The organism is Sphingomonas sp. GW821-FHT10F11, assembly GCF_058809095.1.
Map to the genome: position 1 here is coordinate 1,116,743 of NZ_JBXASH010000001.1, position 56,088 is coordinate 1,172,830.

53 protein-coding genes (1 of these 53 running past the window's edge) are annotated in these 56,088 nt (G+C 64.8%); 19 read left to right on the forward strand and 34 right to left on the reverse strand.

Translation table 11 applies throughout. The features are described 5' to 3' along the window. Nucleotides 1-66: 66 nt before the first annotated feature. From tuf to rpsL, 4 genes are all read right to left on the reverse strand, one after another. Nucleotides 67-1,257, reverse strand: a complete 1,191-nt coding sequence (tuf, locus tag AC1RT8_RS05565; protein WP_493074563.1) for an elongation factor Tu — start codon at nt 1,255-1,257, stop codon at nt 67-69. 76 nt (nt 1,258-1,333) lie between these two features. Next, nucleotides 1,334-3,409, reverse strand: coding sequence for an elongation factor G (gene fusA, locus AC1RT8_RS05570; protein ID WP_493074564.1), 2,076 nt, complete (start codon nt 3,407-3,409; stop codon nt 1,334-1,336). A 69-nt stretch (nt 3,410-3,478) separates the two neighbouring features. Beyond that, nucleotides 3,479-3,949, reverse strand: a complete 471-nt coding sequence (gene rpsG / locus AC1RT8_RS05575; RefSeq protein WP_272626145.1) for a 30S ribosomal protein S7 — start codon at nt 3,947-3,949, stop codon at nt 3,479-3,481. 81 nt (nt 3,950-4,030) lie between these two features. Continuing rightward, on the reverse strand, nt 4,031-4,402 hold the full coding sequence (gene rpsL, locus AC1RT8_RS05580; RefSeq protein WP_019516007.1) for a 30S ribosomal protein S12: 372 nt from the start codon (nt 4,400-4,402) through the stop codon (nt 4,031-4,033). 314 nt (nt 4,403-4,716) lie between these two features. Here rpsL and glpD point away from each other — a divergent pair, with 314 nt between their 5' ends. Further along, complete coding sequence (glpD, locus tag AC1RT8_RS05585) at nt 4,717-6,171, forward strand: glycerol-3-phosphate dehydrogenase (RefSeq protein WP_493074565.1); 1,455 nt, start codon at nt 4,717-4,719, stop codon at nt 6,169-6,171. Here the strand turns inward: glpD and AC1RT8_RS05590 are convergent. Then, nucleotides 6,164-6,727 carry a DUF4337 domain-containing protein gene (locus AC1RT8_RS05590; protein WP_493074566.1) on the reverse strand — a complete coding sequence of 188 codons (564 nt, stop codon included), beginning with the start codon at nt 6,725-6,727 and terminating at the stop codon, nt 6,164-6,166. The genes glpD and AC1RT8_RS05590 overlap by 8 nt on opposite strands. Before the next feature lie 172 nt (nt 6,728-6,899). Between AC1RT8_RS05590 and AC1RT8_RS05595 the strand changes: the two genes are divergently transcribed. The 4 genes from AC1RT8_RS05595 to AC1RT8_RS05610 all read left to right on the forward strand — a co-directional run bounded on the left by AC1RT8_RS05595 (nt 6,900) and on the right by AC1RT8_RS05610 (nt 10,167). Continuing rightward, nucleotides 6,900-7,511, forward strand: a complete 612-nt coding sequence (locus tag AC1RT8_RS05595; protein WP_493074567.1) for a hypothetical protein — start codon at nt 6,900-6,902, stop codon at nt 7,509-7,511. A gap of 58 nt (nt 7,512-7,569) precedes the next feature. Then, nucleotides 7,570-8,517 (forward strand): oxygen-dependent tRNA uridine(34) hydroxylase TrhO, encoded by a 948-nt coding sequence (gene trhO / locus AC1RT8_RS05600; protein WP_493074568.1) that lies wholly within the window; start codon nt 7,570-7,572, stop codon nt 8,515-8,517. Nucleotides 8,518-8,602: 85 nt separating this feature from the next. After that, nucleotides 8,603-8,953, forward strand: a complete 351-nt coding sequence (locus AC1RT8_RS05605; protein ID WP_493074569.1) for a YciI family protein — start codon at nt 8,603-8,605, stop codon at nt 8,951-8,953. Continuing rightward, nucleotides 8,950-10,167 (forward strand): RNA polymerase sigma factor, encoded by a 1,218-nt coding sequence (locus tag AC1RT8_RS05610; protein WP_493074570.1) that lies wholly within the window; start codon nt 8,950-8,952, stop codon nt 10,165-10,167. Before AC1RT8_RS05605 ends, AC1RT8_RS05610 begins: the two co-directional genes overlap by 4 nt. 4 nt (nt 10,168-10,171) lie before the next feature. Here AC1RT8_RS05610 and AC1RT8_RS05615 read toward each other — a convergent pair whose 3' ends face one another. The 4 genes from AC1RT8_RS05615 to AC1RT8_RS05630 are packed head-to-tail and all read right to left on the reverse strand — an operon-like array spanning nt 10,172 to nt 13,076. Beyond that, nucleotides 10,172-11,590: a coniferyl aldehyde dehydrogenase gene (locus tag AC1RT8_RS05615; RefSeq protein WP_493074571.1), complete on the reverse strand. Its 1,419-nt coding sequence runs from the start codon at nt 11,588-11,590 to the stop codon at nt 10,172-10,174. Nucleotides 11,591-11,624: 34 nt separating this feature from the next. Then, complete coding sequence (locus AC1RT8_RS05620) at nt 11,625-12,074, reverse strand: hypothetical protein (protein ID WP_493074572.1); 450 nt, start codon at nt 12,072-12,074, stop codon at nt 11,625-11,627. Then, nucleotides 12,071-12,826: a prepilin peptidase gene (locus AC1RT8_RS05625; RefSeq protein WP_493074573.1), complete on the reverse strand. Its 756-nt coding sequence runs from the start codon at nt 12,824-12,826 to the stop codon at nt 12,071-12,073. Before AC1RT8_RS05625 ends, AC1RT8_RS05620 begins: the two co-directional genes overlap by 4 nt. Continuing rightward, complete coding sequence (locus tag AC1RT8_RS05630; protein ID WP_493074574.1) at nt 12,819-13,076, reverse strand: hypothetical protein; 258 nt, start codon at nt 13,074-13,076, stop codon at nt 12,819-12,821. The genes AC1RT8_RS05625 and AC1RT8_RS05630 overlap by 8 nt, the downstream gene beginning before the upstream one ends. 120 nt (nt 13,077-13,196) lie before the next feature. Here AC1RT8_RS05630 and AC1RT8_RS05635 point away from each other — a divergent pair, with 120 nt between their 5' ends. Continuing rightward, complete coding sequence (locus AC1RT8_RS05635) at nt 13,197-13,616, forward strand: acyl-CoA thioesterase (RefSeq protein ID WP_493074575.1); 420 nt, start codon at nt 13,197-13,199, stop codon at nt 13,614-13,616. A 222-nt stretch (nt 13,617-13,838) separates the two neighbouring features. Then, nucleotides 13,839-15,026 carry an acetyl-CoA C-acyltransferase gene (locus AC1RT8_RS05640; protein ID WP_493074576.1) on the forward strand — a complete coding sequence of 396 codons (1,188 nt, stop codon included), beginning with the start codon at nt 13,839-13,841 and terminating at the stop codon, nt 15,024-15,026. On the opposite strand, the gene AC1RT8_RS05645 is transcribed toward AC1RT8_RS05640, so the two are convergent. From AC1RT8_RS05645 to AC1RT8_RS05655, 3 genes are all read right to left on the reverse strand, one after another. Beyond that, nucleotides 15,023-15,496, reverse strand: a complete 474-nt coding sequence (locus tag AC1RT8_RS05645; RefSeq protein WP_493074577.1) for a phage baseplate assembly protein V — start codon at nt 15,494-15,496, stop codon at nt 15,023-15,025. The two genes, AC1RT8_RS05640 and AC1RT8_RS05645, sit on opposite strands and share 4 nt — an antisense overlap. Nucleotides 15,497-15,869: 373 nt before the next feature. Further along, a complete protein-coding gene (locus AC1RT8_RS05650) occupies nt 15,870-16,325 on the reverse strand; it encodes a GNAT family N-acetyltransferase (RefSeq protein WP_493074578.1) in 456 nt (151 codons plus the stop codon). 9 nt (nt 16,326-16,334) lie between these two features. After that, nucleotides 16,335-16,838, reverse strand: coding sequence for an SH3 domain-containing protein (locus tag AC1RT8_RS05655; protein WP_493074579.1), 504 nt, complete (start codon nt 16,836-16,838; stop codon nt 16,335-16,337). Nucleotides 16,839-16,942: 104 nt separating this feature from the next. Here AC1RT8_RS05655 and AC1RT8_RS05660 point away from each other — a divergent pair, with 104 nt between their 5' ends. Continuing rightward, the gene (locus AC1RT8_RS05660; protein WP_493074580.1) at nt 16,943-17,932 is read left to right on the forward strand and encodes a 2-hydroxyacid dehydrogenase; all 990 of its coding nucleotides are present in this window, start codon (nt 16,943-16,945) and stop codon (nt 17,930-17,932) included. Here the strand turns inward: AC1RT8_RS05660 and AC1RT8_RS05665 are convergent. Continuing rightward, entirely contained in the window at nt 17,929-18,780 is an 852-nt protein-coding gene (locus AC1RT8_RS05665; protein ID WP_493074581.1) for an ABC transporter permease, read from the reverse strand. The genes AC1RT8_RS05660 and AC1RT8_RS05665 overlap by 4 nt on opposite strands. A 63-nt stretch (nt 18,781-18,843) precedes the next feature. Between AC1RT8_RS05665 and AC1RT8_RS05670 the strand changes: the two genes are divergently transcribed. Both AC1RT8_RS05670 and parE read left to right on the forward strand, forming a co-directional pair. Next, nucleotides 18,844-19,539, forward strand: a complete 696-nt coding sequence (locus AC1RT8_RS05670; protein WP_493074582.1) for a GcrA family cell cycle regulator — start codon at nt 18,844-18,846, stop codon at nt 19,537-19,539. Nucleotides 19,540-19,702: 163 nt separating this feature from the next. Beyond that, the gene (gene parE, locus AC1RT8_RS05675) at nt 19,703-21,682 is read left to right on the forward strand and encodes a DNA topoisomerase IV subunit B (protein WP_493074583.1); all 1,980 of its coding nucleotides are present in this window, start codon (nt 19,703-19,705) and stop codon (nt 21,680-21,682) included. A gap of 8 nt (nt 21,683-21,690) precedes the next feature. On the opposite strand, the gene AC1RT8_RS05680 is transcribed toward parE, so the two are convergent. The 5 genes from AC1RT8_RS05680 to AC1RT8_RS05700 are packed head-to-tail and all read right to left on the reverse strand — an operon-like array spanning nt 21,691 to nt 24,860. Continuing rightward, nucleotides 21,691-21,945 (reverse strand): hypothetical protein, encoded by a 255-nt coding sequence (locus AC1RT8_RS05680; protein ID WP_493074584.1) that lies wholly within the window; start codon nt 21,943-21,945, stop codon nt 21,691-21,693. Further along, the gene (locus AC1RT8_RS05685; RefSeq protein WP_493074585.1) at nt 21,942-22,475 is read right to left on the reverse strand and encodes a GNAT family N-acetyltransferase; all 534 of its coding nucleotides are present in this window, start codon (nt 22,473-22,475) and stop codon (nt 21,942-21,944) included. Before AC1RT8_RS05685 ends, AC1RT8_RS05680 begins: the two co-directional genes overlap by 4 nt. Beyond that, nucleotides 22,472-23,263 carry a LysR family transcriptional regulator gene (locus AC1RT8_RS05690; RefSeq protein ID WP_493074586.1) on the reverse strand — a complete coding sequence of 264 codons (792 nt, stop codon included), beginning with the start codon at nt 23,261-23,263 and terminating at the stop codon, nt 22,472-22,474. The genes AC1RT8_RS05685 and AC1RT8_RS05690 overlap by 4 nt, the downstream gene beginning before the upstream one ends. After that, the gene (gene apaG, locus AC1RT8_RS05695; protein WP_372852104.1) at nt 23,260-23,658 is read right to left on the reverse strand and encodes a Co2+/Mg2+ efflux protein ApaG; all 399 of its coding nucleotides are present in this window, start codon (nt 23,656-23,658) and stop codon (nt 23,260-23,262) included. The genes AC1RT8_RS05690 and apaG overlap by 4 nt, the downstream gene beginning before the upstream one ends. After that, a complete protein-coding gene (locus tag AC1RT8_RS05700; RefSeq protein WP_493074587.1) occupies nt 23,655-24,860 on the reverse strand; it encodes a trans-sulfuration enzyme family protein in 1,206 nt (401 codons plus the stop codon). The genes apaG and AC1RT8_RS05700 overlap by 4 nt, the downstream gene beginning before the upstream one ends. 225 nt (nt 24,861-25,085) lie before the next feature. Here AC1RT8_RS05700 and AC1RT8_RS05705 point away from each other — a divergent pair, with 225 nt between their 5' ends. Then, a complete protein-coding gene (locus AC1RT8_RS05705; RefSeq protein WP_493074588.1) occupies nt 25,086-26,375 on the forward strand; it encodes a glycosyltransferase family 39 protein in 1,290 nt (429 codons plus the stop codon). A gap of 70 nt (nt 26,376-26,445) precedes the next feature. Continuing rightward, nucleotides 26,446-26,661 (forward strand): hypothetical protein, encoded by a 216-nt coding sequence (locus AC1RT8_RS05710; RefSeq protein ID WP_493074589.1) that lies wholly within the window; start codon nt 26,446-26,448, stop codon nt 26,659-26,661. An 8-nt stretch (nt 26,662-26,669) separates the two neighbouring features. Here AC1RT8_RS05710 and AC1RT8_RS05715 read toward each other — a convergent pair whose 3' ends face one another. The 6 genes from AC1RT8_RS05715 to AC1RT8_RS05740 form a co-directional block, all read right to left on the reverse strand. Next, nucleotides 26,670-27,773 carry a glycosyltransferase family 2 protein gene (locus tag AC1RT8_RS05715; protein WP_493074590.1) on the reverse strand — a complete coding sequence of 368 codons (1,104 nt, stop codon included), beginning with the start codon at nt 27,771-27,773 and terminating at the stop codon, nt 26,670-26,672. Continuing rightward, on the reverse strand, nt 27,773-28,810 hold the full coding sequence (gene leuB, locus AC1RT8_RS05720) for a 3-isopropylmalate dehydrogenase (RefSeq protein ID WP_493074684.1): 1,038 nt from the start codon (nt 28,808-28,810) through the stop codon (nt 27,773-27,775). Before leuB ends, AC1RT8_RS05715 begins: the two co-directional genes overlap by 1 nt. A gap of 119 nt (nt 28,811-28,929) precedes the next feature. After that, nucleotides 28,930-29,556 (reverse strand): DNA repair protein RecO, encoded by a 627-nt coding sequence (gene recO, locus AC1RT8_RS05725; RefSeq protein ID WP_493074591.1) that lies wholly within the window; start codon nt 29,554-29,556, stop codon nt 28,930-28,932. A 36-nt stretch (nt 29,557-29,592) separates the two neighbouring features. Beyond that, complete coding sequence (locus tag AC1RT8_RS05730; RefSeq protein ID WP_493074592.1) at nt 29,593-30,504, reverse strand: GNAT family N-acetyltransferase; 912 nt, start codon at nt 30,502-30,504, stop codon at nt 29,593-29,595. Next, nucleotides 30,501-31,457: a polysaccharide deacetylase family protein gene (locus AC1RT8_RS05735; protein WP_493074685.1), complete on the reverse strand. Its 957-nt coding sequence runs from the start codon at nt 31,455-31,457 to the stop codon at nt 30,501-30,503. Before AC1RT8_RS05735 ends, AC1RT8_RS05730 begins: the two co-directional genes overlap by 4 nt. A gap of 81 nt (nt 31,458-31,538) precedes the next feature. Continuing rightward, nucleotides 31,539-34,334: a DUF3857 domain-containing protein gene (locus tag AC1RT8_RS05740; RefSeq protein ID WP_493074593.1), complete on the reverse strand. Its 2,796-nt coding sequence runs from the start codon at nt 34,332-34,334 to the stop codon at nt 31,539-31,541. 389 nt (nt 34,335-34,723) lie between these two features. Between AC1RT8_RS05740 and AC1RT8_RS05745 the strand changes: the two genes are divergently transcribed. Further along, the gene (locus AC1RT8_RS05745; RefSeq protein WP_493074594.1) at nt 34,724-35,275 is read left to right on the forward strand and encodes a DUF5681 domain-containing protein; all 552 of its coding nucleotides are present in this window, start codon (nt 34,724-34,726) and stop codon (nt 35,273-35,275) included. A 97-nt stretch (nt 35,276-35,372) separates the two neighbouring features. Here AC1RT8_RS05745 and AC1RT8_RS05750 read toward each other — a convergent pair whose 3' ends face one another. Beyond that, nucleotides 35,373-36,659 (reverse strand): ACS family MFS transporter, encoded by a 1,287-nt coding sequence (locus AC1RT8_RS05750; RefSeq protein ID WP_493074595.1) that lies wholly within the window; start codon nt 36,657-36,659, stop codon nt 35,373-35,375. 312 nt (nt 36,660-36,971) lie between these two features. On the opposite strand from AC1RT8_RS05750, the gene AC1RT8_RS05755 reads away from it, so the two are divergent. Next, nucleotides 36,972-38,333, forward strand: a complete 1,362-nt coding sequence (locus AC1RT8_RS05755) for a hypothetical protein (RefSeq protein ID WP_493074596.1) — start codon at nt 36,972-36,974, stop codon at nt 38,331-38,333. Nucleotides 38,334-38,422: 89 nt separating this feature from the next. Here AC1RT8_RS05755 and AC1RT8_RS05760 read toward each other — a convergent pair whose 3' ends face one another. The 6 genes from AC1RT8_RS05760 to AC1RT8_RS05785 form a co-directional block, all read right to left on the reverse strand. Then, entirely contained in the window at nt 38,423-38,614 is a 192-nt protein-coding gene (locus tag AC1RT8_RS05760; RefSeq protein ID WP_493074597.1) for a hypothetical protein, read from the reverse strand. Between the two features lie 92 nt (nt 38,615-38,706). Beyond that, nucleotides 38,707-38,988 carry a type II toxin-antitoxin system RelE/ParE family toxin gene (locus AC1RT8_RS05765; RefSeq protein WP_493074598.1) on the reverse strand — a complete coding sequence of 94 codons (282 nt, stop codon included), beginning with the start codon at nt 38,986-38,988 and terminating at the stop codon, nt 38,707-38,709. Continuing rightward, nucleotides 38,985-39,272, reverse strand: a complete 288-nt coding sequence (locus tag AC1RT8_RS05770) for a CopG family ribbon-helix-helix protein (RefSeq protein ID WP_493074599.1) — start codon at nt 39,270-39,272, stop codon at nt 38,985-38,987. The genes AC1RT8_RS05765 and AC1RT8_RS05770 overlap by 4 nt, the downstream gene beginning before the upstream one ends. A gap of 238 nt (nt 39,273-39,510) precedes the next feature. Further along, nucleotides 39,511-40,167, reverse strand: a complete 657-nt coding sequence (pgmB, locus tag AC1RT8_RS05775) for a beta-phosphoglucomutase (protein ID WP_493074600.1) — start codon at nt 40,165-40,167, stop codon at nt 39,511-39,513. Beyond that, a complete protein-coding gene (locus tag AC1RT8_RS05780; RefSeq protein ID WP_493074601.1) occupies nt 40,164-42,428 on the reverse strand; it encodes a glycoside hydrolase family 65 protein in 2,265 nt (754 codons plus the stop codon). Before AC1RT8_RS05780 ends, pgmB begins: the two co-directional genes overlap by 4 nt. Before the next feature lie 169 nt (nt 42,429-42,597). After that, nucleotides 42,598-43,641: a LacI family DNA-binding transcriptional regulator gene (locus AC1RT8_RS05785; RefSeq protein ID WP_493074602.1), complete on the reverse strand. Its 1,044-nt coding sequence runs from the start codon at nt 43,639-43,641 to the stop codon at nt 42,598-42,600. 138 nt (nt 43,642-43,779) lie between these two features. On the opposite strand from AC1RT8_RS05785, the gene AC1RT8_RS05790 reads away from it, so the two are divergent. Further along, the gene (locus AC1RT8_RS05790) at nt 43,780-46,194 is read left to right on the forward strand and encodes a TonB-dependent receptor (protein ID WP_493074603.1); all 2,415 of its coding nucleotides are present in this window, start codon (nt 43,780-43,782) and stop codon (nt 46,192-46,194) included. A 451-nt stretch (nt 46,195-46,645) separates the two neighbouring features. Here AC1RT8_RS05790 and AC1RT8_RS05795 read toward each other — a convergent pair whose 3' ends face one another. Beyond that, entirely contained in the window at nt 46,646-47,902 is a 1,257-nt protein-coding gene (locus tag AC1RT8_RS05795) for an MFS transporter (RefSeq protein WP_493074605.1), read from the reverse strand. 385 nt (nt 47,903-48,287) lie between these two features. Between AC1RT8_RS05795 and AC1RT8_RS05800 the strand changes: the two genes are divergently transcribed. The 4 genes from AC1RT8_RS05800 (at nt 48,288) to AC1RT8_RS05815 (ending at nt 52,743) form a co-directional block, all read left to right on the forward strand. Further along, nucleotides 48,288-49,145: a helix-turn-helix domain-containing protein gene (locus AC1RT8_RS05800; protein ID WP_493074606.1), complete on the forward strand. Its 858-nt coding sequence runs from the start codon at nt 48,288-48,290 to the stop codon at nt 49,143-49,145. A 267-nt stretch (nt 49,146-49,412) separates the two neighbouring features. Further along, a complete protein-coding gene (locus AC1RT8_RS05805; RefSeq protein WP_493074607.1) occupies nt 49,413-50,795 on the forward strand; it encodes a PI-PLC domain-containing protein in 1,383 nt (460 codons plus the stop codon). 324 nt (nt 50,796-51,119) lie between these two features. Further along, nucleotides 51,120-51,737 (forward strand): hypothetical protein, encoded by a 618-nt coding sequence (locus AC1RT8_RS05810; protein WP_493074608.1) that lies wholly within the window; start codon nt 51,120-51,122, stop codon nt 51,735-51,737. A 190-nt stretch (nt 51,738-51,927) separates the two neighbouring features. After that, entirely contained in the window at nt 51,928-52,743 is an 816-nt protein-coding gene (locus tag AC1RT8_RS05815; protein WP_493074609.1) for a DUF3800 domain-containing protein, read from the forward strand. A 161-nt stretch (nt 52,744-52,904) separates the two neighbouring features. Here the strand turns inward: AC1RT8_RS05815 and AC1RT8_RS05820 are convergent, their stop codons facing one another. Then, entirely contained in the window at nt 52,905-53,966 is a 1,062-nt protein-coding gene (locus tag AC1RT8_RS05820; RefSeq protein ID WP_493074610.1) for a type I restriction endonuclease, read from the reverse strand. 317 nt (nt 53,967-54,283) lie between these two features. Beyond that, nucleotides 54,284-56,088, reverse strand: partial view of an excinuclease ABC subunit UvrC gene (gene uvrC, locus AC1RT8_RS05825; RefSeq protein WP_493074611.1) — the 3' portion only. 118 nt of this gene lie beyond the right edge of the window; 1,805 of the gene's 1,923 nt are visible here — the last part of the coding sequence; the start codon falls outside the window, past its right edge; its stop codon occupies nt 54,284-54,286.

Below are 56,088 nucleotides of genomic sequence, written 5' to 3' on the forward strand. Positions count from 1 at the left end.
CTTTGGTTGTTCACTGAAATAGCAACCGCCCGACTCCCTGGGGAATCGGGCGGAGGCGCGTCTATATTACTTCGAGATGCCGCTGACAACCCCTGCGCCGACGGTACGACCGCCTTCGCGAATGGTGAAGCGCTGGCCCACGTCCATGGCGATCGGCGCGATGAGCTTGACGCCCAGAGCGACGTTGTCGCCCGGCATGACCATCTCGGTGCCCTCGGGCAGCTCGACGGTGCCGGTCACGTCCGTGGTACGGAAGTAGAACTGCGGACGATAGTTGGCGAAGAACGGCGTGTGACGGCCACCCTCGTCCTTCGACAGCACGTACACTTCCGACTGGAAGTCGGTGTGCGGCTTGATCGAGCCCGGCTTGCAGAGAACCTGGCCACGCTCGACTTCGTCGCGTGCAACGCCGCGGATCAGCGCGCCGACATTGTCGCCGGCCTGGCCCTGGTCGAGCAGCTTGCGGAACATCTCGACGCCCGTGACAGTGGTCTTGCGGGTGTCGTGGATGCCGACGATCTCGACTTCCTCGCCAACCTTGACGATGCCGGTCTCGACGCGGCCGGTGACGACGGTGCCGCGACCCGAGATCGAGAACACGTCCTCGATCGGCATCATGAACGGCTTGTCGAGCGGACGCTCGGGCTGCGGGATATAATCGTCAACGGCTGCCATCAGCTTGAGCACGGCGTCATGGCCGATCTCAGGCGTCTTGTCGGTCAGCGCGGCAACGGCCGAACCCGGGATCACGGGGATGTCGTCACCCGGGAAGTCGTACGAGCTGAGCAGCTCGCGGATTTCCAGCTCGACCAGCTCGAGGATCTCGGCATCGTCGACCAGATCGACCTTGTTCATGAACACGACCATCGCCGGCACGCCGACCTGACGAGCGAGCAGGATGTGCTCGCGGGTCTGCGGCATCGGGCCGTCGGTGGCGGACACGACCAGGATCGCGCCGTCCATCTGGGCGGCACCGGTGATCATGTTCTTCACATAGTCGGCGTGACCCGGGCAATCGACGTGCGCATAGTGGCGCTTCTCGGTCTCGTACTCGACGTGAGCGGTCGAGATCGTGATGCCGCGCTCGCGCTCTTCCGGAGCCTTGTCGATGTTGTCGTAGCTCGTGAAGGTGGCGCCACCGGTCTCGGCGAGCACCTTGGTGATCGCGGCCGTCAGCGACGTCTTGCCATGGTCGACGTGACCGATGGTGCCGATGTTGAGATGCGGCTTCGTCCGCTCAAACTTTGCTTTTGCCATTTTCGCCTCTTCTTATTCAAATTCCGGGGTCGCTGCGGAGCCGCGCGGACGCGGCCCTTTAGCGACTGATTTCAGATTATGCCAGCTTCGCCTTCACTTCTTCGGCGACGTTGGCAGGAACCTCGTCATAATGCGAGAACTGCATCGTGTACTGCGCGCGGCCCTGGCTGAACGAGCGGAGCTGGTTCACATAGCCGAACATGTTCGCCAGCGGCACGATCGCCTCCACCGCAGTCGCGTTGCCGCGGCTGTCGGTGCCCTGGATCTGGCCACGACGGCTGTTCAGATCGCCGATCACGTCGCCGAGATAATCCTCCGGCGTCACAACCTCGACCTTCATGATCGGCTCGAGCAGCTTGATGCCCGATTTCTGGGCCGCTTCGCGCATGGCGCCGCGGGCACAGATTTCGAACGCCAGCGCCGACGAGTCGACGTCATGATATTTGCCGTCGATCAGCTGAACCTCGAAATCGATGATCGGGAAGCCGATCAGCGATCCGGTCTCGGCCGTCTCGCGCATGCCCTTCTCGACCGACGGGATATATTCCTTCGGAACGTTACCGCCCTTGATCTGGTCGGAGAAGACGAAGCCCGAACCGCGCTCGCCGGGGATCACCTTGATCTTGATCTCGGCGAACTGACCCGAACCACCCGACTGCTTCTTGTGGGTGTAGCTCATCTCGATCGGCTTCGCGAGATATTCGCGATACGCCACCTGCGGCGCGCCGACATTCGCTTCGACCTTGAACTCGCGCTTCATGCGATCGACCAGGATCTCGAGATGGAGTTCGCCCATGCCCTTGATGATGGTCTGGCCGCTCTCGATGTCGGACGTCACGCGGAACGAAGGATCCTCGCGAGCGAGACGATTGAGCGCGACGCCCATCTTCTCCTGGTCGGCCTTCGTCTTCGGCTCCACCGCGACCTCGATGACGGGATCCGGGAATTCCATGCGCTCGAGGATGATCGGTGCGTTCTGCGCGCAGAGCGTGTCACCGGTCGTGGTATCCTTCAGGCCCGCCAGAGCGACGATATCGCCGGCGAACGCTTCCTGGATGTCCTCGCGGCTGTTCGCATGCATCAGCAGCATGCGGCCAACCTTTTCCTTCTTGTCCTTCACCGAGTTGGTGACGATCGACGCGGCGTCGAGCTTGCCCGAATAGATGCGGGCGAAGGTCAGCGTGCCGACGAAGGGATCGTTCATGATCTTGAACGCCAGCGCCGAGAACGGGGCATCGTCGGCCGGCGGACGCGAATCCGGCGTCACGCCGTCGAGCTTCAGGCCCTCGACGTCCTTGATGTCCAGCGGCGACGGCAGATAGTCGACGACCGCGTCGAGCAGCGGCTGAACGCCCTTGTTCTTGAACGCGGAGCCGCACAGCACCGGCACGAACGAGAAGTTCAGCGTGCCCTTGCGGATCAGCTTCTTCAGGGTCGCGACGTCAGGCTCGTTGCCCTCGAGATACTGCTCCATGATGTCGTCGTCCTGCTCGACGGCCATCTCGATCAGCTCGGAACGCGCATTTGCAGCCAGGTCGGCCAGGTCGGCCGGGATTTCCTGATATTCGAACTTCGCGCCGAGCGACTCTTCGAGCCAGATGATCGCGCGATTCTCGACCAGATCGACCAGGCCCTTGAAGTCGCCTTCGAGGCCGATCGGCAGATAGAGGACGGCCGGACGCGCGCCGAGGCGGTCCTTGATCATCTGCACGCACATGTTGAAGTTCGCGCCGGTGCGGTCGAGCTTGTTGATGAAGCACATCCGCGGGACGTGATACTTCTCGGCCTGACGCCACACCGTCTCGGACTGCGGCTCCACGCCGGCAACGCCGTCGAAGCAGGCGACCGCGCCGTCGAGCACGCGCAGCGAACGCTCGACTTCAATCGTGAAGTCGACGTGGCCGGGAGTGTCGATGATGTTGATGCGGTGATCGTTCCAGAAGCACGTCGTTGCGGCCGACGTGATCGTGATCCCGCGCTCCTGCTCCTGCTCCATCCAGTCCATCGTCGCGGTGCCCTCATGGACCTCGCCGATCTTGTAGGACTTGCCGGTGTAATAGAGGATGCGCTCGGTCGTCGTCGTCTTGCCGGCGTCGATGTGCGCCATGATGCCGATGTTGCGGTACATGTCGAGCGGATGGCTGCGGGCCATGATCGGATTTTCCTTAGCGATGTAGGAGGCCGGGGATCGCCCGGCCTCCCGACATATAGGTAGTGGAGGTTACCAGCGGTAGTGGCTGAAGGCGCGGTTCGCTTCGGCCATACGATGGGTATCTTCGCGCTTCTTCACCGCGTTGCCGCGGTTGTTGGCGGCATCCATCAACTCGCCCGAGAGGCGTGCCGACATGGTGTTCTCCGAGCGCGCACGCGCGGCGGAGATCAGCCAGCGGATGGCCAGCGCCTGGGCGCGCTCGGGGCGCACCTCGACCGGGACCTGATAGGTCGCGCCGCCAACGCGGCGCGAACGGACTTCGATGCCCGGCTTCACATTGGCGAGCGCCTCGTGAAACACGCCGATCGGATCCTTCTTCGCGCGCTGCTCGACGGTTGCGAGGGCGCCATAGACGATCAGTTCGGCGACGGACTTCTTGCCGTCCAGCATGACGCTGTTCATGAACTTGGAGAGAACCTCATCCCCGTACTGGGGATCAGGCAGGATGACCCGCTTTTCGGGACGACGACGACGTGCCATTGGATTTTCCTTCTAAACTTCAGCCCTGTGAGATCGAACAGACCAGAGGCCGACTTGCGTCGGTTGGTACAGCCGACCGGCTTACTTCGGACGCTTGGCGCCGTACTTGGAACGCGACTGGCGGCGATCCTTCACACCCTGCGTATCGAGCACGCCGCGGAGAACGTGATAGCGGACGCCGGGAAGGTCGCGAACGCGGCCGCCACGGATCAGCACCACGGAGTGCTCCTGGAGGTTGTGCCCCTCGCCGGGGATGTAGCTGATGACTTCGCGCTGGTTGGTCAGGCGGACCTTGGCAACCTTGCGCAGAGCCGAGTTCGGCTTCTTCGGAGTCGTCGTATAGACGCGGGTGCAGACGCCGCGCTTCTGCGGGTTCTGCTCCATTGCAGGGACCTTGGACTTGGCCTTCTGCGGGTCGCGGCCCTTGCGGACCAGCTGGTTGATCGTCGGCATGAATCTCTTCACCTTAGACTGTGGTTACTTTGCTGGAGCCATGACGCTCGGGAATACAAAAAGGACCGCTGGGTGGACTTTCGACCCCCCGGGCCCTGGAATGCATCCAGCAATGTTCAAGCTTGTCCCGACAGGTACGGTCCCGTCGGAGCAGCGGCGCCTATACAAGCCGACTCGGGGGTGGTCAATGGCGTGCGGGCGAGCCTCGCGAAACGCCGTCCATCGCCCTACCCGTTCACGTCGAGGGGAGTCGAGAAGCTGCCCTACATCACCGTGTCTCGACTTAGCTCGACATGAATGGTTAGGACAGCGGCGTGACTCATGATCTCCTCATCATCGGCGGCGGCATCAATGGCTGCGCGATCGCGCGCGAGGCCTCGCTGCTCGGCCTCAAAGTCCTGCTCGTCGAGCGGGACGATCTGGCCGGCCACACGTCCTCCGCCTCGACCAAGCTGATCCATGGCGGCCTGCGCTATCTCGAATATTACGAGTTCAAGCTGGTCGCCGAGGCGCTGCGCGAGCGCGAGCGGCTGATCCACGCCGCACCGCACATCATCCGCCCGCTGCTGTTCGTGCTGCCGCAGGAGAATTCGGTGCGGCCGTGGTGGATGATCCGGCTGGGTCTCTATCTCTACGACATGCTCGGCGGGAAGATGTCCCTGCCCCGCTCGCGCGGCCTGCGCGCCAGCGACACGGCCTATTCGGCGCCGCTAAAGGGCGGCAACCGGGGCTTCGTCTATTCCGATGCCGCCGTCGACGATTCCCGCCTGACCGTGCTCAACGCGATCGATGCGGCCGACAACGGCGCGGAGATCGCGATTGGCGTGGCGCTCGAGTCGGCGCGCCGTGACGGCGATGTCTGGAGGGCGGCCTTGTCCGACGGACGCACCGCAGAGGCGCGTGCGATCGTCAACGCGGCTGGCCCATGGGTGCACCGGATGCTCGATGATCTGGGTGTGGACGCAAAGAGCGGCGTCCGCCTGGTCAAGGGCAGCCATATCGTAGTGCCGAAACTCTATGAGGGCGAGCACGCCTATATCCTGCAGCTTCCCGACCGCCGAATCGTCTTCGCGATTCCCTATCAGGGAGACTTCACAGAGATCGGCACGACCGACATCCCGGTCGATCATCCCGAGGACGCCAGGATCAGCGATGACGAGGTCACGTATCTCTGCGACGCCGCCAACAGCCATTTCGTGAAGCAGATCGCGCCCGCCGATGTGACGTCGAGCTGGTCGGGAGTCCGCCCGCTCTATGACGACGGCGCAAGCGAAGCGAAGGCGGTCACGCGCGACTATGTGCTCGAACTGGACACTGAAGGCCCTGCCCTGCTCAGCGTGTTCGGCGGCAAGATCACGACGGCGCGCCACCTGGCCGAGGAAGCGATGGGCAGGCTGGCCAAACCCCTTGGCCTGACCGCTCATCCGGCAACGCGGGCGCGGGTGTTTCCGGGCGGCGCCATTCCTGACTTCGCGCCGTTCCTCACCCAGGTCCGCACGACCTGGCCCTTTCTCGGCGAGGCGCGCTCGGCGCGCATGGCGCATGCCTATGGCACGATGCTCGCCGAGATGCTCGAAGGCGTGACCGATGAGGCCGGGTTGGGCGCCGATCTCGGCGGCGGCCTGACCGAGATCGAGGCGCGCTGGATGAAAAGCCGCGAATGGGCGCGTACGCCCGAGGATGCGCTGATGCGCCGGAGCAAGATCGGCCTGCACCTGACCGAGGCCGAGCGCGTCACCTTTGCCGAGCGCTGGAACACGCTCAGCTGAGGAAGCTCGCCAGCGCGTTCGGGTGAATTGCCCAGCCGGCAAAGCCCGCGACGCCCATCAGCAACCCGAACCCGCCAAAACCCCAGGCGGCGACCAGCAGCCACCGCGTTTCCGCCAGCGCCGCAACCGCAGCGAGTGAAATTGCGATCGAGATCAGCGCGTCCGACATGTCGAACTGATCATCATGGGTGTTCAGCGCATCATATTGCGCATCGTCCGCCTCGGCTTTCGCTTTCAGGCGCGGTACCTCGGCGGCATATTTCGCCGCCTCCGCATCCATCGAGACCAGAGCCGTGTGTGCCGCGACAGAGGGCGTCGCTCCGGCGATCACCGCAATCTCGGCCTTGGCCGTCTCGACGATATGCGCCTTGGTCTTCGTCGCCTGATATTCGGACCAGGTGTCGATCGCGTCGCTCTTCGCGAGCTGCATCGCCTGGACCAGATTGTCGTCCTTGATGTTCGCCACCGCCATGAAGACCGATAGAATGACCACCGTCATCGCCACCAGTCGATTCAGCGTCCGGTCGCGGCCGCCCTCGGGGAGGTCATCCTCCATGCGCTATCCTTCGTCATGAACATTCTCCCGGGACGCCGAGAGTGGTGAGCGCACCGCGCCCGCGCAAGGGAAAGCCCTTCTCGTCCGGCCAGTTCCGATGGCGCACAGTCGGGGATTGATGCAAAATATGCTGGGCGTTCGCTATCGGAGCGGGGCCGTCAGGGAGACGCGGATGATGTTGTTCTGGTTGGCCGCAGCCGTACTTCCCGCAACGGCCGACGCGGAACCTTCGACTGCTCCGCGGCCCACCCCGGCGGCGTTCGTCTCCGCGCAATATGGCCTCACCTTCCGCACGCCACGCAGCGTCTATTGCCCTTTGCCGCGCGACTGGGTCGGCTCGGATCATGGCACGGTCATTTTCCTGAGCGCTCCGGGGCGCTGTCACGGTGCCGGCTACCCATCCTCGGGACGCGGCTTCGACCGCAACGTACCACGGATTGAGATCTTCTATGCCTATGCCCTCGAAGACGAGGACACTCCAGCCAAGCCGTGCAAAGCGGCAGGGCGGGTCAGCTTCCTTGGACGTGACCGGTCCCTTTGCCAGTCCCGAAGAAATGGTGGCCTGATGGAACTGTCGGTCTCGGCGAAATACAGGACAGAGACGGAGGGCCAGGCCATTTTCAGCCTGGTCACGACTCCGGGACGGATACGGCGCGATATGATGGCTTTCAGATCGCTGCTCCTGTCGACCAGGACCTGCACGGCCAAATGGCAGGGTGGCAAGGACGGATCCTTTACCACCGGCGCCGGACCGGCATGTCCTAAAGACGCCCGCTTCTTCTGATCCCGATCGGCCAAGCCAGGTTTTGACGAAAGGCCGGCGGATACTCTAGCGGACCCGGATGGCCGACAGCCCCAACCCCCTGCGCGTGAGCGCCCTGTATCGTTTCGCGCGCTTCCCCGATCCGGCCGCGTTGCGCGATCCGCTGGCCCAAGCCTGCGAAGAGAACGGCATCAGGGGCACGATCCTGTTGGCGAAGGAAGGCATCAACGGCACTATCGCCGGCGCGCCCGGCGCGATCGAGCGCGTGATCGACCATATCCGCACTTTGCCCGGCTGCGCCGATATCGAGGTCAAGGACAGCCATGTGGGAAAGATGCCGTTCCATCGCATGAAGGTCCGCCTCAAACGCGAGATCGTGACGATGGGCGAACCCGATATCGATCCGCTGGAAGAGGTCGGCCATTATGTCCCGCCCGCCGATTGGAATGCGCTGATCGATGCGCCCGGCACGATCCTGATCGATACCCGCAACGATTATGAAGTCGCGATCGGCACCTTCGCCGGCGCGATCGACCCCAAGACTCACAGCTTCCGCGATTTCCCTGCGTGGTTCCGCGCGCACCGCGAGGACTTCGAGACGGCGCCGAAGATCGCCATGTTCTGCACTGGCGGCATCCGCTGCGAAAAGGCGACCGCCTTCCTCAAGGCCGAGGGGCTGGACGAAGTCTATCACCTCGAAGGCGGCATCCTGAAATATCTGGAAGAGGTGCCCGCCGGGGAAAGCCGATGGGAAGGCGAATGCTTCGTCTTCGACCAGCGCGTCGCGGTGAAGCACGGGCTCGAGATCGGCACCCACGCGCTGTGCCACGGCTGTCGCATGCCGGTTAGCCCGGAGGACCAGGCGTCTCCGCTCTATGTCGAAGGTTTGAGCTGCCCGGCCTGCCATGATTCCCGCGACGAAAAACAGCGGGCAAGCTATGCCGAACGCCATCGCCAGGAGCGGCTCGCCGAAGCCCGGGGCGAGGCGCATGTCGGGCGGCGTTTTCCGGAAGGCGATTCAAAATAAATTTTCGGGGCCTGTCGAATCCCCCGCTCACCGCCCGTCTCCGCTATACGATCGCAGGACGCGATCGCAGATGGAGGACCGACCGATGCAATATATGCTCCTGATCTATGAAGACGAGGCCGCCTATGGCGACAGGCATGACGGCCCCGCCGTCATGGAGATCGTCCAGCGTCATATGGCGTTCGGCGGCGAGCTGGGCGAGCAGCGCAAAGGCGGCGCAGGCCTGATGCCGACCAGCATGGCCACTACCGTTATGACCCGCTCGGGCGCGCAGACCATCCATGACGGCCCCTTCGCCGAGACCAAGGAGCAGCTCGGCGGCTTCTACATTATCGATGCAGCCGATCTGGATGCGGCCATCGCCATCGCGAAGAAGCTCCCGATCTATGCCGACGGATCGGTCGAGATCCGGCCGCTGCTCGGCGGGACCGATTGAGTCACGCGCTCGACCGGGCCGCGCGCGATCACGGCGCGCGGGTGCGTGCCGCGCTCGCGGCCCGGTTCCGCGATCTCGATATCGCCGAGGAGGCATTCGCCGAGGCCTGCGCCCGGGCGGCGGCGGCCTGGGCGACCGAATCCCCACGCGATCCGGCGGCATGGCTCTACCGCGTCGCCGAGCGGGCCGCGCTCGACATGGTGCGGCGGCGCGCGGTGCGATCGGGCGCCACGTTGCCCGATCCCGAGCCGGCGCCCAGCCCGGAGGAGGAAGCAATGGCCGACACCAGGCTGATCCCCGACGAGCGGCTCAAGCTGATCTTCGTCTGCTGCCATCCGGCGATCCACCCAGAAGCGCGCGCGGCGCTGACGCTCAAGCTGGTCTGCGGGCTTTCGACTCCGGAGATCGCGCGGGCGTTCCTGTTGCCCGAACCAACGCTGGCGCAGAGGCTGGTGCGCGCGAAGAACAAGATTGCCGGTGCAGGCGTACCCTTCGAGGTGCCCGGCCCCGACGCCTGGCCCGACCGGCTCGACGCAGTGCTGAGCACGATCGAGATCGCTTACGCCAAGGCGCATGAAGATGGCGGCGGCAGCGGCCGGCATGCGGGCTATGCGCGGGAGATGCTGGGCATCACCGTCACGCTCGCCGCGCTGGCACCGAACGAACCCGAGGTGCTGGCGCTGGCCGCAACGATATGCTTCGCCGAGGCGCGGCGGCCGGCGCGGGTGGATGCCGCCGGGCTGATGGTACCGCTCGACCGTCAGGATCCGGCGGCATGGGACAAGGCGCTGATCGCCGAAGCGCGCCCTTATCTTGCGCGAGCGCTTGGTGCCGGGCCGCCGGGAAGGCGCGCTCTGCAAGCGCTGATCCATGCGGAATGGTGCGTCCGAGCGACGTTGAATGAGCCGGCGCCTTGGCGGTCGGTGCTCGTGCTGTACGATGCGATGCTGGCGCTGCGGGACGATGCCATCACCCGGCTCAATCGTACTGTGGCGCTTGCCGAGATCGCCGGGCCGGAGATGGCGCTGGAGGAAGTCGACGCGCTGGACGCGCCGGGGCTCGCGGATTTCCTGCCCTATCACGCCGTCCGAGCCGACCTGCTCGCCAGGATCGGCCTGCCCGACGCTGCCCGAGAGGCCTATGATGCGGCCTTGAAGCTGGGTCCCGAGCGCGCCGAACGGCTATGGCTGGAAGCCCGGCGAGCCGGGCTATGACGCCCTACCCCTTCATCTGCCGCGCGACCGCCTTCATCGTGGCCTTGCCATAGGGCGGCTTGAGCCCCGCGATCTTCGCCACATCGAGCTTCACCTGCTTGTAGATGCTCTTGGCATGGCTGAACGTCCTGAACCCGTCCAGTCCGTGATAGGCACCCATGCCGGAAGGCCCGACCCCGCCGAACGGCAGATCCTCCATGCTGATATGGAAGATAACATCGTCGAGCGTGACGCCGCCCGCAATGGTGCGATCGAGCACCTGGCGGCGCTCCGTCTCGTCGCTGCCGAAATAATAGAGGCCCAGCGGCCGATCGCGGCGGTTCACCTGGGCGATCGCGTCACCGATCCCGTCATAGCGGCGCACCGGCAGGATCGGCCCGAAAATCTCCTCCTGCATCACGGCCATGTCGTCGGTCACGTCGGTAACGATGTGCAGCGGCATTTTCCGCGCATTGGACGCGCCGAAATCCTCGTTCGCCGGATTGACCGCCTCGACCTTCGCGCCCTTTGCCCGGGCGTCGTCGAGCAGCCCGTTGAGCCGTGCGAAATGCCGGTCGTTGATCACCGAAGTGTAGTCGGAATTGGCGAGCAGGGTCGGATACATCGCCGATGCCGCTGCCTTCAGCCCGCTGACCACCGCCGCCTCCTGCGCTGCCTCGACCAGCATGTAATCGGGTGCGAGGCAGATCTGCCCGGCATTGAGCATCTTGCCCAGCGCCACCCGCTCGGTCGCCTTGGCGAGGTCGGCCGACTTGCCGATGATCACCGGCGACTTGCCGCCGAGCTCCAGCGTGACGGGCGTCAGATTGTCCGCCGCCGCGTGCAGGATATGCTTGCCGACCGCCGTCGCGCCAGTGAAGATCAGGTGATCGAACGGGAGTTCCGCAAACGCCTTGCCGACATCAGGCCCACCCGAGACGAAGGCGAGTTCGTCAGCTGCGAAATAATCACCCACGATCTCCTCGAAAAGTGCGGCGACACGCGGCGTATATTCGCTGGTCTTCACCATCGCGCGGTTGCCCGCAGCGAGCACGCCGGCGAGCGGCGACATGACGAGATTGACCGGGAAATTCCACGGCGCGATCACCCCGACCACGCCCTTGGGCTGATATTCGATCCACGCCTTCGCGCCGAGCAGGCCGAGCGGGAACAGCACCGGCCGTTTTTCCGGCCGTGCCCATTTCTCGACCGATTTGAGCGCATGATTGATCGGCGCGATCGAGCTGGCGATGTCGGTCAGCATCGATTGCTCGCGGCTGCGATGGCCGAAATCCTCGCTCAGCGCATCGCAGAACTTCGCGGCATTGTCGCTGACCATCGCCGCGGCGCGCTTCAGCCGGTCCTTGCGCACGACGATCGACACCGGCAGCTCGGCCATGAACGCGACGCGTTGCCTAGTGAGGATTTCCTGCATCGTCGCCATCGTCTCTCTCCCCTGCCCGCCGTTCGGCGCGGCTTCATGCAACGCAGCCGATCAGCCCGGCCACCGGCACCACGAGGCTGTCCTGACCCGTCCGGTCGACCCGGAGCGTCGCCTCCGGCACCGAAGCGCCATCCTTCAGGTCGCCGCGAGTCACGATGGACATGGTCAGCACCGCGGTCACGTCGCCCGCCTGATATTGGGTCGTGCCGGCAAAGCCGAAGCCACCCGGGTCATGCTGTTCGGTGCGCGGCAGATCGGTCAAGGTGCCGCCGATCGACAGGCGGAGCTGCGCCGGATCGGCCCCCGCCATCGCGACCAGTGCGCGGGTCCCGCTCGCCGTCCACAGGAACGCGGCGCAGCCGGCCTTGGGCAAGGCCTGGGCCGGAATCGCGCCGATCGGCAGGCCGTCGATCGAGGCCGGCGGCGGAGTCTGGGCGGAAGCGGCGCCGGCGAACAGCAGCGGCAGGATCGCGAAAAACCTCATCCGCCCGATCCTAACAGGAACAACCATGCCGGGTAAGCGGCGATCGCAAGCAGCGCGCCGAACGGCATGCGGTCGTCGAGCTTCGCGGCGCGGCCGCGCACCATCCCGACCAGCACGAAGGCGAGACCGGTCAGCGCCGCCAGCAGCAGCACCGCCGGCAGCATCCGCCATCCGAGCCACAGCCCGATCGCGCCCAGCAGCTTGGGATCGCCCCCGCCCAGCCCTTCCCGGCCGCGGAGCCGCTTGTAGGAAAAGCCGATCAGCCAGAGCGATCCGAAGCCGGCGGCACCGCCGATCAACCGGTCGGCCAGCGGCGGCTCGACCCCGGCGATTCCCGCCACCAATCCGGCGAGCGCCAGCGTCAGGGTCAGGGGGTCGGGCAACCAGAAATCGGTGACATCCAGCGCGGCAAGCGTCAGCAGCAGCCAGCCGAACACCGATCCCGCCAGAGCTTCAGGGCCCGGCACGACCAGCCCGGCAATCACGCCGATGCCGAGCGCGGCAAGCTCGATCTGCCAGTGCAACGGGTCGATCCGGGCGTCGCAACGGCGGCACCGCCCCCTCGCCAGCGCGGCGCTGACCAGCGGGATCAGGTCGCGCGGCCCCAGCACCGCATCGCACCCGTCGCAACGCGACCGACCCCTCAATACTGACCGGTCTTGCGGCCAGCGGATCACGATCGTGGCGAGGAAACTGCCGATCACTACGCCCAGCATCCCCAGCGCGACCGGCCAGAGCCAGAGGTCAGCCATTGGGCTTCTTGCGGATCAGATAGCGATACACGCCGAACAGGTTGATCCCGAACAGCACGATATTCTGCGTGCCGAGCGCGAAATCCTTGGTCAGCACCGACCCGGAAATCCAGGCGACCGACGACGCGAGGAACAGCACGAAGCCCCAGCCCGTCACTTTCCGCCCGAGATCGAGCGAAACCATGCCCGCCGCGATCATTCCGCTGCCCGAGGCGAACCATTTGAGCACGATGGTGAGCGTGTCTTCCATCGCATGGCGATACCCGCCCCCGGCCCCCGCGTCATGCCCAAGTTGGTGCGCCGAATCTTTACGACGAATGCCCGCGCATCGCTCTCGCCAAAACTTGCCGTTTACGGTAAGGTAAGCCCCATGCCCGACCCCATCTATGCCTCGCACAGCTATGCCATCGCGATCGATGCGACCGACATCGATTTCATGGGGCATGTGAACAATGCGAGCTACCTGAAATGGGTTCAGGAAGCGGTGATCAATCATTGGCAGCGCTTTGCTCCGGCCGATGCCGTCGCCGCGCACCTCTGGGTCGCGCTGAAGCATGAGATCACCTATCGCAAGCCGACCTTCCTCGACGACGACGTGATCGCCACCGTGCTGCTCGAAAAGGTCCAGGGCGCCCGGGCCTTTTACGAGACGATCATCAAGCGCGGCGAGGAAGTGCTGGCCGAGGTCAAATCGAGCTGGTGCTGCCTCGACGCCGAAACGCTCCGCCCCGCGCGGCTCGCCCAGAACGTGATCGAGCGTTTCTTCAAGGCCGACACCAGCGCTGCCTAAGCCCTTCTCACTTCGTCACCCCGGACTTGTTCCGGGGTCCACTGTGCCGCAAACCAAGCGCCGATGAGTCTGCGGGATCGTGGATGCCGGAACGAGTCCGGCATGACGCCAGGGGACTAATGGGCCCTGCAAAACCGCAGTGCCGTCCTGCATCGCGGCGGTTTGTAATCGTGCGCGCACGCGCCTAGATCGCCGGCATCTTCTCCCAGCCGGAGCAAAAGCATGTCCGCCGATCCGATCGTCATCCTGTCCTATGCCCGCACCCCGATGGGCAGCTTCCAGGGATCGCTCAGCGGCGCGACCGCGACCGAACTGGGCGCGACCGCGGTCGGCGGCGCGGTCGAGCGCGCGGGGCTTTCGGGCGAGGCGATCGAGCGCATCTATATGGGTTGCGTGCTGCCCGCCGGTCTCGGCCAGGCACCGGCGCGCCAGGCGGCGCTCAAGGCGGGCCTGCCGGACCATATCGAGGCGACGACGGTCAACAAGATGTGCGGATCGGGCATGCAGGCCGCGATCATGGCGTCCGACGCGCTGGCCGCCGGCTCCGCCGACCTGATCGTCGCTGGCGGCATGGAGAGCATGACCAACGCGCCCTATCTCTCGCTGCGGCACCGCGGCGGCGCCCGGATCGGCCATGACCGGCTGATGGATCACATGTATCTCGACGGCCTCGAGGACGCATATGAGCCCGGCAAGCTGATGGGCAATTTCGCCGAGGATACCGCCGCCGCCTATCAGTTCACCCGCGCGCAGCAGGACGATTTCGCCATCGCCTCGCTCGAGCGCGCGCAAAAGGCGCAGAATTCGGGTGCCTTCGACCGCGAGATCGTGCCGATCGAGATCGCCGGCCGCAAAGGCCCGACCCAGGTCACGCAGGACGAGCAGCCGGCCAAGGGCGATGCCTCGAAGATTCCGACGCTCCGGCCCGCCTTCTCGAAGGACGGCACGATCACCGCGGCCAATGCGTCCTCCATCTCGGACGGCGCGGCGGCGCTGGTGCTGACGCGCGCCAGCGTGGCGGAGAAACTCGGCCTCGATCCGGTCGCGCGCATCGTCGCGCATGGCGCCCACGCCCATGCCCCGGCGCTGTTCACCACCGCTCCGGTGTTCGCGATGCGCAAGACGCTGGAGAAAGCCGGCTGGTCGGCGGACGACGTCGACCTGTTCGAGGTCAACGAGGCCTTCGCCGTCGTCGCGATGATCGCGATGCGCGACCTGGGCATCAGCCATGACCGCCTCAATATCCATGGCGGCGCCTGCGCGCTCGGTCACCCGATCGGCGCCTCGGGCGCCCGGGTCCTCGCGACCCTGCTCTCGGCGCTGCGGACGACGGGCGGCAAACGCGGCGTGGCGTCGCTCTGCATCGGCGGCGGCGAGGCGACCGCGATGGCGGTGGAGTTGATGAACTAAGGGCGCGTTAGGTCCTTGCCCTGCAGCGACAAACTGCCCTGGGCGACGATGGAGATATCGGTCTTCGCGGTGAGCTTGATCGCGGCGGCACTGTCGATCGTGACCCCGCTCGCCGCCATGGTGACGATGCTGCCGCTCTTGTCCCTAAGCGTCACCGTCTCGGCCTTGTCGTCGAGCCGGACGGATTGTCCGCCCGGGGTCGATATCTCGATCGCGCCGGCCTCGAAGATATCGATCCGCGCCTTGGAGCGCATCACGATCGATTTCTGACTGTTAGCCGCATCGGGGATAAACGGCGGCGGCTTCTGCTTGCTGTAGAGGCTGCCGATGATCAGCGGGAAACGCGGATCGCCGTTCATGAAGGCGATGACGACTTCGTCCCCGACCTCCGGATAGAAAACCGCGCCGACACCCTTCGACGCATAGAAGCTGCCCAGCCGGGCCCAGACGCCCGTGCTCGCCTGAAGCATCGGCGAGGTCGCTTGATTCAATCAGCGCGATGAACATGGCACCATGCGATCGAAGGGAGGCTTCCGTAGCGCCCTCCAGCTATTTCTCATGACCCGCGTCCGTTGGACGTTCGGCGGTCCCTGTTCTTTCCAGGCGCCTCGCTGTTCCGGGCAAAAACGCTCCCTGTTCCGCGCGAATTCCTCCCTGTTAATCAGGAACAGGGAGAATGACCACCAAGCAGCTGAGTTATAGAGAAAATATCTCCAACAAAGTTGGAGATAACAGGGAGAGAAAAATCTTCGCCCTGTTCCCTCCCTGTTACGTGGTGGAACAGGGTGGGTTTGTGCCCCGGATAGCCCCGCCGGGCGATCGCTCCGACGGAGGTTCGTCGCCCTACAGCTCCAGCCGATAGTAGCGGCTGAACGTCGTATCGACATAGTCGGCGAACGGCCCGCACGGCGCGAACCCCGCTTGTTCGTATAGCGCGCGAGCCGGCGCGAAGGGCGGGTTCGAGCCGGTCTCCAGGCTCAGCCTCTTATAGCCCCGCGCCCTGCCCTCGGCGATCAGGTGATCGAGCATCGCCGCCGCCACGCCCTTGCGCAGATGCGCCGGCGCGGTGCGCATCGATTTCAGCTCGCCATGATCGGCATCGAGCCGCTTCAACGCGCCAAGGCCGAGCAGATCCTCGCCCTCCCAGGCCGACCACAGGGTCAACGCCGGATCGCCCAAGCCCGTCAGGTCGAGCGCGAAGACGCTGCCGGGCGGTGAGTTCTCAAAGGCGGAGCGTAGATGCAATTCGAGCAGGGCGATGACGTCGAGGTGAGTCAGGTCGTCGCGAACGATCCGCATGCCCCGAGATCAGCTCAACGTCTCGTCCGCCGTCACGCCCCAGAGATGGTTCGCCTCGACATACCCCCCCTGCCCGCGCACGTCGAAATAGCACCAGCCCCGCGCGCATTTGCTCAAGCGGCCGACCACGCCGGGCTCGACCCGCCACACCACCCGCCCGCCATAGCGCGGCGAATCGCGCAGCTCGGCGATGGTGCCCATCACCAACCCGGTGCGGGTATCGCTGATCAGCGTGCCCATCATCCAGCCTTGCGTGCCGCTCGGGTCCTCGATCTTGATCCAGGCGCCGCGATCGTAAATGTCGATCACCTTCACCGGCAGGTCGGCGCGCTGGTAGAGCCAGCTCGCCGGATAGGTCTTGCCCGGGCCGGTGCGCATCCGCGCCTTGCCGGCCACGATCGACGCGAAATAGGGCGTCTTCTTCTGGACCAAAGCGGCGAGTGCCGGCGCGACCGCTGACGCAGCCAGGCTGGCCGCGACTGCCGCAAGCACGATACTCGTCCCGAAACGCATATTTGGTCTTCCCCTGATCGGGATTCGTTTACCCTGTTCGACGTGCGCGCTTCAACCAAGTTGACGAGGGCAAAAGCCTTCGCCAAGCCGGATTCATGCCCGAAATGAGACGCGTCCCGAAACCCAAGGTCAACGTCACCCGCGAACTCGCCGATATGGTGATGGAGCGGATGGAGCAATTGTTCGACACGACGAACAACCGCGGCGACGTGCCGATGGACCGCGCGCGGCTGGCCGAGGCGATGGCGGATTGCGATGTGTTCGTGCCGACCGTCACCGATTCGATCGACGCGGCGTTGATCGAGGGCGCGGGCGAGCGGCTGAAGCTGATCGCCAATTTCGGCGCCGGCGTGAACCATATCGACCTGAAGGCGGCGCGCGCGCGCGGCATCGTCGTCACCAACACGCCGGGCGTGCTGACCGAGGATACTGCCGACATCACCATGGCCCTGATCCTCTCGGTCCCCCGCCGCCTCGCGGAGGGTGAGCGGCTGGTGCGCGACGGCCATTGGAAGGGTTGGGCGCCGAGCGGGATGCTCGGGCATCGCATCGGCGGCAAGGCGCTGGGCATCGCCGGCATGGGCCGGATCGGTCGCGCCGTCGCCAGGCGCGCCCAGGCCTTTGGCCTGTCGATCCACTACAACAACCGCCATCGCCTGCCCGAATCGGTCGAGGCGGAATTCGGCGCGATCTGGCACGACACGCTCGACGACATGCTGGGAGCGATCGACATCCTGACGATCCACACGCCGCGCAACGCCGATAGCGAGAACATGATCGACGCGCGGCGGCTCGGGCTGATGCGTCCCACCGCCTGCATCGTGAACACCGCCCGCGGCGGCATCGTCGATGAGGATGCGCTGATCGACGCGCTGGAGAATGGCCGGCTGGCCGGCGCGGGCCTCGACGTGTGGAAGTTCGAGCCCGAGATCGATCCGCGCATGCTGGCGCTGCCCAACGTCATGCTGATCCCGCATATGGGTTCCGCCACCTATGAGGGCCGCATGGCGATGGGCGAGAAGGTGATCGCCAATATCCGCATGTGGGCCGACGGCCACCGCCCGCCCGACCAGGTGCTGGAAGGCTGGGTCTAGTTCTTCAGCTTCCAGCCGCTGCGCAGCAGACGATAGCAGAGGATCCCGAGCGCGATGTCGAGCGCCAGGATGATGATGCTGCCTAGCAGCACGGGCGAGTCGGCCGTGCCGAGGAAACCGTAGCGAAAGCCCGAGATGATATAGAAGAACGGGTTCACATGGCTGAACACGCGGAACGCCGGGGCGAGATGGTCGACCGAGTAGAAGGTGCCCGAAAGCAGGGTCAGCGGCGCGATGAAGAAATTCTGCACCGCGGCGGCGTGATCGAACTTCTCCGCCCAGATCGAGGTCAGGATGCCGATCAGCGCGAGGAACACCGCGCCGAGCAGCCCGAACCACAGGATCGCGATCGGATGGCTCGGGGTGACATGCACGCCCGGCCACAGCGCCATCGCCAGCCATACGGTCAGCCCGACGCAGAAGGCGCGGGTCACGGCCCCGCCGACCATCGCGGCCAGCAATTCCGAAGTCGACAGCGGCGGCATCAGGTAATCGACGATCGTTCCCTGGATCTTGCCGACCAGCAGCGAGAAGCTCGCATTGGCGAAACTGTTCTGCAGCATGCCCATCACGATCAGGCCCGGTGCGATGAAATCGGCGAAGGGAACATCGACGCCGCCGACATGAACCGGACGTTTTCCGCCGGTCGCGACGGTGAAAATGATCAAAAACAGCAGAGTCGTGATCGCCGGCGCCCATACCGTTTGAAGCTGCACCTTGAAGAAACGGCGCACCTCCTTGATATAGAGCGTTCGAAGACCGCCCCAATTGACGTTTCTGATCACGGGAACGCCGGGGGCGTTCATCACCGCCGACTGGATTTCGCCGATTGGGGGCTGGCTGCTCATCGCGGACGCGCTAATAGCTGCCGCCGCCGCCCGCAACCCGGCAATGCGACTTGAGGAATAAAGATGGCCTGGACCGACGAGCGAATCGATACGCTGAGGAAGATGTGGGAGGCAGGCCAGACGGCCAGCCAGATCGCCGAGCAGCTTGGCGGCGTCAGCCGCAACGCCGTGATCGGCAAGGCGCATCGGCTCGGCCTGCAATCACGCCCGTCGCCGGTGAAGCCGAACGAGCCCGACAAGGCCGCTGCGGCCGCGTCCGCGCCGGAACCCAGGCCAGCGCCGCCCAGGGCGCCGGAGCGTGCCCCTGTGCCCGCACCCGCGCCGATCGTGGCGAAGCCCGTGGTCGAACTCGACGAGGAAGAGGATGACGACGATATCGAGGGCGATGTCGAAACCATTGCAGCACCGCCCGCCCCGCCCCAGCCGATCATGCGCTCGGTCGGCCCCGGCGGCTTCCTGCGCCAGGCTCCCGGCGAGCAACAGGCGCCGATCACCCCCGCCCCGCCCCGCCGCCTCGTGCCGGCCAAGCCGTCGGCCGACATGGCGGGCAAGACGACCTTGCTCGATCTCAACGACAAGATCTGCAAATGGCCGCTCGGCCACCCCGGCGAGCCCGATTTCCACTTCTGCGGCGACAAGGTGAACCCGGGCTTCCCCTATTGTGTGGCGCATTGCGGCCATGCCTATCAGGCGCAGCTCCCGCGCCGCGATCGCCGCCCGCCGCCGCCGCTGCCCTTCGGCGGCCCGCGGGTTCGCTGACTTTATTCCCTCCCCCGGCGGGAGAGGGAGGGAGCCGCGTAGCGGCGGAAGGGTGAGGGCGATACTCGCGTCCAAGTCACCCTCATCCGGCGCTACGCGCCACCTTCTCCCGACGGGAGAAGGATTCTTGCGCTCGTGACTCACCGGACCCTATAGCTCTTCCATGGCCGAAGACCTTTTCGCTTCCTCATCCAAAGCAACCACCGATTACGACGCCTCCTCGATCGAGGTGCTGGAAGGGCTCGAACCCGTCCGGCGACGGCCGGGCATGTATATCGGCGGCACCGACGAACGCGCGCTGCACCATCTCGCTGCCGAGGTGCTCGACAATGCGATGGACGAGGCGGTCGCAGGCCATGCCACCCGGATCGAGGTGACGCTCGAACAGGGCAACCGGCTGACGATCGTCGACAATGGCCGCGGCATGCCGGTCGATCCGCATCCCAAATTCCCGGGCAAGTCAGCGCTCGAAGTGATCATGTCGATGCTGCATTCCGGCGGCAAGTTCGACGGCAAGGCCTATGCGACCTCGGGCGGCCTGCACGGCGTCGGCGTGAGCGTCGTCAACGCGCTGTCTTCAGACACGACCGTCGAGGTCGCACGCAACCGCGAACTCTATCGCCAGCGCTTCTCGCGCGGCATCACGCTCGGGCCGCTCGAATCGCTCGGCGGCACGCCCAACCGGCGCGGCACCTCGGTCAGCTTCGTGCCCGACGAGGAGATTTTCGGGCCGGAGATGCACTTCAAGCCGGCCCGGCTCTACAAGCTGGCGCGCTCCAAGGCCTATCTGTTCGCCGGCGTCGAGATCCGCTGGAAATGCGCGCCCGAGCTGGTCAGCGACGATACGCCGCCCGAAGCCGTCTTCCAGTTCCCCGGTGGCCTTGCCGACCATCTGCGTGAACAGATCAACGGACGCGAATGCGCCACTGCGGATTTCTTCACCGGCAACCAGGAATTCTCCGACGGCAAAGGCCGGGTCGAATGGGCAGTCGCCTGGCCGCTGTGGAGCGATGGATCCTATAGCTGGTACTGCAACACCATCCCCACCCCCGATGGCGGCACGCACGAGGCGGGCCTGCGCGCAGCCCTGGTCAAGGGCATTCGCGGCTTCGGCGATCTGGTCGGGCAGAAAAAGGCGAAGGAGATCGCGCCCGAGGACGTGATGACCGGCAGCGAGCTGATGCTCTCGGTCTTCATCCGCGAGCCGCAATTCCAGAGCCAGACCAAGGACCGGCTGACTTCGCCCGAAGCGGCCGTGCTCGTCGAGAAGGCCGTGCGCGACCATTTCGACCATTATCTCAGCAACAATATGGAGCGCGGCAAGGCGCTGCTCGGTTATGTGCTGGAGCGGATGGACGAGCGCCTGCGCCGCAAGCAGGAGCGCGAGGTCAAGCGCAAGACCGCGACCTCGGCACGGAAGCTGCGGCTGCCCGGCAAGCTCACCGATTGCTCCGCGGACGACCCCAAGGGCACCGAGATCTTCATCGTCGAGGGCGATTCGGCCGGTGGTTCGGCCAAACAGGCGCGCGACCGCAAGACCCAGGCGATCCTGCCGATCCGCGGCAAGATCCTCAACGTCGCCTCGGCCACCTCGGCCAAGATCCTGGCCAATCAGGAGATCGCCGACCTGATCCAGGCGCTGGGTTGCGGCACTCGCAAGGACTGTATTCCCGACAATCTGCGCTACGAACGCATCGTCATCATGACCGACGCAGACGTGGACGGCGCGCATATCGCGACCCTGCTGATGACCTTCTTCTTCCAGGAGATGCCGGAGCTGGTCCGGCGCGGGCACCTCTACCTCGCCCAGCCGCCGCTCTACCGCCTGACCGCGGGCACCAAGAGCCTCTACGCGATGGATGACGCCCACCGCGCCGCGATCGAGGCGAACGAGTTCAAGGGCAAGAAGGTCGATGTCGCGCGCTTCAAGGGCCTCGGTGAGATGAACCCGATGCAGCTTCGCGAAACGACGATGGACCCGAAGACCCGCGGCATGCTCCGCATCACCCTGCCCCAGGAATATGAGGAGCGCGCGGTGGTGAAGGATCTGGTCGACCGGCTGATGGGCAACAATCCCGCGCACCGCTTCGCCTTCATCCAGGAGAATGCCGCGCGGATGGACGAGGACGCGATCGACGCCTGAACGGCGCGTCAGTCCTTCATGCGCTGCTGATGATAGCGGGTGCGGATCGCAATGGCCGCCAGCATGTTCAGCACACCAAGCGCCAGCGCGGCCAGCGGAATGGCGGAGGGCATTTGCGGCGCCCATTTGCTGCGGACGATCGCCAGCACTGCCCCCAGAAGCGCAAATGCCACGCCGGTATAGCGTAGTGGCTTGGCCACCCCCTGCAGCTCGCGTCGATAGGCGGCGCGCTGGGCGTGGTCGCTGAGGTCGGGCTTCGTCATGACTGTTTCCATTCCTCCGCGAGCAGGCCCCAGACCAGGCTGTCGCGGACTCCGATATGCGTTTCCCACTCACCCCGCAGCCGGCCTTCGAGCGTGAAACCGAGCCGCGTGAGCAAGACGTTCGAGGCCGTGTTGTCCGGGTCGGTATCTGCAAAGACGCGGCGCTGGCCCGAGGCGAAAAGATGGCCGATCAGCGCCGACACCGCCTCGCGCGCGATACCGCCGCCCCAGGCCGCGCGTTCCAGCACATAGCCGATCTCGCTGACCTTGCCCTGGCGCTTCTCTCCCGTCGCGACATAGCCGATGGCGCGGTCGTCGCCCTTGCGGGTGATCGCCCAGGCGTACCAGCCGGACCAGAGTTCGCCCGGCGCGAAATTCTCGCGCACTTCCTCGACCGTGGCGAAGGGCGCGCGCGACCACCAGGTCATCAATTCCGCATCGGAGAGTGTCGGGAAGAGCGACTCAGCATCGTCTATTGTGCGCTCGCGCAGGCGGAGCCGTTCGGTCTCGATGACCGGAAGGTCGCTCACGCCGTCAGTGCGTCGACCAGCGCCCGCACCTTCTTCTGACGCCATTGCGGCAGCGGGGCGACGATCCAGTAGCCGAGCGCCGATGGCCGCGGATCGCCGATGATGACGACCCGCCCCGAAGCAAGGTCGGCCGCCGCCAGCAGCTCGGGTACGGTCGCCCGGCCAAGCCCCTGCGCCGCGGCGTCGATCGCCAGGCCAGCGTCGCCCACGCGGACGAGCGAGACGTCCGGATCGTTGAGACAGCCCGGCCAGGAAATGCGCGTGTCGATGCCGCCGCCGGGCCGTTCGATCGTGACCATGCCCTCGGATTCGAGCGCTTCGCCTTCATGCTCGCCCGGGCCGTCGCCCCAGCGGATCGCGAGATCGAGGTTCGCTTCGGTGAAGTCGATATCGTCGTCGGCGGAAACCAGCACGAAGCGCAGTTCGCCGTCGGCGCGCGCGATCTCGGCAAGGCGTGGCATCAGCCATTTCTCGGTCAGGTCGCGCGGTGCTGCGATGGTCAGCGACTTGGAGGTCTGCCCCGCCTGCATGGCGCGGACTGCCTCCTCGAACTGAAGGAACCCGTGGCGCAGCGCGGCAAGGCCCGCCTCGCCCTCCGGCGTCAGTTCAAGGCCCTTGGTAGTGCGGCGGAACAGGACGACGCCGAGCGTGTCCTCCAGCGCGCGGATCTGCTGGCCGACCGCGGCTGGCGTGACGGCAAGCTCGTCGGCGGCGCGGGTGAAGGACAGATGCCGTGCGGCGGCGTCGAGCACGCGCAGGCCGTTGAGCGGGAGATGAGTCCGCTTCACGCCCCCACCGCCGGCGCCAGCAGCGCGAATTTGGGAATGTCGACGTCGAACGCCGAACCGTCTTCGCCAAGCATGTGATAGCTGCCCTGCATCGACCCGGTCGGAGTCGCCAGCGGGCAACCCGAGACATAGTCGAAGCTGCCGCCCGGGAGGATCAGCGGTTGCTCGCCGACCACGCCTTCGCCCTCGACCGTGTGGCGCGCACCGCGGCCATCCGTGATGATCCAGTGACGGGTGAGCAACTGCACCGCCATCTCGCCCTCATTCTCCAGCCGGACATGATAGGCCCAGAACCAGCGGCCGCGGCCCGGCTCCGACTGTTCGGGGAGATAGCTGACCGAGACGCGCACGATCACCCCGCGCGTTTCAGCGACATTGGGGAAGAGCGCCTTCACAGCCCCACCGCCCGGAGCGCGCCGTCGAGATCCTCGATCACGTCCTCCGGATCCTCCAGGCCGACATTGAGCCGGAGCATGCCCTCGGTGACGCCCATCTCCAGCCTCTTCTCTTCGGCCACGCCCGAATGGGTGGTCGAGGCAGGATGCGTCATCAGCGAGCGCGAGTCGCCGATATTGTTCGAGATATCCACCAGGGTAAGCGCATCGAGCAGCCCGTGCGCCTGTTCCCGGCCCTCGACCTCGAAAGCGAAGATCGGGCCGCACGCATCCATCTGCGCCATGGCGAGATTATGCTGCGGGTGGCTCGGCAGGCCGGGATGGAGGATGCGCGGCACGCGGCCTTCCAGGAAGGAGCCTACCTTCAGGCTGTTCTCGCTCTGGCGGCGGATGCGCAGGTCGAGCGTCTCCAGGCCTTTGAGCACCACCCAGGCGTTGAACGCGCTGAGCGTCGGACCGGTGTTGCGCGTGAAAGGCAGCAGCGTGTTGTTGATGAAATCTTCGGTCCCGCAGACGGCGCCGGCGAGCACGCGGCCCTGCCCGTCCATCATCTTGGTCGCGGAATAGGCGGTGACGTCAGCGCCGAACTCCAGCGGCCGCTGCAGCGCGGGCGTGGCGAAGGCATTGTCGACGACGCTGACGATGCCGTGCGCGCGGGCGATGTCGCAGACCGCCTTGAGATCGACGACGTCCATCGTCGGGTTGGCCGGCGTTTCGAAGAAGAAGACCTTGGTCTCGGGCCGGACCGCATCGGCGAATTGCTGCGGATCGCGCGCGTCGACGATGGTCACGCCGATCCCGAATTTGGGCAGCAGCGTATCGGTGAGCCAGCGGCATGAGCCGAAAGCGGCGCGCCCGGCGACGATATGGTCGCCGGTCTGGAGTTGGCAGAGCAGCACCGCGGTCATCGCCGCCATGCCGGTCGTCATCGATCGGCATGCCTCGGCGCCTTCGAGCAGCGCGATACGCTCCTCGAGCATCTGCACCGTCGGGTTCTGCAGGCGCGAATAGGTCATGCCGACCTGATCGCCCGCGAAGCGCGCCGCGGCGTCGCCGGCGCAGTCATAGGCATAACCCGAGGTCAGGAAGAGCGCTTCCGACGTCTCGCCCCATTCGGAGCGCGCGGTGCCGCCGCGCACGGCCTGGGTGGCGGGGCGCCAGTTGCTGGTGATCGAGCGATCTTGTCCGGTACGGCGTTTCATGCGGGACGCTTTGCCGGGACGGATTGCCCTGCGTCAATGGGCGACTCCATCTTCCCCCTCCCTTTCAAGGGACGGGTTAGGGGTGGGTGCGCGCGTCTGCGCGCCAAAAAAGACTCGTTCCTCCTAGCCCGAAGCGCCGATCGGGGCATCGAGCCCCGCTCGACGCTCACCCACCCCTTCTCCCCTCCCTTGAAAGGGAGGGGAGAAGAAGGAATACGCATTTTGATGCCCGCCGAGTCGCAGCCCCGCCCATACCGCGCCGCCGCGATCATTGGCTTTGTCGCGCAGTTGCTGTTCAGCTTCCGACTCACCACGCCGCACAAGCTGGTGTTCGACGAAACCCATTATGTCGCCGCGGCCCGCGTGCTGATGCAACTGAGCGGCCCCTCCAACATCGAGCATCCCTTGCTGGGCAAGGAACTGATCGTGCTCGGCATGCTGATCTTCGGCGACAACAGCCTGGGCTGGCGGATCATGTCGACCTTCGCGGCGACCGCCGTCGTGCTTGGCATCTTCGCTATCCTGTGGCTGCTGTTCGGACGGGTGCGGACAGCGACGATCGGTGCGCTGTGCGTGCTGCTCAACATCACCGTGTTCATCCAGGCGCGGATCGGCATGCTCGACGGGTTCATGGCGGCGTTCGTCGTCACGGGCATCGCGGCGCTGCTCTGGGCGATGCGCGCGCCGCCCGGCAAGACATGGCGGCGCTGGCTGCTCGGCGCGGCGCTGCTCGGCCTGGCCGTGGGTACGAAATGGGCGGCCGTGCCCTATATCGCCTATGCGGCGATCGCCCTTGTCGTGGTCCGGTTGAACGACGGGCGGGCGCGCAAACGGTCGATCTACGCCGCACTCAACCCCGGCGACCAGACCTATTGGCCCGGCCTTCCCGTAGTGCCCGCGCTGTTCGCGCTCGGCGTGGTGAGCGTCGCCGTCTACGCCCTCACCTTCCTCCCCGCCTTCTTCTACGCGCAGTTTCCGCTGACGGCCGGCGACTTCATCAAGTTCCAGATGCAGATGTACGCGTCGCAGACCCAGGTCCTGCCGCCGCACACCTACCAATCGAGCTGGCCGACCTGGCCGCTGATGATCCGGCCGATCTGGTATCTGTACGAACCGGTCGACGGGGCGATGCGCGGCATCTTCATGGTCGGCAACCCCGCGATCCTGTGGGGCGGGCTGATCGCGGTGGCGGCGTGTCTTTATGCGTGGATACGCGACGGATCGGGTCGGATGCTGGCCGTCGCGATGCTGTGGATCGGTTCCTACGCGGTCTGGGCCGTCATCCCGAAGTCGCTCGGTTTCTTCTATTATTATTACCTGTCGAGCATCTTCCTGGCATTGCCATTGGCCGCCGTGTCCGACCGGTTCGCCAAAGGGCGATACGCGCATTGGGACGAGGCGTTCCTGGTCCTCGCCTTTTGCCTGTTCGCCTATTTCTACCCGATCATTTCGGCGATGCCGCTCGGCAACCCGCAGGATTTCCGCTACTGGATGTGGTTCCCGACCTGGCCCTAACGGTCAGTCAGCGAGGGTTCAGCGGCGCCGCCACAGCCTGGCGCCGGCGGACACGGTGAGGGAGCACCCGATGCGGGCGTTGGTGGCGATCGGCATGGTGGCGATGCTGTGCGGCTGCTCGACCTTCGACAGGCCGAACGACCCGCCCTACCCGCCAAGGGAAGCAACCACCCGCAAGCCGCCGCGCGAACCGAAGGTGGAGCGTTGGACTCAGCGGCAGCGCGATTGCGAAGTCGGCGACCGGAAGGAGCAGCGGCGCTGCATCATGCCCTATCCGGACGAATGAGGCCCCCCTCAGTAGCGTCCCCACGTAAACCGCGAGGACAGCGCGTAATTCCACACCGCGCCGACCATGATTCCGGCTAGCGCCGAGAACGCCCAGGTGTCCGACTGTGCGTCATAGAGGAACGCCGCGACGCCGACATTGGCGATCGCGCCGACCGAGCAGACCACGCAGAACGACACCCAACCCTCGAACAACTGCTTGGCGCCCTTCAGGCGCCCGTCGCGATAGGTCAGCGCGTTGTTGAGGAAGAAGTTGAAGGTCATTGCGACGATGGTCGCGATGATCGTCGAGACAAGGAAACCGAACTCGAGTTCCTTGAACAGCGGCCCGAGCACGAGGAAATGGACGCCCGCGCCGAGCGCCCCGATCGCGGCGAACATGGCGAAACGCACCGGCACCACCCGCCCGAACATCCGGTCGTAGATCGCGATCAGATATTCCATCGCGACGACGTGATCGAGCTTGCTCTCTCCCTCGGTGCGCAACCGGAAGGTGTAGGGCACCTCCTCGAATTTCAGCGGGCGCGGGTTGGACGTCATGATGTCGAGCAGGATTTTGAAGCCGATCGCCGACAGGTGCGGCACGGCATCGCGCACGAGCTGGGTGCGGATCATGAAGAAGCCGCTCATCGGATCATTGAGATCGGCCTTCAGTATCCGGCGTGAGAGCTTGGTTGCAAAAGCGGATTTCGCGACGCGGTCATGATCCCAGTCGCCGGTCCCGCCGCCCTCGACGAAGCGGGATCCGATGACGAGATCCAGGCTTTCATCCTGCAGCAGCCGGTCGAGCATGGCCGGCAGGATCGTCTCGTCATGCTGCATGTCGCCGTCGATCACCGCGACGATCGGCGCGGCGGTGGCGCACATGCCCTCGATACAGGCCGAGGAGAGGCCGCGACGACCGATACGCTGAACCACGCGGACTCGCCGGTCGATCCGCGCGATCTGGCGTGCCACCCCCGCAGTGCCGTCCGGGCTGTTGTCGTCGACGAAGATCGCTTCCCACTCGTGGCCCCGGAGCGCTGCATCGAGCTTGGCGATGAGCAGCGGCACGTTGCCCGCCTCGTTGAAGGTCGGGATGACGATCGCGAGGTCGAGCAACGGTGCGGTCATCAAAGCGCCGCCAGCACCGCATCCGCCATGCCGCGGGTCGAAAGTGTTCCACCGAGATCGCCGGTACGCGCGCCATTCGCCAACGCAGTCGCGACCGCCGCCTCGATCCGGTCGGCGGGCTCGGGCATGTTGAGCGAGAAACGCAGCATCATCGCGGCGGACAGGATCGCGGCGGCCGGATTGGCCTTGCCCTGCCCGGCAATGTCGGGCGCACTGCCATGGATCGGCTCGTACAGGCCCTTGCCGTCGGCATCGAGCGCTGCGGACGGCAGCAGGCCGATCGAGCCGACACACATGCTCGCCAGATCCGACAGGATGTCCCCGAAGAGATTGCCCGTCACGATCACATCGAACTGACCAGGATCGCGCACCAACTGCATTGCCGCATTGTCCACCAACATGTGAGTCAGCGTGACATCCGGATATTGCGCCGATGTTTCCACCACGACATCGCGCCACAATTGCGACGTCTCCAACACGTTCGCCTTGTCGATCGAACAGAGCTTGCCACACCGGCGCTGCGCCGCCTGAAAACCGGAATGAGCGATGCGCGAAACCTCGCTCTCGTCATAGCTCATCACGTCATAGCCTTCGCGCAGGCCCGCGGGCGTGGTGCGCATGGCCTTTTCGCCGAAATAGACGTCACCGTTAAGTTCGCGGAGGATCAGCAGGTCGATCTTCCGGGCGATCTCGGGGCGGAGCGAGGACGCGTCCTCAAGGCCCGGAAAGAGCTTGGCGGGGCGCAGATTGGCGAAGAGCGTGAGTTCCTTGCGCAGGCCGAGGATCGCCTGTTCCGGGCGCAGGCTGCGTTCGAGATTGTCGCAGGTCGGGTCGCCGACCGAACCGAACAGGATCGCGTCGGCGCGCTTCGCGAGATCGAGAGTCTCGGGCGGCAGCGGGTGGCCGGTGGTGTGATAGGCGATGCCGCCGACCAGCCCCTCTTCGAACGACAGGCCGAGATCGAGTGCCTCGAGCACGCGGCGTGCCTCTGCGGTGACTTCGGGGCCGATGCCGTCTCCGGGCAGGATTGCGATCAGGGGCACGAGGACTCCGTTCGGGCTGGGCGTGTCGAAGCTCCGTTCTTCTTCGACAGCGGACAGGATGGCCCTTGTTCAGGACGAACGGAGTGAGCCGCCCTTTGCCGCCCGGGCGCGACTCACGCAACCGCCCTTTTCAGCCGGTCGATCAGCCGCGCTCGCGCTGCGAGGGTTTCGGCGCGGCGATCGGTGAGGATATCGCTTTCCAGCGCCTCTCCGGTGAGGCGCAGCGCGGCGAGGATATCGAGCCAGTCCGCCTCGCCGCCGGTACGCAGGATATCTGGCAGGCGATCGGGTTCGAGGCCGTAGCCGAGCTCGGCGAGCAGCAGCAGTTCGTAGCGGGCGAGCGCCACGGCCCAGCCGCGCGCGGCGGGCGCTGCTTCGATCGCGCCGATCACGCCGTTCAGCGCGCCGTGGAGGCGCGGATAGGGTTGCGCCTCGGGCAAGGCAGTCGCGGTGAGTGCGGTGACCCATTCGAGCGCGGCGGCGGGGAGCGGCTCGGCGAAGAGCGGGGCGCGGCTGTGGATCAATTCGACGGTGAGGCCGGCAAGCTGATTCTCGGTGCGGGCGCGCCATTCGCCGAGGATGAGGTTTGCCGGCTGCAGGATCGGACGGATATGGCGCGAGCGACCGCCGCGGACATAGCCAGGCTGCAGACCATGTTCCGCAGTGAGCGCGCGGACGATTGCGCCGTGCTCGCCATGCTGGCGGATTGCGAGGACCAGGGCTTCAGCGCGGAGATGCATCGACTGCCCTTAGCGCTCTCCCGCGGGAAAAGTGAATCAGGAGCGGCGGATCTTCTTCGCGATTTGCTGCAGACCGAACTTCTCGACGGTGCGTTTGCCGAAGGCGGCGGTGCGGTCGAAGGCGCCGAGTGCCATGGTCGTGAGCCGGTTCGCGAGGCTGGCGCGGAGGAGGAGCATGTCGAGGCAGTCGACGCCGCCGGTGGAGAACTGGCGCTTGTGCTGGCCGTCGCCTTCGGTGAAGTCGAAGCGGCTCAGCCCGACGCCGAACAGGTCGCGCATCGCCTCCATGTGCAGCACGCCGCCCGGGGAGAGATCCGAAAAGGCGGGATCGTGCCCGACATGGTCATAGCGGACGACACCCGCACTGATCGGGCAATAGAGATAGGCTGCGGGCTCACCGGCGATGTAGAGCAGCCAGCCGCGCACCGAATCCGCCGCCGCGAGCTGATACATGGAGCGCAGAAAGGCCGAATCGTCGGGCAGGCCGTCGCCGAGCAGCTTCTCCTGATAGGTGCGCATCGAGATCCGCCGCGCGACATCGTGGAAGGCGGTCATCTCGTCGGGCGTACGGAAACGGCGGATGTCGAGCTGCCCGCCCGAGACGGTCGCGACCTTCTTCGCCTTGCGCTTCAGGCTGGAGCGCGCGTTGGACGACATGGTGTCGAGCCAGGCGTCATAGCCCGTGGTCAGATCGGTATAGCGACGGGTGTAGCGCTGCCGCACGAACGCGATCATCCCGCCGGCGGCGAAGGCCATGGCGTCGCGGCGATCCTCGGGCAGCGACGTGATCTGATAGCCGTGTGCACTGCGATCGAGTGGGGGCAACACGGGCAGCCGCCCCTCCAGCGCCTCGTCGAGCGTCATCGGCACACGGACGAGCTGACGCTGGATCGAGGCGAGCGTGCGCGCGCCGATCTGGAAGCGGAGCGGCATCGGCACCGCGTTCATGCCGCGCGCTCCTCGACCATGTTCGACCAGAGCTGTTCGGCCTGGCGCCAGCGGGTGCGAAGCGAATTGGGGCCGAGCGGGGCATCGGCGCGGCCCAGGCGCAAGGCGGGCCGGTCGGCGAAGTGCGTGGTGGGGAGCAGTTCGGCCCATTCCCCGAGCAGCGAACACAAGGCCTCGAAGCGGCGGACATGGACGGCGTTGGCGCGGGTGCCGGAGCGATTGGCCAGCTCGAAGCCATGGCTGACGATCGTCACCACGGCATGATCCTCCATCGCGGCATGTTCCAGCGCGGCGCGCTGCTCGCCGGCCGACAGGGCGCAGATCTGGAAGTTGCGGAGTGCCCCCGGGCGATCCTCGATCAGAGTCACCGGCACCTCGATCAGTCCCTCGCGCTCGACCGGCGCGATATGGGTCGGCGGCAACCCGATGGCGCTGGGCCAGGGGTGCTCGGCGCCATTGTGGCTGCTGTCATAGGCGAAGCCAAGCGTGGCGAGCGCGCGCAGCGTATCGTCATTGGCGCTGTAGCTGCCGGCACGGAAGGCGATCGGATCCGGCGCGCCCGCCGCGATCAGCAGTTCGGTGGCGCCGGCGATCAGATCGTGCTGCTCGCTCTCGGTATAATCGACCATCTCGAACCGGCCGAAGCTCGCGCCGCCATCGCCGTGCTTCGCGCCGGTCCAGTGCGGGTGGAGGTGAAGCTGCACCTCCTGCCCCGCATCGAGGATCGTGCCGATCACGCGGCGGGTCGGCTCGAGCCCGAAGATCAGGGCGGGCATCGGATCGACGAAGAAGCACGCCTTGAGCCCGTGCCGCGCGAGCATGTCGAGCTGATAGGTCACGCCGACCCCGGCGGGCTCCATCGAGCGATCATAGATCGCCGCGCGGTCGAGTCCGTCGATATGGTGGCGCCACATCAACTCGGTATCGACGGTAAGGAAGACGGGCGTAGGCATCGCCACCGGGTTCTAGGGGCCGCTAGTGAAAATTCTTTCAACGTCCTTTCCATTTACAAAGCAGCAACACGATTTTTGCGGTCAGGGCACGATTCCGTACTTGGCATAGGTGCGGTCGATCTGCGGCGTCATCATCCGCGCCGCGGCCAGATCGCCCTCGCTTGCCTTGGCATCGCCCATCCGCTTGCGCACCACACCGCGCATATACATGCTGGCGGGAAGGCCCGGTTCGAGATCGAGCGCGGCGTTGAGATCGCTCAGCGCATCCTCGAAGCGGTTCATGCGGAAATAGACCATCGCCCGGCTGTCCAGGATCGATTCGGGCGCATCGCTCAACTCGATCGCCTTGGTGCAATCTTTCAGCGCGGTGTCGAGCATGACGTTGAGCGTGCCCTTCACCCAGCAGCGCGCGTTGAGCAGCACCGGGCTGCCCGGGGTCGCGGCGATGGCGGCGTCGATCGTGGCGATCGCGCCGTCCTTGTCGCCGCTGTCCCCCAGGATCTCGGCCTTGGCCGCCATGAAAGTGGGCTTGTCCTTGCCGCCTTCGTCGATGCGCTGGTCGAGCAGGGTCAGTGCCTGGTCCTTCTTGCCATTGTCGGCGAGCAGCGACGCGAGCTGGTTGATCGCCGCGCCGGATGCCGGATCGATCTTGCGCGCGGCGGTGACGTCGTCGAGCGCCTTCGCCCTGTCGCCGGTCGCTTCGTAGAGGCGCGCGCGCCAGAGATAGAAATCGACATTGGGATCGATCGCGATGGCGCGGGTCAGATCCTCGATCGCCTGGCCGCGCTCATAGATGCGCTCCAGGAACCAGGCGCGATTGCGATAGGGCTCGGCCTTGGCCGGCTGATCGGCGATGCCCTGCTTGTACTGCGCCAGGATCGGATCGAACCTTTTGGCCTTCTTGCCCTCGGCAACGATCTGCCAGGGCGCGGCATAGTCGGCGGGGGCGACGACGCGCAGCAAATGCTGCTTCGCCTGGTCGAGCCGCTGGCGTTCGGCGCCGATGTCGGCAACCGCGATCTCGGCGCCGGTCGACATCATCCGGTCCTCGGTGGTCACCCAGCCGTCCGCCAGAGTCGTGGTCCGCTCCACCCTGGTGCCGGCCAGGGTGGCCGACAGGGTCTGGTTGCCTTCGAGCGTGAAGCCGGTGCCGCCATCGGGGAGACGGATCTTCGTGCGGATCACGAAATTATGCGGATTCTCGGTCGCGACCGGGATGTCGCGCCAGGCCGGCCGGGTGCGGTCGGGCTGGAAATTGAGCTGGGAGACGGCGCGGTCGAGCGAATCCCGATAGCGCTCATTCTCCTTGTCCCAGTCGGGATAGGCGACGCCCGCCGCATGGAGCGTCGCGGTGCCCGCGGCATCGTCGAAGCTGATGTTGCGCGTCACGATCGTCGGCTCGTCGAGATAGGGCGCGATCAGCTTGGCGGCGCCCTGGTCGAGCTGCTCCTTGCTCGCCTGGAGCGATCCGGCGCGGAACAGCTCGGCGAGTTGCCCCCGCACGGTGACCGCGACGCGGAACGGCGCGGGGAAGTTCACCCCGGCGGTCTCGTCGAGTTCGATCTCGGCGCGCAGTTCCGGCCGCGCATCGGGCCGGAGCGGCACCGGGATCAGGCCCGAACCCGCCATGCGCACCGGCAGGACGAAGCGGAAGGGCGGCGCGTCGTGGATATCCTCGATCCGCGCGCCGCCATCGGTGCCGTCGAGCCACAGCGCCTCGCCCGCCACGGTCGCGCGGACGAAGACATGGTCGAAGGCGCCGGGTATCGGCAGGCGATCCTGCAACAGGTCGCCGAGCTGGCTGCTCGCCAGCACCGGCTCGGCCTCGATCCCCAGCTCGTGCAGGATGGCGAGCAGCAGCAGGGTCTTGGCCTTGCAATCGCCATAGCGCAGGTTCCAGGTCTGGGCCGGCGTCTGGGGCACGTAATTGCCGCCATCCATGCCCTTGAACAGATAGCGCACCTTGCCCTGCACCAGTTGCAGCGCCAGCGCGGTCCGCTTCAGCGGATCGGTCTCGGCGGCCTTGATCTTCGCGATCTCGGCGGCGAGCGGGCTGCCTGAAGCGACCAGCCCATCGGTCGCATAGAGCGGCGCCATCACCTTCGAAATGGTGTTCCAGCTGTCGAAGCTGGTCGCCTCGAGCATCGGCGGGCGGCGGAAGCGCGCGGGCGCGTCGGCCGGCATCTCGGCCGGCTTGGGCAAAGGCAGCGCAACGGTCAGCTCGCGATAGCCGCCCGCGATAGTCACCTGGGGCTGGACGCTGTCGCCATTGGCCTTCCAGTGGATGTCGAGGTCCTGCGGCCAGATCAGCCGGGTCCGGGCGAACTGAACGCGGAACGGCTCTGCTGGGAGCGACGCAAAGGCCTGCACATTGCCCTTCAGCGTCGCATCCTTCTGCGTGACCGAATAGCTCATGTGCAGCACGTCGCCCACGCGCAGCCCCTCGACCGCCATGGTCGCGGTGAGCAGCCCGTTGATCATGCGCTGCTCGAGCTGCTCCTCGCGGCGCAGCACCGAGAAACGTTCCCCGGCGGCGAGCAGGTCGATATGCTCGGTGCCGCGGATGATCTCGGCGCGGTGGACGATCAGGTCGCCCTTGTCCGGCAGCCATTGCAGCTTGACGGTGCCGAGCGAGTCGAGAATCTGGGTCGAGCCGACACGCGCCGCGGTTTCGACATAGCCGGTGACCTGCCCGTCCTTGAGCTGCTGCTGGTTGTCGAGGATCAGGAAGACGGGCGAATCGTCCCGCACCGTCGCCGGGTCGATCGGCGGCGCCGGCTTCACCCAATCCGGCGCCGGTGCGTAAAGCGGCTTGTCGCCGGCATGGGCGACGCTGCCGGCTGCGAGCAGCGTGGCGAAGAAGATCGGCCGATACATGATGTTACCCCTTGTCCGGCGCGACTCTAGCGCAGCGCGCGGACGCGACAAGCGGGGGCGGAAAGGATTTTTAGCGCCCGAATGGTGCGGAAACGGGATGCGATCCGCCCGCGGGCGTGGCGGATCGGAAAGGCGCGTGCCGGCGGGATTCTCGCCTGCCTTTTTTCTTCCGCTGTTATGTTGGATTTTCGGCCTGAAATAAGCGCGCGATTCCAAGGGCAAGACCCATGTTTTCCCTGTTATGCCGTAACAGCGGAAAACCGTGCCGAAATGCGGCGAAATATTCCGCTGTTCGCGGCAAATCCGCACCGAAATTTCCCCTGCTTGATTCAAATGTTCGCCGGGATCGGGTCTTGAAAGGGCGGGATGGTCCATAGCGAGTGCGTGACATGGCGGAACGGCGGATTGAATCGAACGACGAAACTCCGGGCTCGGCAGAGGGGGACGCCGAGGCCACGGCCTATACGGTCGGGAAAGGAAAGCCGCCGGTCGGCCGGCGTTTTGCCAGGGGCCAGTCGGGCAATCCCCGGGGCCGGCCGAAAGTGCGCGGCGGATCGGGCGCGCCGGGCGATCGGCTGATCGGATCGGACCAGCCGACGCGGATGATGATCCTGGAGGAAGCGTACCGGACGATCACCGTGCGGGACGGCGACGGCGAGGTCCAGATCGCGGCGAACCGTGCGGTGTTCCGGGCGATGATGGAGCGCGCGCTGAAGGGCAGCAGGATCGCGCAGCGCAAATGGATCGAGATGGTCGAGGCGGCCGAGGCCGAGCAGAAATGCGACCAGCAGGCGCTGTACAACACGCTGGAGCTGCCGACGCGGCCGTTCGTGGACCGGCCGGGCTGGGGCAAGGCGCCGGACATGAAATGGTCGGACGATATCGTGTACGATCCGAATATGGTGCGGACGGTGATACGGCCGGCGGTGGAGGAGGAGTGAGAGTGTGCGGGGCGGGCCTTGGGGTGGCGCGCCTGTAAGGGGTGCAGTCCGGCACTGTCATCGATATCCGACTCTTTCGCCCGTCCGGAGAACCGGGTCAGTCGAGTATCTTCTTCCCCGTGCCCCAGATCAGCCAGACCGCGGCCCCGATGACATTGACCCCGGCGGCGGCGATCAGCGTCGCGGTGTAGCCGCCGGTGAGGTCGAGCAGCAGCCCGGTCGCGGCGACGCCGATGATGCCAGGCAGGGTTCCGGCGGTGTTGCTGATGCTGAACAGAACATCGGCATGCCTCGGCGCGATATCGAGATGGTTGCAGCCAAAACCCGCCCAGCACAGCCCCAGCAGGCCAAGCGAGCCGCACAAGGCAATCAATGCCTCCGCCGGCGACGTCGCACCCGACGCAAGCAGCAGACCGGCGCCCGATCCGATCAGCCCAGCGACCTGAAATCCCTTGCGAACCCGCGTCAGATCGGTTCCGCGCGCGATCATTCGATCGGCCAATGCCGCGCCGAGGTTGCCGACCACGAAAAAGCTGACCCACGGCCCAACCGCGAAGATTCCCGATCCAGCGACCGACAAATGCTGAACGTCGCGAAAATAGCTCGGGAGCCAGGCGAGCATCAGATAGAGCGACCAGTTGCTGCAAAAATGGTTGATCACCAGCGCCCAGACTGCCGAATGCGAGAACAGGCGGCCCCAGGGGACGGGATCGCGATGCTGGCCGATTTCGGCTTCGACCGGGGCGAGCAGCGCGCGCTCGCCGTCCGATATCGTCGGGTGCGCCGATGGGCGCGGATGGATCAGCCAGAACCACAGAGCCGCGAAGCCGATGCCCAATATTCCGAAGACATAGAACACGCTCTGCCAGCCATGGTTCGCGACCAGCCAGCCCGTTGTCGACAAAGCGAATACCGTGCCGAGCGGGATTCCGGTCAGGTTGATCGCGGCGGCGCGCGATCGCTCGGATTTCGGCACCCAGCGAGCGAGCAGATTATAGACCGCCGGAAAGCTCGCTGCTTCGCCGACCCCCATCAGGATGCGGGTGACGATCAGCGCCGAAAAGGCGATTCCGGCCGCGATCGGGGTCAGGAAGGTAAACAACGACCAACCGATCAGCGCCAGCCCGAGCATCAATTTGCCGCCGATCCGGTTGGCAAGCCAACCGCTGGGGATCATCGCCCCCATATAGCCGATGAAGAACGACGACAGGACGAAGCCCTTGGTCGTTCCCGACCAGCCAAACTCCTCCGCCATCGGGATGATCGCGACCGAAATATTGACCCGGTCGATGTAGCAGATGAAGGTCGCGAGAAAGCACAGGGCGACAAGAATATAGCGCTTGCGAATGCCTGCCGGTGGCGGCGCCACCGCGATCTCTTCCATGTTATCCCCCCGGCCGGCGAGCCTCGCCATTAGACGATTTTGAAACGAGTCCTCGGGCAGGCGCAATCTTTTATTCGGGAAAGCAGAACGACTCTATCCGAGCGCAACCTGCTTTCCCCCGGGCCAAATGGTCCAAGATTCGGTGACGTTGCGTAATTGAAGTAGCCATCCACCTGCTTAGGTGCGGAGTCGCCTTTCGGCGCTCCAGAGCAGTAGGATGACCAATGACGATTTATGCCGGACTGGATGTGTCTGACAAGACGACGCATGGTTCGGAGTTTAACAGGATGACCCTGCTCAACGCCTGGCAATATGTACATCCTTGTACGCCAGAGTTTGGCGAATGACCTGGAAGATGGAACGGTGATTTTTGCAAGGCGTGCGCTTCAACGACGGATATCCGAACTTCGTATGTCGTTGGATACCAAAATCGTCGATAAGCTCGCCGCACGTCTTAATCAGCCGGGAAAGGATCGCATCGCGGCGATGTGGGAAGTGGTTGTACTGCACGCGCTTTCCCAACGCGGCGCACTGAGAAACGAAGAAGAGCTTGCGAGTGGGCGTCGCCCTGACATCTTCTTTGAAAGCCCGGGACTGAGCTTCACCGCAGACGTCGCGATCGTGTCGGACGATGGCCTTGACGAGCAGAATCCGTATCAAGAACTCAGCATGCGGCTCGAGGCCCTCAAAAGGCGCCTCGGCCTCAAGATCGGAGGGATGGACCTTCGCGTTCAGTCTCGCCTTGAGCGGACGTCGCGCGGCACCCGAACCCTTCTGCGCCTGCCCGAGCTGAAGAGGCTCGACGCGTTCATCCGCGAGCACATTGAGCCCGAGGTGCGTAATCAGATATCCGCCGGGCAGTCGGTGTTGCGGCTTTCTATCGATAACGACGTCGCCGGCATCGACATAATTATCGACCCGGGGAAGAGTCCGTACAATAGCGGTGGCTACGCTTCATACGACGTGCCCACGATCAAGGATCGCAACCCGCTCTACAACGTCATGAAGGCGAAAGCCGGCCAGCTTCGCGCCGTGCAGGGTATCAAGGGCATCATCGTCGGAGACGGGGGCAGCACGGCGCTTAAGGATCGTCAGCGTGGCTGGAGCGAGGTCGATGCCCGCGAAATTGTGGCAGACTTCCTGCGTCGCAACAGCTCAATCGATTTCGTGCTACTGCTCAGCGTCCGCGAACAGCAGCGGTCCTTTCTCGACGTCAGTCCACCCGAGCGCAAACTCTATGGACAATTCGAGGTTCAACGCGGCTCCGCAAGTGCCGGTGAGCTCGACGCGCTGTTTCGAAGGATCATGCCAGATATACCGGCGCCGATTGCCATGCCCGTTAACGGCGCCTTGCGTGCGAGGGAGTTCGGCTATGGATGGGGACATCAGGGAGGCCATCAGATGTCGAAGAGCAAAGTCAAGATCAGTTCGCGCGAGTTGATGGAGCTTCTCGCCGGCCGACGGACTGTCGCTGAACTGAATCGAATGCACGGCTGGCATGCGGTTGGCCAACGTTCGTCGAACAACTCTATGCCGAACCCGTTCGACCTGTCGTTGAAGCACGGCAGGCTACCGGCCGAGATTAAGGTCATTGCGACTGACGAAGACGATTCCGACGATTGGATCGAAATCGAATTCGGAGAACCTGATCCCGCGATATCGCCTATCAAGTAGTAGGGTTCCTTAATCTAGCGGCATAGCGCGCGGAGGCGATGAGCGGGAATTTGAAGGATTTTCACCGGAAACGGCGCCAAGGCAGAGCCTCAGCTCGCGAGATAATCGCCCAGCCGGAAATCGGCAATCGCCGGGATCATGCGATCGGCCGGCAGAATCGCCGCCGATCCGATGCCGAGCGACGCCATGCCCGCCGCCCGGATCGCCGCAACTCCGGCAACCGCATCCTCGACGCCGAGGCACAGCGCCGGGGCGGTGCCGGTCGCGGCATTACGGGGCATTACGGTGACGCCTTACTTAACCTCTAAACTCTTCAGGGAATACGCCGAAATAGAACCTCGGCCTCGCCCGCTGCTCGGTCTTGTCGAGTGCATCACTCTCGCGACGGCCACTGGCGGCGTGCATGAAGCACACGCAGGATACGCACCGCTTCCCCAGCGAGATCATAAACGAGGATATAGTTGCGATGGACGATCAGCTCGCGCGTGCCAGCTACGCGTCCAGGGCGGCCGATCGCCGGATGGTTGACGAGATTCCGCGCCTTCCGCGTAAACATTTCATCGAGCGTCACGGCGGCAGCCGGATTGTCCTTTGCGATATGCTCGCGCGTATCCCGCCGGTCCTGGCGTGCTTCCACCGTCCAGAGGAGCTTCACGCTTGACTGGCCATCCTACGTCGCGCCTCTTCTCGCCACGCTTGCGCTTCCGCCTCGACTTCATCGTCGGAGATCAGGTTACCCGCGTTAGCCGAATCCAGCCCTGCCTGGACCTGATGGCGAAACCAGATGTCATGTTCGTCAGCCGCGCGCTGACCGGCAACATATTCCCGCATGAAATCGCGGATGAGTTGCGCGCCCGTGCGGTCATGCGCCTTAGCCGCATCCGCAAAGGCACTTTTCAAAGCCTCATCGAGCCGTATCGTGAAGGTAGCTTCACCCACGCGGCATCTCCTGTGTTACACAAGGCGTGCATGGTAACACGAATGACTCGTTCGTGAAAGGTTCGTGGGTGACCTGAAACGCCTTTCCTATCTTACCGCCAATGGAGACGCCGATCAGGCAGACATCCTCGACCCCGAGTTCCTCCAGTACGCCCTTCGTGGCGTTGAGCTGGCCGCGGCCGTTGATCAATCAGCACCAGATCGGGCCATTCACCAGAAACGGCGCCAATGGAGAACCTCAGCCCGCGAGATAATCGCCCAGCCGGAAGTCGGCGATCGTCGGGATCACGCGATCGGCCGGCAGGATCGCCGGCGATCCGATGCCGAGCGACGCCATGCCCGCCGCCCGGATCGCCGCAACTCCGGCCGCCGCATCCTCGACGCCGAGGCACAGCGCCGGGGCGGTTCCGGTCAGGGCCGCCGCGGCGAGGAAGATGTCGGGCGCCGGCTTGCCCGCGGCCACCAGCGCCGGATCCGCCACGGCGTCGAAAAAGCCGGCAATGCCCAGGCGATCGAGCAGCAGCGGCGCGTTGCGGCTGGCCGAGGCCAGAGCGAGCTTCAGCCCGGCGCCCCGCGCTTCCTCCAGAACGGCGCGTGCGCCCGGAAACAGCTCCTCCGGCGTGAAATGGGCGATTTCTTCCAGATACCAGGCGTTCTTCAGGGCGGCGAGATCGGCGCGGCGGCCGGCGTCGAAGCCGGGCCGGTCGCCGATGATGAGATCAAGCGAGCCCATGCGATCGACGCCCTTCAGCTTTTCGTTCGCGGCCTGGCCGAAGGGCACGCCGATGCTGTCGGCCAGCATCTTCCACGCGCGGTAATGGGCTTCGGCGGTATCGGTGAGCACGCCATCGAGGTCGAACAGGATCGCGCCGAGCGGCCGGGGAAAGACGCTCATGCGCCGAAATGCCGGGTTTCGCCCGGGGCCAGGACGACCGGGACATCGCGGTGGGCGAAGGCGAGCGGCGGGCCGTCCAAATTGCGGTAGGTCACGCCCCCCGCATCGACATCGACGCGGAGCCTGCTGCCGCGCCAGAGCATGCCGAACCCGTAGGCGCGCCATGCCTCGGGCAGCATTGGCGCGAAGCTCGGCAACGCGCCGCGCAGGCGGAAGCCGCCAAAGCCCCAGACATAGGACATCCAGCTTCCCGCCATCGCCGCCATATGGACGCCGTGATCGGTATTGTGGTGCAGATCATCGATATCGACGAAGCTGGTGCTGCGGAAATGCCGCCAGGCATCCGCCGATCGGCCGACCTCGCTGGCCAGCACGCTGAAGCTGCAGGCCGACAGGGTCGAATCATGCGCGGTGACCGAATCATAATGATCATAGGCGCGCCGCTTGCGATCGACATCGATGCCGTCGCCGCCGAGCACCAGGCCGAGCACGAGATCCGCCTGTTTCGCCACCTGATGCCGGTAGAGCGTCATCGGATGATAATGGAGCAGGAGCGGGAATTTTTCGGCCGGGGTGCCGGCGAGATCCCAGCGCGGCTTTTTCAGGAAGCTGTCGTCCTGCGCGTCGATCCGCAGATCGTCGTCATAGGGCAGGCGCATCGCGTCGGCGGCCCTGGTCCAGGCGAGCGCTTCGGCGGGGTCGAAGCCGATTTGCGCGGCGGTGGCGGACCAGCTGTCCGGCGCTGCCTCGGCGACCCGCGCGACCACTTCGACCGCGAGGCGGAGATGCGCCTGGGCCATGCGGTTGGTGTACCAGTTATTGTCGATCAGCGCGGTATATTCGTCCGGGCCGGTGACGCCGCGGATGCAGAACTCGCCCGTCCGTTCCTCGTGGGCGCCGAGTTCGATCCACAGGCGCGCGGTCTGGACCAGCATCTCGGCGCCCATCTCCACCAGGAAGCCGGTGTCGCCGGTCGCCTTGTCGTAGAAGCCGATCGCATAGGCGACCGCGGCGTTGATGTGATACTCAGCCGAGCCGCTCGGGTAGTGCGCCGAGCATTCGCGGCCGGCGATCGTCCGCCACGCATAAAGCGCGCCGCGATCATGGTTGAGCGCGCGCGCATTGGCGATCGCGGCGTCGAGCGTCCCGTAACGATAAGCGAGCATCGCGCGGGCGATCTCCGGCGCGGTCACCGCCAGCACCGGGAGCATGAACGCCTCGGTGTCCCAGAAATAATGGCCTTCATAGCCCTGGCCGGTCAGGCCCTTGGCGGCGGCGCTGCTATGGCCGTCGCGACCGGCCGACTGGAAGAGGTGGAACAGGTTGAGGCGCAACGCCGCCAGTGCCGCGTCGTCGCCCTGGATCTCGATCGCCGCGTTGCGCCAGAAGGCCTCGAGCCGGGCAATCTGGCGAGCGGCAAGCGTATCGAAGCCCGTTTCGGCCAAGGCGGCCGCGGTGGACCGCGCTGATGCCGCAATCGCATCGGCATCGGCGGCGGCGGGCTCAACGGCATAGCCGGTGAAGATGTCGATGGAGGCGCCATCGGCAGCGCCCGTGTCGCGCGACAGCTGCGCCGCGCCGACCGCGATGCCGCTGCCGCGAAGCTTCTCAACCACCAGATCCGGCGCCTGCGCGCCGAAAGACGCGAAGCCATAGGCGTGGAGATTGACGCCGAGGCGCGGATCGTCGGCCTGGCCTGCCGCCCGGGGGGCGGGCGCGACATGCGGGGCGAGCGTGATGCGCGCCGCGAAATCGACCGGAGTCGCGCGGATCCTGCGGGCATAGCCGGTCGTGCCGTCGAGCGGGACGACGCGTTCCGCCACGACATGGATTCGCCGCCCATCGGCCAGTTTCCAGCGAGTCTCCCGAGTCAGCAGGCCCGACCGGAGATCGATCCTGCGGCAATTCCGCTCCGCTATCGCCTGTTGGAAATCCACGGCGACGCCGTCGATCGCGATCCGCACCAGCATCGCTTCGGCAACGGGAACGCGCGTGTCGGTGGTCTCGGCAAAGCCGCGGAAGCGCTCGTGATAGGCGATCGGGCTGACCTCATAGGCGCCGGCGAGAAAGGTCGATCCGTCGCCGCCGCCGCATTCGTCGATCGCGCCGCGCACCCCGATCGCGCCGTTGGCGAGGGCGAAGATCGTCTCGGCCCAAGATTCGTGTCCGGAATTCGCGCAGCTCGTCAGCACCCAGCCTTCATCGCTGATCTGAACAGGCGAATCGCCCTCCGGCGCCATCTGCTCCACCTTCGAATCCATGCCTGCCCTCTGCCCGTTCGCGCCTGAAATCGACGTCCTGGCGCTTCCTATGCGCGATGATATCGATTTCATCAATGGTTTTCAGGCGGACAATCCCGCGGCGTCGGATCAGGTTCGTCAAGCCCCTCCCCTGAAGGGGAAGGGCTGACCAAACTGACCGAGGTCAGCGTCAGGTCTCGCGTTCGATCAGCCGGGTGGGCAGCATCACCGATTTCGGGCGCGTGCCGTCGATCATCTGCATCAGCTTTTCGACCAGGATCGCGCCGGCGATGCCGGTTTCCTGCTCGATGGTGGTGATGGCCGGGGTGAAATGGGCGGCTGGCGGGATATTGTTGTAGCCGACCAGCGCGTAATCCTCCGGCGTGCGGTGACCGGCCGCGCGGAAGGCGCCGATCACCGCCATGGCCGCGGTATCGGAAAAGGCGAAGACCGCGTCGGGCGGCGCGTGGCTGCGGATATAGTCCTCGGCGCTCTGGAAAGTGAGCGAATAGGCCATGGATTCGATCTGCAGATGATCGATCCGGATATCCCGGCCGCTGTCCCGCGCGGCCTGGCGCAGGCCCTGGAAGCGAAGATCGATTTCGGCATGCTCGATATTGCCGACGAACAGCCAGCGCGTCGCACCGCGCGACAGGAAGCGTTCGCCGGCCAGCCGCCCCCCGGTGAGATTGTCGCTGCCGACCGCGCAATAGGGGCCGCCCGGATCGACCGCGCCCCACACCACCAGCGGCAGGCCGGCCTTGGCCAGCGTCGTCAGCAGGGTGTGGCGCGTGCCCTGGCCGAGGACGATGAAGCCGTCGGTCGCGCGGGCGCGGTACAGGTCCTGAAAGGCGCGCGCGTCGCTCAGCCCCGGCGGCGACAACAGCAGGTCCTGGTCGCGAATCGACAATGCCTCGGAAACGCCGGCGAGCAGCTCGAAGATGAACGGGTCGGCGATCGAGCCGGCGCGGTGCGAGCCGAAATCGAGCACCACGGTGATGGTGTTGGCGCGCGATTGCCGCAGTTTCTGCGCGTTGCGGTTGACCGCATAGCCATTGGCGCGCGCCACTTCGAGCACGCGGTCGCGCGTCTCGGCGGTGACCAGCGGGCTGCCGTTGAGCACGCGCGAGACGGTCGGCTTGGACACGTTCGCGAGGCGCGCGATGTCGCTCATGGTCAGCGCGGCCGCCGCGCCCTGCCCCCCCTCGCCTTTCCGTTTCGCTCCATCGGCCATGGCGTCACCCTAGGGCAGGCCCCGCGCCCGGGGCAAGCCGCACCGTGATGGTGACAGTTGGTTCTTGAAATGCATTTCATGCTCGGTTACAAACCCGGGTCAAGACGCCAGCAGATGCGTCCGGAAGGGGAAGATGACATGGCATTTCGTATCCACCACGTCCTGATGCGCGGCGCGGCGCCGTTGGCGCTGGCGATCGCCTTTAGCGCGCCGGCCCATGCGCAGACCGCCGCCGCCCAGGCGGACACCCAGGCCGATGCCGCGGCCGATTCGACCGAAGTCGGCGCCGACATCATCGTGGTCGGCACCGCGGGCGCCGGCACGCGCCGCCAGGACGCGGCCTTTGCCGTGACCTCGATCAACGCCGATGCGATCACCCGGCTCGCGCCGTCGAGCACCGCCGACCTGCTGCACGCAGTCCCCGGGGTCAGCGCGGAAAGCTCGGGCGGCCAGAACGGCGCCAATATCTTCGTACGCGGCTTCCCCTCGGGCGGCGATGCGGAATTCGTCACGCTCCAGTCCTCCGGCGTGCCGATCTTCCCGCCGCCCACCTTGTCCTTCCTCGAAAACACCCAGCTGTTCCGCATCGACGACACGATCGCGCGGGTCGAGGCGGTGCGCGGCGGCACGGGCGCGCTGTTCTCCTCGGGCCAGCCCGGGCTGACGGTCAATTTCGTCCAGCGCGAGGGCGGCGACGTCCTGAAGGGCTCGGCCAAGATCAGCGCCACCGATTTCGGCGAAGTGCGCGGCGACGCCTGGGTCTCGGGCCCGCTCGGCCAGAATACCAGCGCGATGATCGGCGGCTATTATGCCCAGTCGAACGGAATCCGCGACCCGCAGTTCCGCGCGGAGAAGGGCGGACAGATCACCGCCAATATCCGCCATGATTTCGGCGAGGGCTCGCTGCTCGTCTATGGCCGCTATCTCAACGATCACGGCCAGTGGCTGCTGCCCGTTCCCGTGACGCAGAACGGCACGAAGATCAGCGACTTCCCCGGCTTCGACGCTCAGACCGGCGCGCTGGCCGGGAGCGAGACGCGCTATTCGACGATCAACACCGGCCGCACCGTCGATCTCGCCGACGGGCGCGGCGCCAATATCTTCAACGGCGGCCTGAACTTCGACTACAGGCTGGCGGAAGGGCTGAAGATCCGCGAGCGCGCCAGTTACATGAAGGGCAGCGCCGATACCGTCGGGCTCGTCCCCAATGGCGCACCGATGAGCGCGGCCGACTTTGCCGCGAGCTATACGCCTGCGGGCGGGCCGACCTCGACGATCGGATCGCTGACCTATGTGAACGGCGGCGGCGCGGTGCCCGGCACCACCCAGGTGATCCAGGCGGGCATCTGGGAAGTGCGTAAGGATATCGAATCCTTCGTCAACGACCTCTCGCTCGAGTTCAAGAGCGGGATCAACACGCTGACCGTCGGTGGCTATTTCGCCGCCTATTCGTCGGACGACAGCTGGAATCTGGGCAACGGCCAGCTGCTCACGGCCGATGAGCATGGCCGCCGGCTCAACCTGACGCTCGGCGACGGACGCCAGGCGACGCGCGCCGGGTTCGTCCAGGGTGCGACCTTCAACGTCAACGCGCAATATGACGGCAAGGACTATGCCGGCTATATCGTCGACGAACTGCAGATCACGCCCGAGCTGCGCCTCGACGGCGGCATCCGCTGGCAGCGCCACGAGGTGACCGGCCGGCTGGAGAACAACACATTCGGCGTGGACACCGACAACAACCCGGCGACTCTGTACAACAACAACACCGCGGTGCTGAACGGCACCTTCTCGAATATCGATTATGGCGGCTCCAAATTCTCCTACACCGCCGGCGCCAATTACGACTTCACGCGGCAGATCGGCGTGTTCGTCCGGTACAGCCGGGGCAACAGCTTCCCCTTCTTCGACAATCTTCGCGACGGCAACCGGATCGCGCCGAGCATCGACAGCTATGAGGGCGGCGTGAAGATCTCCACCCAGCTGGTCAGCGCGTATGCGACGCTGTTCCACAACGACTTCAAGGGCCTGGGCGTCAGCAGGATCATCGGCGGCGTGCCGGTGGTCTCGATCGGCGGCGCGCGCACCACCGGTGTCGAGTTCGAAGGCGAAATCCGCCCGGTCGCCGGCCTGAGCCTGGCGGCCAGCGCAACCTATCTCGACGCCAAATATCGCGACTTCTTCACCTCGATCGACGTGAGCGGCTTCCAGGTCCAGCGTCAGCCGAAATGGCAGTGGCGCCTGACGCCGTCCTACGAACATGATTTCGGGAGCGCCAAGGTCGCGGTCTTCTCGACGCTCAGCTATATCGGCGATCGTTTCTCCGACCCCGAGAACAAGCAGCTCCTGCCCCATTTCTACAAGCTGGACGCGGGCATCTCGGTGGGCGTCGGCGATCATGTGAAGCTGCAGGTGACCGCGGACAATCTGACCAACCAGATCGGCCTGACCGAGGGCAATCCCCGCATCATCGGCGCGCAGGGCAGCGGCGCGATCCTGGCGCGGCCGATCCTCGGCCGGTCGTTCCGGTTCTCGGTCGGTTACGGCTTCTGACGCTATCGCCACGGGCCGGATGGTCCGTGGCCCATATTGCCGCATCATCGATCACGCGGGACATATCGTCCCGCGTGATTTTTTGTGCGCCGCGCCCGATCGCGACCACGCTCCAATCATCGCCCGGTCGACCCTGCGCTTGGCGGCATGCGGCTTATCAGCCAGTCGCCATTCGGGCGTCACCAAGAGCGGGAAGAAGAGCAGATTCACGCGAAGCCGCGAAGGCGCGAAGAGGCATTCGGATGAACGTGCCATCGGTATCGACGGAAGGCAGTGGGCGGTGAGCGAAGCCCCTGGCCAAGAATAGCGCTTCCCCGGCGGAGGCCGGGGCCCAGTCGGAAAGGCTGATGTAACGGAGCGCAACGCTAGCCAGAACTGTCCCCCAACTGGGCCCCGGCCTCCGCCGGGGAAGCAGCTAGAGGTTGATGGGGAGCCCCCTAAAGTCTCGGCCTCAGGCCGGCTGGGCCCTCTCCGCGCCCTCGCCCCGCCGGATCATCCGATCGAACCGGATCAGCGCCAGGGCGATCAGCGCGAGCGGGATCAGCGTCATGTAGAAGGCGTTCTGGCCGGACAGATGCTGGAAGATCATGCCGGTGAGGAACGAGCCGATCGTGCCGCCCAGCGCCGAGAAGATCACCATCAGCCCGACCATCGCCGCATGCCGTTCCTGCGGGAGCGAGGTGAGCATCACCGAGCACAAGGTCGGATAGATCGGCGCCATGAACACGCCGATCAGCGGGAAGAGATAGGCGGCGATCGGCGCGTCGAACCAGCCGACATCGGGGCGCAGCACGAGGCCCTGGGTCGTCGGCAGGGTGACGAGCACGAGCGCGGCGATGCACAGGATGCAGCCGAGCATCAGCGGCAGCCATGAAATCCGGCGCAGCAGCGCGCTGGCGCCGAGCCGCCCGATCGCCAGCGACGCGACGAAGATGCTCGACGCCTGGACGCTCATCTCGGGCGGGAGGTGCAGGATCTCGTTGTTGAAGGTGGGCAGCCAGGTGCCGATGCTCTGTTCGATCAGGACATAGAGGAAGATCGAGACCAGGAAGGCGATCGCGGTGGGCAAGGCGAGCAGCCGGAGCATCTGCCGCCAGCCGGGCGCCCTGGCCGCCACGCTTTCCGGCGCGGCCTCGGTCTCGTCAAGCGGCGTGATCGCCCAGAGCCCGGCGGTGACGGCGCAGATCGCCGCGATCAGCCAATAGACGTGCAACCATTCCGTGCCGGTCGAGTCCGCCCCGATGAACCAGGAGAACATCCAGACCCCGATCAGCACGCCGATCATGAACACGCCCTCGACCAGGCCGGTGAGGCTGGCATGCCCGGCGCGATCGGGACGCAACAGGCCGATCGAGGCATAGGTCGCGACCTTCCCGCTGCCGAAGCAGATACCGGTCAGCACAAAGAAGAGCTGGGTCGTCCAGAAGGCGTTGGCGATCGACATCAGCAAGGCGCCGGCCCCGATGATCAGCATCACCGCGATCAGCGCGCGGCGGAAGCCGAAGGCCGGCAGGCGCGTCGCCAGGAAAAAGGACGCAGCGACCACCGACAGGTCCTTGCAGGCCTCGAGCGACGAGGCGTGAGTCTTGGTGATGCCATAATGGCGGATCGACTGCAGGATCACGACGCCGACGCTGTTCATCAGCAGACCAAGCACCGCATAGGTCAGGATCAGTGCGATCGTCGCGCGTGCCCGTACCCCCATCATATCCTCTCCTCCCGATCCGTTTTCGGATCCCGGACGATGTTTAGAGCGAATCCGCCTTACTGCAAGAAATCGATTTCAAGGGCCTGTGGATGTTGCACACGGGTCGAGCTGCGACCCTCGTGTCCGTGGTAGAAATCACTGGATCGAGCGACGAGACTGCGGATGCGGCGGCGGGCGGACGGTGATCCGGCCGGCGGAGATGAGTGAGGCCGTGCTTCCGGTTTCGGGGTGCCGCGCCCCTTTCGGCTGTGGCCGGGGCGCCGCGGCTCATGCAGCGCGGGCGGAGTCGACGGCATCATGCCCGCTTCACTCGAAAGGTTTGTGACTCAAGACAGATTCGCCTAGCGAGAGAGGGCGAGAAACATCGTCGACTGAGTTGCACCCTATGTCGAACCTGAAGATGGATTTCCGCCAACCCCCTGCCAGGCTGGCCGATCATTTCTCGTTTTTCTACCATTTCCAGCAGGACGACGACCGTTTCGAGGGAGTCGACCGCGCCGATTATGCGCAGTTCCGCTTCATCCTGCGCGGCGACAACGCGCGCTATCGCTTCATCGACGGCACCGAGCAGGCGATGCCGGACATCTATGTGCTGGGCCCCACCACCGGATCCTCAACCCTGAGCTGCGACGGCGCGGCCGAGGCGATCGGCGTCGGGCTGATGCCGCATGGCTGGGCGGCGCTGGTGCCGATGGACGCCTCGGCGGCGGCGAACCGGTTGTTCGATGCGAAGGATCTGTTCGGCCCCATCGTGACCGAGGTGTACGGGAAACTACGCGACACGCAGGATTTCGATGCGCGCGTCGCGATCCTGGAGGAGATGCTGGTCACGCTGATGATGCGGCAGAAACCGGTGTATCACGCGTTCGTCGCCCAAGTGAACGCATGGCTCGCCGGCGGCGCCGCGCCCGACATCGACGAGCTGGTCGACCTGACCGGCCTGTCGCTGCGGCAGGTCCAGCGCAGCTGCAACCGCTATTTCGGGTCGCCGCCCAAGGTGCTGGCGCGCAAATACCGGGCGCTGCGCGCGGCGGTGGCGATGACGCATCGCGACCCCGAGCTGGACGCGCTGCTGGTCGAGGGGTTCTACGACCAGTCGCATGTGACGCGGGAGATCAAGCATTTCACGGGGATGACCCCGCATGCCTTTGCCGAGCATCCGACGGAGCTGAACCGGGAGATTGCCAAGCGGATTGCGCTGGAGCGGGAGAACCCGATCAGGCGGAGTGGGGTGATTACTTGAGGGGGTTGGGGTGCTGTTGGTGGTTTAGTATTGTGTCCCCGGAATACCGTGTCCCCGGAATACCCTGCCGGTATGCGCAACGGAGCTTCAGCTCGCCTTGAGCTACACGGCTGATGAACGCCTCGAACTCGCCGACACGGTCGTCAACCCGGCCGCAGCCACGAGGGTTGCTTCGCTTTCGAGAATAACTCTTCGATAACCGCGTAATCGACTTCCGACTTTAAATTTCGCATGCGAAACGATCCGCATCTGCGAAAGGAAAAGATCATGGTCGCAAAGGGAATCGATTATTATCTTTACTCGGATTCGGAAGATCTCCGTACCGATCTCGCCGTGCCGAAGGTTCCGCGCTCGCACGGCCCCGAGGCCAATTTCAAGCGCAACAACTTCCAGGTCCAGTCGGGCAACATCCCCGATCCGGTCAACTATACCGGCAGGCTCGAATGGGTCACGCGCTATCGCGGCGAGGATATGATCAGGCATTGGCAGAACATCAGCTCGCTCGACGGCAACCTCTACACCGGCACGATGCACAATATGTTCAATACGCCGCCGCGGATCGGCAATCCGACCGTCTGCTGGGGCCTCTACGACGCGGGATCGGGCAAGATCTCGGGGATGACCAACCAACATCAGTTTTACGTCTATGCAACGCGCGATCAGCGCCGCTGGATGGGCGATCTCGCGAAGCGCAATCCGCGCGTCGCGCGCGGGCCCTTCGCCCGGTTCGCGCTGCCCGGTTCCCATGATGCCGGCATGTTCGACATGCGCCCGGTACGGAAGGTGGTGCACAATCCCGCGTTCGTCCTCGCGCTCGGCGCGGCGATGGGCGTGGCCGCCGCCGCGCTCGGGCCGCGCGCCATCGCCAATCTCTCGATGACGCAGAAGGACGATATCCGCACGCAGCTGGACATCGGTACCCGTTATTTCGATTTTCGCCCCGGCTGGATGCATCCCGCGATCCGCCCCTTCTTCGGGAACACGCTCTACCACCAGCACGGACTGGTCCCTGGATATCCCTATGTGGATTTCCTGGTGGACGTGCTGCGCTGGCTCGAGGCCAATCCCGGCGAGATCGTGGTGGTCAACCCGAACACCCAGGGCTTCGCAGCCAATGCGATGACGCCGACTGCTCAGGCCGTGAGGGACGCGCTCACTACCGCGATCGACAGGGTCAAGCCAGCCCGGCGGATCGACATCGGCATGTCCACCGATCTCGTCAGGAGCTACGATGCGCTGATACGCGACAATACCCGCCTGATCTTCTCAAACGAGATCCAGAACGGGTCGCGCTTCTACAACAGCTGGAGCGGGGCCTATGCCACGTTGAGGCCCGCCCCCATCATCAAAGCCTTTGAAGGCATGAAGCGCGACATGCCGGCGGGTGCCAACCATGTCGTGATGCAGATGCAGGCGACGGCGACCAAGATCGGCGCGGTCGTCGCGGCCTCGGTCGTCACGTCGAGCGACGCCTCCTCGCCCCTGCTCGCGACCAAGCCGGTGATGGACGCCGCGACCAATCCCTGGCTGCGCGCCAACGCCGCCAAGCGGCTGTCGCCCGATCACCTGCTGGTGTTCCTCAACGACTTCGTCGACAATTGCATGGTCGAGACCGCGATCATGGTGACGGAGCAGCGCGCCCGCGATTGAACGCGGGCGCCTGGGTTTCCGCTCCGCCCTGCCCTGATCTTGCCTCCCCTCATGGGAGAGATTTTGCTGGTCCTTGGCGAGGGCGCCACATCCACGCGCGCGATGCCGTTCGCGCCTGACGGCAAGTGCGTCGGCGTCGAGCAACGCGACCGGGATAACGGTGATAGTGCATTCAATCGACAGGCCAAGCGGAGCGGCGGCGCTTGGGCGGTAATTAAATGCACTGCGCCGTAATTCCGTTATTCCAGGTGCGAGCCAAGGTCGCGCTGAATTGGGCAGCGTGTGGCGGCCTAAAGGTTTGCATGAATCGATCTGGAGGAGCGAATGGCGACACCTGTCCCTTTTGATGGCGCCGATGCTGTCGAGGATTTCCCACCGGGACAGGTGTCTCGGCCGCTGCCGGTAAAGATGTTCCCGCGATCGACTGTGTCCTGTTGGCAGTTTGCGCCGGAGGAGATGAAGGAGATCGCGAATACCGGCGTCGTTTGGCTCCTGACAAATACGATCGACCCGACAGAGCGCCGCGAGGACACCGCCAGAATCCAACCGGCAGTCTTTGTGCATGCCTCCGTCGAACGCGTCATGGCGGTGGCCAGCCGCCCTCCTCAGTTGCGCAGACAAAATCCACCAACAGCCGCGACCGGGCCGTTGCCGAAGGTCGACAGCAGCGCCTGGACAGGCTTGCCTAGCAATTTCACGCTGGCGGCCGAAAAGCAGGCCCGACTTGCGCACGAGATCGACGTCGCCGAAACCGCTCTGGCCAAACTCGATCTTGGCCAAGAAGTGACCTGCCAAGCCCGAGCCTATTTCGTGGCGGCTCGATTGCTGGCCGAGGCGCCCGAACCGGATTATCAACTCATCTGGTTCATCCTTGAGCGATTGAGCCAGCTCGCCGGGGTGGCCGGACTGATTGTCAGCATCGTTGCTTTGTTCAGATCCTAATAATCTTAACACCACAGATCGTCCCGCCGGCGCGGCCGCGCTGTGTTAGGATAACGGTGACAGTGCACTCAATCCGACAGGTCAGGCGAGGCGGTGGCGCCCAGCTGAGCTATTAAATGCACTGTTACCACAATTGTGATCCGTTAGCTTCGAGGTTTGAACTATAGGTAGGTGAGGAGGTCGACCACTCATGGTGTGGCAGGTCTATTTGGATGAGAGTATAACCGACGAAATGTTCGTCATAGCCGGGTACATGGCTCCGATAGAAAACTGGGCCGCCTTCGCGAAAGACTGGCGGGATTTATTGCCCCTGGCCAAGCTCGGCAAGGATGGCACGCGGCGCTTCAAGATGAGCGAAATGTCGAGCTCAGAAGCAATGGCAATGGTTCCGGCATTCTATCGTGTAATTGAGAAACACGTTATTGCTGGGATATCGGTGGCCTTACGGTCTGATGATTTTAGGAGTGCAAGCAACAGAATTTGGATTTGGAATAAAAGCGGAAGAGCAATGTTACCAATTACGGGAGATTTAATAGAAAATCCCTATTTATTCTTATTTGTATCTATCATGCGAAACTTCCATACTCAAAGAAACTCAGGGCTGATGAGCCAATTCATCCCAGAAAATGTTGAAGTTGACTTCATATTTGACAACCGCCTGGAAAAAAAGAAAATAATTTCCGGATGGGACAAATTTGTATCTGAAGACCTTCAGCTCAAAGATCGATATGGGAGCGCTCCTAGATTTGAAAGTGACGATGATTTCCTTCCCCTGCAGGCTGCGGACTTCCTCGCTTGGTGGGTGCGGCAATGGGAAGAGGGCCTGTGTGAGCGAAATACATTCGGGTCCTGGAAACCAGGGCGACGGTTAGGTCGCATCGCAATAGTCTTAACAGAAGATATGATGGCCGATATTTTCATGCATCTAGCTCTAATCAACGCGCCCGAGGGCTTCTCTGTTCAAGATGCAAAGATTGGCATCACGAAGAGGGTAACGCGCGCCTAGGTTTAAAATTACGAAATTATGGTGACTGTGCATTCAATCCGGCAAGTTGTGCGGGTCCACGGCTTGGCTGGATAATTAAATGCACTGTCACCGAAATCCGTTATAATACAAATACCGGTGCACGTGCGACAGTCCCCTTCTCCCGCAGCGGACCAAGTGCCTCACTTGGCCTTTTTGCCCTCAAGCTCATTGATACGCGCCTCTAATTGCGGCGTCAGCTTGTAGATATCGGTCAGGTCGCTGATTAGGTTGCGCGTCTCGGCCTGCCCATCGAATGTCCCGACATATTTCGTCGTCAGGCCGTTGAAGTGCAGTCGCGCCAGCGACTTGCGGTTATTGTCATCCAGCAGGATCGCGCAATAGGACTTCGCATCGCGCATCACGATGCGCTTGGGATCGACCAGCTTGGACGCGATCGCCTGCACGATCCGGAATCCGCTGACCTCTTCATCTGTGGTTATGGCCTCTTCCGCTGACGGCGCTGAACCCTCGTCATGCTCGGGAACAGCTGAGGCGTTCAGGGCCGAAGTCAGGCGGTCGTTCACATGATCGCGAACGATCGCCGAAAATGAATTGGCGATCAGGCGTGTAAAGTTGTCTTTAACCTGCGACGTGACTTGTCCCGCGTAGACCCTCTTTGCAATCAAGCGGGCGAACTCTTCGGAGGCCGTTCCCATCTCCCTTTCGAGTTCTTTCCGGACGAGCGATTCCAGTTTCAGGTTGGACGCCTCTCGGACGATCGCGTCGATATCGAAACCGGCTTTGGTGAAGCTCTCAAGAATACGCACGTCAGACTTGCGAACGGCGTCCAAGCTCAGCGTGAAAAATGGCTGCGTGTCCATTTTGTTCGGCTGATCGAGATCGGAGAAAAACTTGTAGACCACACCGTTGGTGAGAATTGCAAGCCTGGCATCAGTGACACTGAAATAGCGGAATAATTGCGATGCGTGGTTGATCGTGAGGTCGCCTGTGGAGGGCTTGCATTCAATCAAAATTGAAAGTTTGCCCTCTATGCAGATGGCATAATCGACCTTCTCGCCCTTCTTCGTTCCAACATCAGCGGTGTATTCCGGCACGACCTCGGAGGGGTTGAATACGTCATAGCCCAAGAGGTTAATGAACGGCATGACGAGAGCGGTCTTGGCCGCCTGCTCAGTGAGCAAAACCTCACGATGCTGCTGCGTTTTCGCGGCAAGTTCAGTAAGCCGTGTCGCCAAGTCCATGATATCCCCCCTGCATTCTTATCACAGATACTTGCATCCAAATCAGACCAAAGGCAATCGACCAACGGATTGCGATCACGTAGCCTAAATTGAGGGGGTGGAATCAACAAAAACCGGGTCGGATCGCGCGGCTGCCGAACAAACGAACGGTCAGAGTGCTGAGATACACTGAGCCGTTTTCTCGAACAATTGAACGCAGGAAGTGCGGCTCGGTGGACCCCGGAATAAATCCGGGGTGACGGTAAGATGGTGTGATGAAGGGAGTTTCTAGATTTAACGCCTTATGGCTTTCGCCGGGAACGCAATGCCCCCTCCCCCTACCGCCCATGATAAAAATCATAAACCTGCCGCGCCACCAGCGCCGAAACCCCCGGCGCCTTCTGCAGATCCTCCAGGCTCGCATTGCGCACTGCCCGGCCCGTGCCGAAATGCATCAGCAGCGCCTTTTTCCGCGCCGGGCCGATGCCCGGAACCTCGTCCAGCGGGCTCGCGCCGATGGCCTTGGCGCGTTTCGCCCGGTGGGCGCCGATGGCGAAGCGGTGGACTTCGTCGCGCAGGCGCTGGAGGTAGAACAGGACGGGCGCGTTGGTGGGCAGGGTCAGCTCGCGGCCGTCCATCAGGTGGAAGACCTCGCGGCCTTCGCGCCCATGGTCCGGGCCCTTGGCGACGCCGACCAGGCAGACATCCTCGATGCCGAGTTCTTCCAGCACGCCCCTGGCCGCGTTGAGCTGGCCGCGGCCGCCGTCGATCAGCACCAGATCGGGCCATTCGCCTGAATCCCGATCGGGATCCTCGGCCTGGGCGCGGGCGAAGCGGCGGCCGAAGACTTCGCGCATCATGCCGAAATCGTCGCCAGGGATGGTCTTCGCATCCTTGATGTTGAACTTGCGGTACTGGCCCTTGCGGAAACCCTCCGGCCCGGCGACGACCATCGCGCCGAGCGCGTTGGTGCCCTGGATATGGCTGTTGTCGTAGATCTCGATCCGGTCGGGCGGCTCGGCCAGGTCGAACAGGTCGGCGACCTCGCGCAGCAGTTTTGCCTGCGTGGTGCTTTCGGCGAGGCGGCGGTCGAGCGCTTCCTCGGCATTGCGCTTCGCCTGGTCGAGCAGGCGGCGGCGGGTGCCGCGCTGGGGGATGGAGATGGCGACCTTCGCCCCTGCCCGCTCGGCGAACGCCTCCTGCAGCAGCTCGGTCTCTTCCAGCGCGCGATCGACGAAGATGATGCGCGGCGGGGGCACCTCCTCGTAGAATTGGGTGAGGAAGCTCGCCAGCACCTCGGCCTCGGGCACGTCGTTGGTGTGGGCGGGGAAGAAGCTGCGATGGCCCCAATTCTGGCCGCCGCGGATGAAGAAGGCCTGGATGCCCATGACGCCGTTCTTGTTGGCGAGCGCGAAGATGTCGGCGTCCCCCACCCCTTCCGCGTTGATCGCCTGGCTGCCCTGGATGAAGGTGAGTGCCTTCAGCCGATCGCGGATGATCGCGGCCAGCTCGAAATCCATATTTTCGGCCGCTGCCTGCATCTGGCCGCCGAGCTTGGTCTGCACCTGAGTCGATTTGCCGGCGAGGAAGGCCTTGGCGTCGCCGATCAGGTCCGCATAGTCCGCCTGCGAGATGCGGCCGACGCAGGGGGCCGAGCAGCGCTTGATCTGGTAGAGCAGGCAGGGCCGGTCGCGCGTCCTGAAGAAGCTGTCCGTGCAGGAGCGGAGCAGGAACAGCTTCTGCAGCGCGTTGAGCGTGTTGTTGACCGAACCGGCGCTGGCGAAGGGGCCGTAATAATTGCCCTTGGCGCGGCGGGCGCCGCGATGCTTCTGGATGCGCGGGAAATCGTGATCGGCGCGCAGCAGGATGAAGGGGAAGCTTTTGTCGTCGCGCAGCAGGACGTTGTAGGCGGGGCGATAGCGCTTGATCAGCTGCGCCTCGAGCAGCAGCGCCTCCGCCTCGTTGTTGGTGGTGACGATGGTCATCGAGCGAGTCTGCGCGACCATGCGCTGGAGGCGCTTCGGGAGGCGATCGACCTGGGTGTAGTTGGTGACGCGGTTCTTCAGCGCGCGGGCCTTGCCGACATAGAGCACGTCGCCTTTGGCATCCTGCATGCGATAGACGCCTGGGCGGGCGGGGAGCG

Excerpts from the sequence above, each read along its gene's own strand:
- tuf (WP_493074563.1), bottom strand. The coding sequence starts at position 1,257 with ATGGCAAAAGCAAAGTTTGAGCGGACGAAGCCGCATCTCAACATCGGC.
- fusA (WP_493074564.1), bottom strand. The coding sequence starts at position 3,409 with ATGGCCCGCAGCCATCCGCTCGACATGTACCGCAACATCGGCATCATG.
- rpsG (WP_272626145.1), bottom strand. The coding sequence starts at position 3,949 with ATGGCACGTCGTCGTCGTCCCGAAAAGCGGGTCATCCTGCCTGATCCC.
- rpsL (WP_019516007.1), bottom strand. The coding sequence starts at position 4,402 with ATGCCGACGATCAACCAGCTGGTCCGCAAGGGCCGCGACCCGCAGAAG.
- AC1RT8_RS05590 (WP_493074566.1), bottom strand. The coding sequence starts at position 6,727 with ATGGAGGATGACCTCCCCGAGGGCGGCCGCGACCGGACGCTGAATCGA.
- AC1RT8_RS05595 (WP_493074567.1), top strand. The coding sequence starts at position 6,900 with ATGATGTTGTTCTGGTTGGCCGCAGCCGTACTTCCCGCAACGGCCGAC.
- trhO (WP_493074568.1), top strand. The coding sequence starts at position 7,570 with ATGGCCGACAGCCCCAACCCCCTGCGCGTGAGCGCCCTGTATCGTTTC.
- AC1RT8_RS05605 (WP_493074569.1), top strand. The coding sequence starts at position 8,603 with ATGCAATATATGCTCCTGATCTATGAAGACGAGGCCGCCTATGGCGAC.
- AC1RT8_RS05615 (WP_493074571.1), bottom strand. The coding sequence starts at position 11,590 with ATGGCGACGATGCAGGAAATCCTCACTAGGCAACGCGTCGCGTTCATG.
- AC1RT8_RS05620 (WP_493074572.1), bottom strand. The coding sequence starts at position 12,074 with ATGAGGTTTTTCGCGATCCTGCCGCTGCTGTTCGCCGGCGCCGCTTCC.
- AC1RT8_RS05625 (WP_493074573.1), bottom strand. The coding sequence starts at position 12,826 with ATGGCTGACCTCTGGCTCTGGCCGGTCGCGCTGGGGATGCTGGGCGTA.
- AC1RT8_RS05630 (WP_493074574.1), bottom strand. The coding sequence starts at position 13,076 with ATGGAAGACACGCTCACCATCGTGCTCAAATGGTTCGCCTCGGGCAGC.
- AC1RT8_RS05635 (WP_493074575.1), top strand. The coding sequence starts at position 13,197 with ATGCCCGACCCCATCTATGCCTCGCACAGCTATGCCATCGCGATCGAT.
- AC1RT8_RS05640 (WP_493074576.1), top strand. The coding sequence starts at position 13,839 with ATGTCCGCCGATCCGATCGTCATCCTGTCCTATGCCCGCACCCCGATG.
- AC1RT8_RS05645 (WP_493074577.1), bottom strand. The coding sequence starts at position 15,496 with ATGCTTCAGGCGAGCACGGGCGTCTGGGCCCGGCTGGGCAGCTTCTAT.
- AC1RT8_RS05650 (WP_493074578.1), bottom strand. The coding sequence starts at position 16,325 with ATGCGGATCGTTCGCGACGACCTGACTCACCTCGACGTCATCGCCCTG.
- AC1RT8_RS05655 (WP_493074579.1), bottom strand. The coding sequence starts at position 16,838 with ATGCGTTTCGGGACGAGTATCGTGCTTGCGGCAGTCGCGGCCAGCCTG.
- AC1RT8_RS05660 (WP_493074580.1), top strand. The coding sequence starts at position 16,943 with ATGAGACGCGTCCCGAAACCCAAGGTCAACGTCACCCGCGAACTCGCC.
- AC1RT8_RS05665 (WP_493074581.1), bottom strand. The coding sequence starts at position 18,780 with ATGAGCAGCCAGCCCCCAATCGGCGAAATCCAGTCGGCGGTGATGAAC.
- AC1RT8_RS05670 (WP_493074582.1), top strand. The coding sequence starts at position 18,844 with ATGGCCTGGACCGACGAGCGAATCGATACGCTGAGGAAGATGTGGGAG.
- parE (WP_493074583.1), top strand. The coding sequence starts at position 19,703 with ATGGCCGAAGACCTTTTCGCTTCCTCATCCAAAGCAACCACCGATTAC.
- AC1RT8_RS05680 (WP_493074584.1), bottom strand. The coding sequence starts at position 21,945 with ATGACGAAGCCCGACCTCAGCGACCACGCCCAGCGCGCCGCCTATCGA.
- AC1RT8_RS05700 (WP_493074587.1), bottom strand. The coding sequence starts at position 24,860 with ATGAAACGCCGTACCGGACAAGATCGCTCGATCACCAGCAACTGGCGC.
- AC1RT8_RS05705 (WP_493074588.1), top strand. The coding sequence starts at position 25,086 with ATGCCCGCCGAGTCGCAGCCCCGCCCATACCGCGCCGCCGCGATCATT.
- AC1RT8_RS05710 (WP_493074589.1), top strand. The coding sequence starts at position 26,446 with ATGCGGGCGTTGGTGGCGATCGGCATGGTGGCGATGCTGTGCGGCTGC.
- AC1RT8_RS05715 (WP_493074590.1), bottom strand. The coding sequence starts at position 27,773 with ATGACCGCACCGTTGCTCGACCTCGCGATCGTCATCCCGACCTTCAAC.
- recO (WP_493074591.1), bottom strand. The coding sequence starts at position 29,556 with ATGCATCTCCGCGCTGAAGCCCTGGTCCTCGCAATCCGCCAGCATGGC.
- AC1RT8_RS05730 (WP_493074592.1), bottom strand. The coding sequence starts at position 30,504 with ATGAACGCGGTGCCGATGCCGCTCCGCTTCCAGATCGGCGCGCGCACG.
- AC1RT8_RS05735 (WP_493074685.1), bottom strand. The coding sequence starts at position 31,457 with ATGCCTACGCCCGTCTTCCTTACCGTCGATACCGAGTTGATGTGGCGC.
- AC1RT8_RS05740 (WP_493074593.1), bottom strand. The coding sequence starts at position 34,334 with ATGTATCGGCCGATCTTCTTCGCCACGCTGCTCGCAGCCGGCAGCGTC.
- AC1RT8_RS05745 (WP_493074594.1), top strand. The coding sequence starts at position 34,724 with ATGGCGGAACGGCGGATTGAATCGAACGACGAAACTCCGGGCTCGGCA.
- AC1RT8_RS05750 (WP_493074595.1), bottom strand. The coding sequence starts at position 36,659 with ATGGAAGAGATCGCGGTGGCGCCGCCACCGGCAGGCATTCGCAAGCGC.
- AC1RT8_RS05755 (WP_493074596.1), top strand. The coding sequence starts at position 36,972 with ATGTACATCCTTGTACGCCAGAGTTTGGCGAATGACCTGGAAGATGGA.
- AC1RT8_RS05760 (WP_493074597.1), bottom strand. The coding sequence starts at position 38,614 with ATGCCCCGTAATGCCGCGACCGGCACCGCCCCGGCGCTGTGCCTCGGC.
- pgmB (WP_493074600.1), bottom strand. The coding sequence starts at position 40,167 with ATGAGCGTCTTTCCCCGGCCGCTCGGCGCGATCCTGTTCGACCTCGAT.
- AC1RT8_RS05780 (WP_493074601.1), bottom strand. The coding sequence starts at position 42,428 with ATGGATTCGAAGGTGGAGCAGATGGCGCCGGAGGGCGATTCGCCTGTT.
- AC1RT8_RS05785 (WP_493074602.1), bottom strand. The coding sequence starts at position 43,641 with ATGGCCGATGGAGCGAAACGGAAAGGCGAGGGGGGGCAGGGCGCGGCG.
- AC1RT8_RS05790 (WP_493074603.1), top strand. The coding sequence starts at position 43,780 with ATGGCATTTCGTATCCACCACGTCCTGATGCGCGGCGCGGCGCCGTTG.
- AC1RT8_RS05795 (WP_493074605.1), bottom strand. The coding sequence starts at position 47,902 with ATGATGGGGGTACGGGCACGCGCGACGATCGCACTGATCCTGACCTAT.
- AC1RT8_RS05800 (WP_493074606.1), top strand. The coding sequence starts at position 48,288 with ATGTCGAACCTGAAGATGGATTTCCGCCAACCCCCTGCCAGGCTGGCC.
- AC1RT8_RS05805 (WP_493074607.1), top strand. The coding sequence starts at position 49,413 with ATGGTCGCAAAGGGAATCGATTATTATCTTTACTCGGATTCGGAAGAT.
- AC1RT8_RS05810 (WP_493074608.1), top strand. The coding sequence starts at position 51,120 with ATGGCGACACCTGTCCCTTTTGATGGCGCCGATGCTGTCGAGGATTTC.
- AC1RT8_RS05815 (WP_493074609.1), top strand. The coding sequence starts at position 51,928 with ATGGTGTGGCAGGTCTATTTGGATGAGAGTATAACCGACGAAATGTTC.
- AC1RT8_RS05820 (WP_493074610.1), bottom strand. The coding sequence starts at position 53,966 with ATGGACTTGGCGACACGGCTTACTGAACTTGCCGCGAAAACGCAGCAG.